The sequence below is a fragment of the Micromonospora sp. NPDC047730 genome (assembly GCF_043204765.1).
Classification (GTDB): domain Bacteria; phylum Actinomycetota; class Actinomycetes; order Mycobacteriales; family Micromonosporaceae; genus Micromonospora.
Genome location: NZ_JBIDCU010000022.1, coordinates 1 through 53,653 on the forward strand (window position 1 = coordinate 1; position 53,653 = coordinate 53,653).

59 protein-coding genes and 1 pseudogene (1 of these 60 cut by a window edge) are annotated in these 53,653 nt (G+C 75.0%); 31 read left to right on the forward strand and 29 right to left on the reverse strand.

Going from position 1 to position 53,653, the window contains the following annotated elements; translation table 11 throughout:
- Positions 1-89: 89 nt before the first annotated feature.
- Positions 90-452: pseudogene (locus ACGF5G_RS31310) on the reverse strand (pirin family protein); the annotation flags it as partial.
- 10 nt (positions 453-462) lie between these two features.
- Positions 463-945, reverse strand: coding sequence for a MarR family winged helix-turn-helix transcriptional regulator (locus ACGF5G_RS31315; protein WP_393269458.1), 483 nt, complete (start codon positions 943-945; stop codon positions 463-465).
- Between the two features lie 146 nt (positions 946-1,091).
- Here ACGF5G_RS31315 and ACGF5G_RS31320 point away from each other — a divergent pair, with 146 nt between their 5' ends.
- Complete coding sequence (locus ACGF5G_RS31320; protein WP_393269460.1) at positions 1,092-1,625, forward strand: GNAT family N-acetyltransferase; 534 nt, start codon at positions 1,092-1,094, stop codon at positions 1,623-1,625.
- A 104-nt stretch (positions 1,626-1,729) separates the two neighbouring features.
- Here ACGF5G_RS31320 and ACGF5G_RS31325 read toward each other — a convergent pair whose 3' ends face one another.
- Together ACGF5G_RS31325 and ACGF5G_RS31330 are read right to left on the reverse strand one after the other, a co-directional pair.
- Positions 1,730-2,197, reverse strand: coding sequence for a general stress protein (locus tag ACGF5G_RS31325; protein WP_393269658.1), 468 nt, complete (start codon positions 2,195-2,197; stop codon positions 1,730-1,732).
- A gap of 272 nt (positions 2,198-2,469) precedes the next feature.
- Positions 2,470-3,279, reverse strand: a complete 810-nt coding sequence (locus ACGF5G_RS31330; protein ID WP_393269463.1) for a helix-turn-helix domain-containing protein — start codon at positions 3,277-3,279, stop codon at positions 2,470-2,472.
- A gap of 90 nt (positions 3,280-3,369) precedes the next feature.
- On the opposite strand from ACGF5G_RS31330, the gene ACGF5G_RS31335 reads away from it, so the two are divergent.
- Entirely contained in the window at positions 3,370-3,885 is a 516-nt protein-coding gene (locus ACGF5G_RS31335; RefSeq protein ID WP_393269661.1) for a metallophosphoesterase family protein, read from the forward strand.
- Here the strand turns inward: ACGF5G_RS31335 and ACGF5G_RS31340 are convergent.
- Positions 3,879-4,094 (reverse strand): DUF3072 domain-containing protein, encoded by a 216-nt coding sequence (locus tag ACGF5G_RS31340; RefSeq protein WP_393269466.1) that lies wholly within the window; start codon positions 4,092-4,094, stop codon positions 3,879-3,881. The genes ACGF5G_RS31335 and ACGF5G_RS31340 overlap by 7 nt on opposite strands.
- Positions 4,095-4,316: 222 nt before the next feature.
- Here ACGF5G_RS31340 and ACGF5G_RS31345 point away from each other — a divergent pair, with 222 nt between their 5' ends.
- Positions 4,317-5,252: an NAD(P)/FAD-dependent oxidoreductase gene (locus ACGF5G_RS31345; protein ID WP_393269664.1), complete on the forward strand. Its 936-nt coding sequence runs from the start codon at positions 4,317-4,319 to the stop codon at positions 5,250-5,252.
- A 141-nt stretch (positions 5,253-5,393) separates the two neighbouring features.
- Here ACGF5G_RS31345 and ACGF5G_RS31350 read toward each other — a convergent pair whose 3' ends face one another.
- The 3 genes from ACGF5G_RS31350 to ACGF5G_RS31360 form a co-directional block, all read right to left on the reverse strand.
- Complete coding sequence (locus ACGF5G_RS31350) at positions 5,394-6,683, reverse strand: cation:proton antiporter (RefSeq protein WP_393269468.1); 1,290 nt, start codon at positions 6,681-6,683, stop codon at positions 5,394-5,396.
- Between the two features lie 120 nt (positions 6,684-6,803).
- Positions 6,804-7,481: an HAD family hydrolase gene (locus ACGF5G_RS31355; protein WP_393269470.1), complete on the reverse strand. Its 678-nt coding sequence runs from the start codon at positions 7,479-7,481 to the stop codon at positions 6,804-6,806.
- Positions 7,482-7,522: 41 nt separating this feature from the next.
- Positions 7,523-9,649 (reverse strand): SpoIIE family protein phosphatase, encoded by a 2,127-nt coding sequence (locus tag ACGF5G_RS31360; protein ID WP_393269472.1) that lies wholly within the window; start codon positions 9,647-9,649, stop codon positions 7,523-7,525.
- Positions 9,650-9,838: 189 nt separating this feature from the next.
- Between ACGF5G_RS31360 and ACGF5G_RS31365 the strand changes: the two genes are divergently transcribed.
- Complete coding sequence (locus ACGF5G_RS31365) at positions 9,839-10,699, forward strand: hypothetical protein (protein WP_393269474.1); 861 nt, start codon at positions 9,839-9,841, stop codon at positions 10,697-10,699.
- Between the two features lie 85 nt (positions 10,700-10,784).
- Here ACGF5G_RS31365 and ACGF5G_RS31370 read toward each other — a convergent pair whose 3' ends face one another.
- Positions 10,785-11,162 (reverse strand): DUF6401 family natural product biosynthesis protein, encoded by a 378-nt coding sequence (locus ACGF5G_RS31370; protein ID WP_393269477.1) that lies wholly within the window; start codon positions 11,160-11,162, stop codon positions 10,785-10,787.
- Between the two features lie 163 nt (positions 11,163-11,325).
- Here ACGF5G_RS31370 and ACGF5G_RS31375 point away from each other — a divergent pair, with 163 nt between their 5' ends.
- Entirely contained in the window at positions 11,326-11,775 is a 450-nt protein-coding gene (locus ACGF5G_RS31375) for a hypothetical protein (protein WP_393269480.1), read from the forward strand.
- Between the two features lie 92 nt (positions 11,776-11,867).
- On the opposite strand, the gene ACGF5G_RS31380 is transcribed toward ACGF5G_RS31375, so the two are convergent.
- Positions 11,868-13,634, reverse strand: coding sequence for an ABC transporter ATP-binding protein (locus ACGF5G_RS31380; RefSeq protein ID WP_393269483.1), 1,767 nt, complete (start codon positions 13,632-13,634; stop codon positions 11,868-11,870).
- A 74-nt stretch (positions 13,635-13,708) separates the two neighbouring features.
- On the opposite strand from ACGF5G_RS31380, the gene ACGF5G_RS31385 reads away from it, so the two are divergent.
- Positions 13,709-14,281 carry a TetR/AcrR family transcriptional regulator gene (locus ACGF5G_RS31385; protein WP_393269486.1) on the forward strand — a complete coding sequence of 191 codons (573 nt, stop codon included), beginning with the start codon at positions 13,709-13,711 and terminating at the stop codon, positions 14,279-14,281.
- A 45-nt stretch (positions 14,282-14,326) separates the two neighbouring features.
- Here the strand turns inward: ACGF5G_RS31385 and ACGF5G_RS31390 are convergent, their stop codons facing one another.
- Positions 14,327-14,539 carry a hypothetical protein gene (locus tag ACGF5G_RS31390; protein WP_350682944.1) on the reverse strand — a complete coding sequence of 71 codons (213 nt, stop codon included), beginning with the start codon at positions 14,537-14,539 and terminating at the stop codon, positions 14,327-14,329.
- A 154-nt stretch (positions 14,540-14,693) separates the two neighbouring features.
- On the opposite strand from ACGF5G_RS31390, the gene ACGF5G_RS31395 reads away from it, so the two are divergent.
- Positions 14,694-15,938, forward strand: coding sequence for an MFS transporter (locus ACGF5G_RS31395; protein ID WP_393269488.1), 1,245 nt, complete (start codon positions 14,694-14,696; stop codon positions 15,936-15,938).
- Positions 15,939-16,102: 164 nt separating this feature from the next.
- On the opposite strand, the gene ACGF5G_RS31400 is transcribed toward ACGF5G_RS31395, so the two are convergent.
- The 4 genes from ACGF5G_RS31400 to ACGF5G_RS31415 all read right to left on the reverse strand — a co-directional run bounded on the left by ACGF5G_RS31400 (position 16,103) and on the right by ACGF5G_RS31415 (position 18,413).
- Positions 16,103-16,363 carry a hypothetical protein gene (locus ACGF5G_RS31400; RefSeq protein ID WP_393269491.1) on the reverse strand — a complete coding sequence of 87 codons (261 nt, stop codon included), beginning with the start codon at positions 16,361-16,363 and terminating at the stop codon, positions 16,103-16,105.
- A gap of 94 nt (positions 16,364-16,457) precedes the next feature.
- On the reverse strand, positions 16,458-16,919 hold the full coding sequence (locus tag ACGF5G_RS31405) for an SRPBCC family protein (protein ID WP_350706327.1): 462 nt from the start codon (positions 16,917-16,919) through the stop codon (positions 16,458-16,460).
- 52 nt (positions 16,920-16,971) lie between these two features.
- Positions 16,972-17,388: a DUF2795 domain-containing protein gene (locus ACGF5G_RS31410; RefSeq protein WP_393269494.1), complete on the reverse strand. Its 417-nt coding sequence runs from the start codon at positions 17,386-17,388 to the stop codon at positions 16,972-16,974.
- Positions 17,389-17,432: 44 nt separating this feature from the next.
- Positions 17,433-18,413: a YihY/virulence factor BrkB family protein gene (locus tag ACGF5G_RS31415; protein WP_393269497.1), complete on the reverse strand. Its 981-nt coding sequence runs from the start codon at positions 18,411-18,413 to the stop codon at positions 17,433-17,435.
- A 164-nt stretch (positions 18,414-18,577) separates the two neighbouring features.
- On the opposite strand from ACGF5G_RS31415, the gene ACGF5G_RS31420 reads away from it, so the two are divergent.
- A complete protein-coding gene (locus ACGF5G_RS31420; RefSeq protein ID WP_357086555.1) occupies positions 18,578-18,979 on the forward strand; it encodes a ChaB family protein in 402 nt (133 codons plus the stop codon).
- A gap of 61 nt (positions 18,980-19,040) precedes the next feature.
- Here ACGF5G_RS31420 and ACGF5G_RS31425 read toward each other — a convergent pair whose 3' ends face one another.
- On the reverse strand, positions 19,041-20,474 hold the full coding sequence (locus ACGF5G_RS31425; protein WP_393269500.1) for an aldehyde dehydrogenase family protein: 1,434 nt from the start codon (positions 20,472-20,474) through the stop codon (positions 19,041-19,043).
- 72 nt (positions 20,475-20,546) lie between these two features.
- Between ACGF5G_RS31425 and ACGF5G_RS31430 the strand changes: the two genes are divergently transcribed.
- Positions 20,547-22,151 (forward strand): phytoene desaturase family protein, encoded by a 1,605-nt coding sequence (locus tag ACGF5G_RS31430; RefSeq protein ID WP_393269502.1) that lies wholly within the window; start codon positions 20,547-20,549, stop codon positions 22,149-22,151.
- A gap of 518 nt (positions 22,152-22,669) precedes the next feature.
- Here the strand turns inward: ACGF5G_RS31430 and ACGF5G_RS31435 are convergent.
- The 3 genes from ACGF5G_RS31435 to ACGF5G_RS31445 form a co-directional block, all read right to left on the reverse strand.
- Complete coding sequence (locus ACGF5G_RS31435) at positions 22,670-23,437, reverse strand: polyprenol monophosphomannose synthase (RefSeq protein WP_357697678.1); 768 nt, start codon at positions 23,435-23,437, stop codon at positions 22,670-22,672.
- A 138-nt stretch (positions 23,438-23,575) separates the two neighbouring features.
- Positions 23,576-24,574, reverse strand: a complete 999-nt coding sequence (locus ACGF5G_RS31440) for an SDR family oxidoreductase (protein ID WP_393269504.1) — start codon at positions 24,572-24,574, stop codon at positions 23,576-23,578.
- Positions 24,571-24,999, reverse strand: a complete 429-nt coding sequence (locus tag ACGF5G_RS31445) for an SRPBCC family protein (protein WP_393269507.1) — start codon at positions 24,997-24,999, stop codon at positions 24,571-24,573. Before ACGF5G_RS31445 ends, ACGF5G_RS31440 begins: the two co-directional genes overlap by 4 nt.
- Positions 25,000-25,188: 189 nt before the next feature.
- Between ACGF5G_RS31445 and ACGF5G_RS31450 the strand changes: the two genes are divergently transcribed.
- From ACGF5G_RS31450 to ACGF5G_RS31485, 8 genes are read left to right on the forward strand one after another with little or no spacing between them, the layout of a single operon-like run.
- Positions 25,189-26,997 (forward strand): HAD-IIIA family hydrolase, encoded by a 1,809-nt coding sequence (locus tag ACGF5G_RS31450; RefSeq protein ID WP_393269509.1) that lies wholly within the window; start codon positions 25,189-25,191, stop codon positions 26,995-26,997.
- The gene (locus ACGF5G_RS31455) at positions 26,994-27,971 is read left to right on the forward strand and encodes a glycosyltransferase (protein ID WP_393269512.1); all 978 of its coding nucleotides are present in this window, start codon (positions 26,994-26,996) and stop codon (positions 27,969-27,971) included. Before ACGF5G_RS31450 ends, ACGF5G_RS31455 begins: the two co-directional genes overlap by 4 nt.
- On the forward strand, positions 27,956-29,173 hold the full coding sequence (locus ACGF5G_RS31460) for a glycosyltransferase (protein WP_393269515.1): 1,218 nt from the start codon (positions 27,956-27,958) through the stop codon (positions 29,171-29,173). Before ACGF5G_RS31455 ends, ACGF5G_RS31460 begins: the two co-directional genes overlap by 16 nt.
- Positions 29,173-29,829 (forward strand): SIS domain-containing protein, encoded by a 657-nt coding sequence (locus ACGF5G_RS31465; protein WP_350706306.1) that lies wholly within the window; start codon positions 29,173-29,175, stop codon positions 29,827-29,829. Before ACGF5G_RS31460 ends, ACGF5G_RS31465 begins: the two co-directional genes overlap by 1 nt.
- A gap of 13 nt (positions 29,830-29,842) precedes the next feature.
- Positions 29,843-31,375, forward strand: a complete 1,533-nt coding sequence (locus ACGF5G_RS31470; RefSeq protein WP_393269518.1) for a PfkB family carbohydrate kinase — start codon at positions 29,843-29,845, stop codon at positions 31,373-31,375.
- Positions 31,372-32,073 (forward strand): SDR family oxidoreductase, encoded by a 702-nt coding sequence (locus ACGF5G_RS31475; protein ID WP_393269521.1) that lies wholly within the window; start codon positions 31,372-31,374, stop codon positions 32,071-32,073. Before ACGF5G_RS31470 ends, ACGF5G_RS31475 begins: the two co-directional genes overlap by 4 nt.
- The gene (locus tag ACGF5G_RS31480; RefSeq protein ID WP_393269523.1) at positions 32,070-33,023 is read left to right on the forward strand and encodes a glycosyltransferase family 9 protein; all 954 of its coding nucleotides are present in this window, start codon (positions 32,070-32,072) and stop codon (positions 33,021-33,023) included. The genes ACGF5G_RS31475 and ACGF5G_RS31480 overlap by 4 nt, the downstream gene beginning before the upstream one ends.
- Positions 33,007-33,990 carry a DNA topoisomerase IB gene (locus ACGF5G_RS31485; protein WP_393269526.1) on the forward strand — a complete coding sequence of 328 codons (984 nt, stop codon included), beginning with the start codon at positions 33,007-33,009 and terminating at the stop codon, positions 33,988-33,990. Before ACGF5G_RS31480 ends, ACGF5G_RS31485 begins: the two co-directional genes overlap by 17 nt.
- Positions 33,991-34,169: 179 nt before the next feature.
- Here the strand turns inward: ACGF5G_RS31485 and ACGF5G_RS31490 are convergent, their stop codons facing one another.
- A complete protein-coding gene (locus tag ACGF5G_RS31490) occupies positions 34,170-35,204 on the reverse strand; it encodes a helix-turn-helix domain-containing protein (protein ID WP_393269528.1) in 1,035 nt (344 codons plus the stop codon).
- 79 nt (positions 35,205-35,283) lie between these two features.
- On the reverse strand, positions 35,284-36,048 hold the full coding sequence (locus ACGF5G_RS31495; protein WP_393269531.1) for a TetR/AcrR family transcriptional regulator: 765 nt from the start codon (positions 36,046-36,048) through the stop codon (positions 35,284-35,286).
- Positions 36,049-36,140: 92 nt separating this feature from the next.
- On the opposite strand from ACGF5G_RS31495, the gene ACGF5G_RS31500 reads away from it, so the two are divergent.
- Both ACGF5G_RS31500 and ACGF5G_RS31505 read left to right on the forward strand, forming a co-directional pair.
- Positions 36,141-37,109: an ATP-binding cassette domain-containing protein gene (locus ACGF5G_RS31500; protein ID WP_393269534.1), complete on the forward strand. Its 969-nt coding sequence runs from the start codon at positions 36,141-36,143 to the stop codon at positions 37,107-37,109.
- Positions 37,102-37,875 (forward strand): ABC transporter permease, encoded by a 774-nt coding sequence (locus ACGF5G_RS31505; protein ID WP_393269537.1) that lies wholly within the window; start codon positions 37,102-37,104, stop codon positions 37,873-37,875. Before ACGF5G_RS31500 ends, ACGF5G_RS31505 begins: the two co-directional genes overlap by 8 nt.
- Before the next feature lie 124 nt (positions 37,876-37,999).
- On the opposite strand, the gene ACGF5G_RS31510 is transcribed toward ACGF5G_RS31505, so the two are convergent.
- Together ACGF5G_RS31510 and ACGF5G_RS31515 are read right to left on the reverse strand one after the other, a co-directional pair.
- Positions 38,000-38,503 carry a hypothetical protein gene (locus ACGF5G_RS31510; RefSeq protein WP_393269539.1) on the reverse strand — a complete coding sequence of 168 codons (504 nt, stop codon included), beginning with the start codon at positions 38,501-38,503 and terminating at the stop codon, positions 38,000-38,002.
- 66 nt (positions 38,504-38,569) lie between these two features.
- Positions 38,570-40,201 carry a RecQ family ATP-dependent DNA helicase gene (locus tag ACGF5G_RS31515; RefSeq protein ID WP_393269542.1) on the reverse strand — a complete coding sequence of 544 codons (1,632 nt, stop codon included), beginning with the start codon at positions 40,199-40,201 and terminating at the stop codon, positions 38,570-38,572.
- Positions 40,202-40,362: 161 nt separating this feature from the next.
- Here ACGF5G_RS31515 and ACGF5G_RS31520 point away from each other — a divergent pair, with 161 nt between their 5' ends.
- Complete coding sequence (locus tag ACGF5G_RS31520) at positions 40,363-41,196, forward strand: class I SAM-dependent methyltransferase (protein WP_393269544.1); 834 nt, start codon at positions 40,363-40,365, stop codon at positions 41,194-41,196.
- 46 nt (positions 41,197-41,242) lie between these two features.
- Complete coding sequence (locus tag ACGF5G_RS31525) at positions 41,243-41,878, forward strand: TetR/AcrR family transcriptional regulator (RefSeq protein ID WP_393269546.1); 636 nt, start codon at positions 41,243-41,245, stop codon at positions 41,876-41,878.
- A gap of 50 nt (positions 41,879-41,928) precedes the next feature.
- On the opposite strand, the gene ACGF5G_RS31530 is transcribed toward ACGF5G_RS31525, so the two are convergent.
- Positions 41,929-42,879: a TIGR03557 family F420-dependent LLM class oxidoreductase gene (locus ACGF5G_RS31530; protein WP_393269547.1), complete on the reverse strand. Its 951-nt coding sequence runs from the start codon at positions 42,877-42,879 to the stop codon at positions 41,929-41,931.
- A gap of 90 nt (positions 42,880-42,969) precedes the next feature.
- Positions 42,970-43,092, reverse strand: coding sequence for a hypothetical protein (locus tag ACGF5G_RS31535; protein WP_255474757.1), 123 nt, complete (start codon positions 43,090-43,092; stop codon positions 42,970-42,972).
- Between the two features lie 253 nt (positions 43,093-43,345).
- Here ACGF5G_RS31535 and ACGF5G_RS31540 point away from each other — a divergent pair, with 253 nt between their 5' ends.
- Positions 43,346-44,836: a glycoside hydrolase family 3 protein gene (locus ACGF5G_RS31540; protein WP_393269550.1), complete on the forward strand. Its 1,491-nt coding sequence runs from the start codon at positions 43,346-43,348 to the stop codon at positions 44,834-44,836.
- 42 nt (positions 44,837-44,878) lie between these two features.
- On the opposite strand, the gene ACGF5G_RS31545 is transcribed toward ACGF5G_RS31540, so the two are convergent.
- A complete protein-coding gene (locus ACGF5G_RS31545) occupies positions 44,879-45,166 on the reverse strand; it encodes a GNAT family N-acetyltransferase (RefSeq protein WP_393269552.1) in 288 nt (95 codons plus the stop codon).
- Complete coding sequence (locus ACGF5G_RS31550) at positions 45,163-45,333, reverse strand: hypothetical protein (protein WP_393269555.1); 171 nt, start codon at positions 45,331-45,333, stop codon at positions 45,163-45,165. The genes ACGF5G_RS31545 and ACGF5G_RS31550 overlap by 4 nt, the downstream gene beginning before the upstream one ends.
- A gap of 56 nt (positions 45,334-45,389) precedes the next feature.
- Between ACGF5G_RS31550 and ACGF5G_RS31555 the strand changes: the two genes are divergently transcribed.
- From ACGF5G_RS31555 to ACGF5G_RS31585, 7 genes are all read left to right on the forward strand, one after another.
- Complete coding sequence (locus ACGF5G_RS31555; protein WP_393269557.1) at positions 45,390-45,752, forward strand: hypothetical protein; 363 nt, start codon at positions 45,390-45,392, stop codon at positions 45,750-45,752.
- A 60-nt stretch (positions 45,753-45,812) separates the two neighbouring features.
- Entirely contained in the window at positions 45,813-46,634 is an 822-nt protein-coding gene (locus tag ACGF5G_RS31560) for a DUF1206 domain-containing protein (protein ID WP_393269561.1), read from the forward strand.
- Positions 46,635-46,716: 82 nt separating this feature from the next.
- Positions 46,717-47,913 carry a mechanosensitive ion channel family protein gene (locus ACGF5G_RS31565; RefSeq protein ID WP_393269563.1) on the forward strand — a complete coding sequence of 399 codons (1,197 nt, stop codon included), beginning with the start codon at positions 46,717-46,719 and terminating at the stop codon, positions 47,911-47,913.
- Positions 47,914-48,346: 433 nt separating this feature from the next.
- Positions 48,347-48,781 (forward strand): phage holin family protein, encoded by a 435-nt coding sequence (locus tag ACGF5G_RS31570; protein WP_357697725.1) that lies wholly within the window; start codon positions 48,347-48,349, stop codon positions 48,779-48,781.
- Positions 48,778-49,128 (forward strand): DUF3618 domain-containing protein, encoded by a 351-nt coding sequence (locus ACGF5G_RS31575; protein WP_357452201.1) that lies wholly within the window; start codon positions 48,778-48,780, stop codon positions 49,126-49,128. The genes ACGF5G_RS31570 and ACGF5G_RS31575 overlap by 4 nt, the downstream gene beginning before the upstream one ends.
- An 8-nt stretch (positions 49,129-49,136) precedes the next feature.
- On the forward strand, positions 49,137-49,397 hold the full coding sequence (locus ACGF5G_RS31580; protein ID WP_393269667.1) for a DUF4235 domain-containing protein: 261 nt from the start codon (positions 49,137-49,139) through the stop codon (positions 49,395-49,397).
- Between the two features lie 288 nt (positions 49,398-49,685).
- The gene (locus ACGF5G_RS31585; RefSeq protein ID WP_007075740.1) at positions 49,686-49,889 is read left to right on the forward strand and encodes a cold-shock protein; all 204 of its coding nucleotides are present in this window, start codon (positions 49,686-49,688) and stop codon (positions 49,887-49,889) included.
- Positions 49,890-50,036: 147 nt separating this feature from the next.
- Here ACGF5G_RS31585 and ACGF5G_RS31590 read toward each other — a convergent pair whose 3' ends face one another.
- Complete coding sequence (locus ACGF5G_RS31590) at positions 50,037-50,231, reverse strand: hypothetical protein (RefSeq protein WP_393269566.1); 195 nt, start codon at positions 50,229-50,231, stop codon at positions 50,037-50,039.
- Positions 50,232-50,429: 198 nt separating this feature from the next.
- Here ACGF5G_RS31590 and ACGF5G_RS31595 point away from each other — a divergent pair, with 198 nt between their 5' ends.
- Positions 50,430-51,224 (forward strand): trans-aconitate 2-methyltransferase, encoded by a 795-nt coding sequence (locus tag ACGF5G_RS31595; RefSeq protein WP_393269569.1) that lies wholly within the window; start codon positions 50,430-50,432, stop codon positions 51,222-51,224.
- Positions 51,221-52,246, forward strand: a complete 1,026-nt coding sequence (locus ACGF5G_RS31600; RefSeq protein ID WP_393269572.1) for an adenosine deaminase — start codon at positions 51,221-51,223, stop codon at positions 52,244-52,246. Before ACGF5G_RS31595 ends, ACGF5G_RS31600 begins: the two co-directional genes overlap by 4 nt.
- Positions 52,247-52,471: 225 nt before the next feature.
- Here ACGF5G_RS31600 and ACGF5G_RS31605 read toward each other — a convergent pair whose 3' ends face one another.
- Positions 52,472-53,653 carry the 3' portion of an ATP-binding protein gene (locus tag ACGF5G_RS31605; protein WP_393269574.1) on the reverse strand. The gene runs 189 nt beyond the window's last position, so only the last 1,182 of its 1,371 coding nucleotides appear in the window; its start codon lies off the right edge, out of view — the gene reads right to left on this strand; its stop codon occupies positions 52,472-52,474.

Here is a 53,653-nt window from a genome sequence, read left to right on the forward strand (position 1 = left end):
CCCCGCGAACGGTAGGTGCGTCATGCGTTGAGCGTACCGTGCGCCGATCGTTCAGCGCACCCCGTCTAATGTGTGTCTATGGGCATGACCGTGCCGGCCGTCATCCACTGGGTGTCGCCGTTGGTGATGGTGCCCCCGCCGCCCTGCGAGTCCTGGTGGTCCATGATCCCGTCGATCATGTAGGTCACGGTCTCGAAGCCGCGGTGCGGGTGCCAGGCGGTGCCCTTCGGCTCGCCCGGCGCGTAGTCCACCTCGCCCATCTGGTCGAGGTGGATGAACGGGTCCAGCTCGGTCACCGGCACGCCGGCGAAGGCCCGGCGGACCGGGAAACCCTCGCCCTCGTAGCCGCTCGGCGCGGTGGTCAGCCGGCGGACCGGCCGGAACGCGGTGGACTCGTCGAGCCGGGGCAGGCGCGGCAGGACGAGCACGTTGTCGACGGTGATGGCGGGCATCGGAGGCTCCTCAGTTGTCGGGGTGCGGGGTCGACGCGTCGCGGTCCGCGCGCAGGCGCCGGCCGAGCCGCTCGAAGATCCGGGTGAGGCAGGCGACCTCGGCGTCGTCGAGGTCGTCCATCAGGTGGGCGCGCACCGACCTCAGGTGGTGCGGGGCGGCTTCGCGCAGGGCCAGCAGTCCGGCGGCGGTGAGCACCGCCTCGCTGCCGCGGCGGTCCTCGGGACAGGGCTCCCGGGCGACCAGGCCGCGCCGCTGCATCGCCGAGATCTGGTACGTCAGGCGGCTCGGCGAGAAGACCAGGCGCCCGGCCAACTCGCCCATCCGCAGCCGCTGACCCGGCGCCTCGGAGAGCAGGACGAGCACGTGGTAGTCGGCGAAGCTGAGCGCGCTGTCGGCGCGCAGATCCTCCTCCAGCCGCGTGAACAGCCGCTGGCTGGCCTCGATGTAGGCCCGCCACGCGGCGAGTCGGGGAGCGTTCAGGCTCTCGGTCACGCCGCTACAGTAGCACTCTTTCAAAATTTAACTAGTGGCGTGTGAGCGCGGTTACCGCCGCTGTCCAGAACGGATCCTCCAGCTTTGAAGGACGACGCCGGAAAACCCGAGTGGCGGGGTGCGCGGGTGTGTCAGACTCCGGCGTCGTGGAGCATCTCGAACTGACCGCCCCGGGCCTGCTGCTGCGTCCGTGGCGGGAGGAGGACGCGCCGGCGGTCCTCGCCGCGCTGCGCGAGCCGGCGATCGCCCAGTGGAACCCCCCGGCGGGGCCGGTCGACCGGGAGGCGGCGCTGGCGTGGGTGCGTCGCCGGGCCGACTGGTCCGCCGGGGACCACGTCTCCCTGGCGGTCGCCGACCCGGCCGACCCCGCCAGGCTGCTCGGCTCGGTGTCGCTGTTCCGGATCCACGACCGGAACGCCTCCATCGGCTACTGGACGGTGGCCGCGGCGCGCGGTCGCGGAATCGCCTCCAGGGCCGTCGTCCGGCTCACCGGGTGGGCGTTCGCGGCGCTCGGGCTGCACCGGATCGAGCTGTGCCACGCCGTGGCCAACCCGGCCTCCTGCCGGGTGGCCCAGCGGGCCGGTTATCTCGCCGAGGGCACGCTGCGGGAGTCCTACCGCTACGGCGACGGCCGCCGCTACGACGAGCACCTGCACGCCCGCCTCGCCACCGACCGCTGAACAACGCCCCGCGCCACGCCCGCCGCCCACCCGGGCCCGGCAGCTACCCACCCGGCCGCCCGGGGCGGGACGTCCCCGGGCGGCGGTCGCCCGGGTGGCGGACGTCACCGGGTCTGCGGCGACGCGGTGAGGTGCATCCGGCCGACCAGTTGCCGAGCCTGCTCGGCGAACTGCGCGTCGACGATGACCGCGTACTGTGCGGCGCGCAGCGAGCTGGCGGAGGTGAAGTCGCGCTGCCCGCCGGTCATCGCGTGCGTGACCGCGCCGAACACCGCCCCCCAGATCGCGCCGACCACCAGCGCGACCAGGATGATCGCGATCCAGTTGTTGCCCGCCGTGAAGATGCCGAACAGCAGCCCGACGAAGAGCCCGAACCAGGCGCCCGTGCCGGCGCCCAGCAGCGCCGCCCGGCCGGTGGTCAGCCGGCCGAGCACCGACTCGACCAGGGTGAGGTTCGTGCCGACGATGGCGGTGTGCTCCACCGGGAAGCGGTTGTCCGCCAGGTAGTCCACCACTCGCTGGGCGGACGGATAGTCCGGGTACGAGCCGATCGTCACGGTGGGCGGGCCCATCTCCGGGCCGTGCCCGTCGCCGGCATGGGCGGCCGGCCGACCGGCGGGACCGGACGGGAGGGTGTCGCCGCCAGGCATGCCGGGCCGCCAGCCCGAGGTCCCACTCGACGGTGTGCTCATGAGCCTCCTCCTTCGTCAACCGCCCGGGTTCCCGCCGCCGTCCACGGGTAACGCCGCCGGGGGCGCGGACCGGACCCGTCGGGCCGGCCCGGTTCGACAGGACGCCGCGTCCGGCCGGCCCGCCGCGGCGGTCACCGGCGGTCGGGACGGGGTCAGCGGCCGGCGTCGCGCAGGTACGCCGAGGTGGCCTCGTCCGCCGGGAAGAACGACTCGATGGAGAGCTCCTCGACCGTCACGTCGAGGGGGGTGCCGAAGATCGAGACGGTGCTGAGGAAGGAGAGCTCGCCGCCGGGACGGCGCAGCCGCAGGGGCACCACGACGTCACCCGCGCGGGGCAGTTCGGCGTCCGGATCGGCCGACCCGCCCGGGTAGCCGCGCAGCTCCTCGTGGAGCGCGGTCAGCTCCGGGTCGGCCGTCAGCCCCAGGTGTCGGCGCAGCCGGCCGAGCAGGTGGTCGCGCCACTCGGCGAGGTTGACGATCCGGGGGGCCAGGCCCTCGGGGTGCAGGGTCAGCCGCAGCGCGTTGACGGGTGACCGGAGCAGGTGCGCCGCGACGCCCTCGGTGAGCAGCGGCAGGGCGGCGTTGCCGGCGACCAGGTTCCAGAGCCGGTCCACCGCGACCGCCGGGTACGGCTCGTGCGCGCGCAGGACCCGGCGTACCGCGTCGAGGACCCGGCGCAGCTCGGGGGAGTCCAGCGGCGCGTGGGAGTAGACCGGGGCGTACCCGGCGGACAGCAGCAGCCGGTTGCGGTCCCGCAGCGGCACGTCGAGGTGCTCGGCCAACCGCAGCACCATCTCCCGGCTCGGCGTCGCGCGGCCGGTCTCCACGAAGCTGAGGTGCCGGGTGGAGATCTCCGCCTCGACCGAGAGGGCGAGCTGGCTGAGCCCGCGCCGCTCCCGCCACTGCCGCAGCAGCGCCCCCACCGGCGCCGACCGCCCCTCGACCACCGCGGCAGCGCCCACGTCCCGATCCTACGGCCGGATGGACGGGCGGTGGACGCCGCCGCCGTCGCCGCCGTCGCCGTCGCCGTCGCCGTCGCGGAGAATGGGAAGATGCGTCTGGTGATCACCGCCGACACCCACGTGCCGGCGCGGGCCAAGGACCTGCCGGCGCCGCTCTGGGCGGCCGTCGACGCCGCCGACGTGGTGCTGCACGCGGGAGACTGGGTGGACGAGTCGCTGCTCGACGCCCTGGCCGCCCGGGCCCGCCGGCTCGTCGGCGTGTACGGCAACAACGACGGGCCGACGCTGCGCGCCCGGCTGCCGGAGGTCGCCCGGGTGGAACTCGACGGGCTGCGGATCGCGGTCGTGCACGAGACCGGGCCGAAGGCCCGGCGCGAGGAGCGCTGCGCGGCCCGCTTCCCCGACACCGACCTGCTCGTCTTCGGCCACTCGCACATCCCGTGGGACACGGCCGCCCCGGGCGGGCTGCGCCTGCTCAACCCGGGCTCGCCGACCGATCGGCGCGCCCAGCCGTACGCCACCTTCGTGACCGCGCGGGTGGCGGCGGGGCGGCTCGACGAGGTCGAGTGGCACCGCCTCCCGCCGCGCCTCCCGCCGGGTCACTGACCGCGGCCGGTCTCCTCCTGGAGCTCGTCGATCCGCTTGGACGCCTCGGCCTTCGTGAGCCCCTCCGGCAGGTCCTCGCCGGCCTCGCGGGCCAGCGTGGCCAGGTACGACTCCTGGGCCGCCGTCGGCGGCTCCTCGCCGGTGACCCATTCGTCGGGGTCCTTGATCGCGCCCTGCGGGTTGGCCCGGGTGCTGCTGCGGTCCGTCATCATCTCCACCTTCCTTCGAACAGACGTGCCAATACCCCGCCCCGGGCCCATCCATGCGGATCCCCGGACGGGTCCTGCCGTCCGCCGGCGCGCCGGCTCGGACCCCCACCCGTCCCGCCGGCCCGCCGGAGGCCCACGCGCGCCGACATGCCCGGGTCGATCTCGTCCGCCCGCCGGGCGTCGGGCGCATACGATCACCCGGTGAGCGCGGACCGGGCGGGTGTGGTGGTGGTCGGCGCCGGCATCGCCGGGGTGGCCTGCGCGACGGAACTGGTCCGCGCCGGCGTGCCGGTGGAGATCCGGGAGCGCGCCCGGGTGGCCGGTGGCCGGCTGGCCAGCCGCCGCTTCGACGGCCGGCCGGCCGACACCGGCGCCGCGTACCTCACCGTCAGCGATCCCGACTTCGCCGAGGTGGTCGAGGGGTGGCGGGCCGCCGGGCTGGCCCGGGAGTGGACCGACACCTTCGTCGCGTACGGCGCCGACGGCCGGCGCGAGGTGCCCGGCCCGATGCGTTGGGCGGCGCCCCGGGGGCTGCGGTCCCTGGTCGAGCACCTGGCCCGGGACCTGCCGGTGACCGTCGACCGGCTCGTGCTCGGCGTCGAGCCGGGGCCGGTGGTGGACGGACGGGCCTGCGAGGCGGTGGCCCTGGCGATGCCGGGGCCGCAGGCGGCCCTGCTGCTCGACCCGGCCCTGGACGCCGCCACCCGGGTCGTGCAGGCGCAGCGGTGGTCGCCGTCGCTGGCCGGGGTCCTGCGCTTCCCGAGTCGCCGGTGGGCCGCCTTCCGGGGCGTGTTCGTCAACGACCACCCGTTGCTGAGCCTGGTCTGCGACGACGGCGACCGGCGCGGCGACGGCGCGCCGGTGCTGGTCGCGCACACCACGCCCGGGTTCGCCGCCGGCCACCTCGCCCAGCCCACCGGCGCCGGGCCGGCGATCGAGGAGGCCGTCCGGGACCTGCTGGGGCTGCCCGAGCCGGCGGAGCACGTGCACGTGCACCGCTGGAGGTACGCGAAGCCGACGGCCGGCCGGGGCGGCACCCACCACCTGGACGCCGACGGCGTCGGGCTGGCCGGCGACGCCTTCGGCGAGCCCCGGGTGCAGAGCGCCTGGCTCTCGGGCCGCGACCTCGGCCGCGCCCTGGTCGCCCGCCTGACCTGACCGCCGCCCCGGAACGCAGGTCGCCGCCGACCGACCGGTCGCCCCCGCCAGACCGAGCGCTCGCCGCCGACCGACCGGTCACCCCCGCCAGACCGAGCGCTCGCTGCCGACTGACCGGTCGCCCCGGTCCGAGCCGACCGGTCAGCTCGTGGCGGCGACGGGCTCGCCGGCACGGCCCCGCTCGGACGGGTCGGCGGTGCGCTCGCCCCTGCTGTCCAGCAGTTGCATCACCGGGGTCGCCGCGACACCGTGCACCACCACCGACACGATCACCACGAGGCCGACGGTCGCCCAGATCAGGTCCGCCTGCGCGAAATCGGTCTTCGCCGTCGCGTACGCGAGGTAGAAGAACGAACCGACGCCGCGGATGCCGAACAGCGCGATCACCCAGTGCTCGGCGGGCCGGCCCGGCGCGCCGAGCAGGGACAGCCGGCCGACCAGCGGCCGGACCACGAAGACCAGCGCCAGCCCGACCGCGGCGGCCGGCCAGGTCAGCGGGGCCAGCAGCCCGCCCACCACCGCGCCGCCGAAGAGCAGCAGCAGCATGACGGTCAGCAGCCGTTCGATCTGCTCGGCGAAGGCGTGCAGCACCGAGTGGAACTCGTGGGTCCGTTCGGCGGCCCGGATCGCCCGGGCGGCCACGAAGACCGCCAGGAAGCCGTACCCGCCGACCACCTCCACCAGCCCGTACGCCAGGAAGGTCGCGGCGAGCGCGAGAAAGCCCTCGGCGTGCCGGGCCAGCCGCAGGTGGCTCGGGGCCCGGAAGAAGAGCTTGCCGAGCAGCCAGCCGATCAGCCAGCCGCCGGCCACCCCGGCGACGACCTTCCAGAGCACGTCCATGGCGAGCCAGCGGCCCAGCCAGTCCGCCGGGGCGAGGCCGGTGGTGGCGATGGCGATGGCCGCGTACACGAAGGGGAAGGCCAACCCGTCGTTCAGCCCGGCCTCGGAGGTGAGGGCGAAGCGGACCTCGTCCTCGGAGTCCTCGACGTCGCTGGGCTCGCCGACCTGCACGTCGGCGGCGAGCACCGGGTCGGTGGGAGCGAGGGCCGCCCCCAGCAGCAGCGCGGCGGCCGGCACGAGCCCGGCCCACCACCAGCCGAGCAGCGCCACCGCGGCGATGCACACCGGCATGGCGATGGCCAGCAGCCGCCACGTCGACGACCAGCGCGCCCAGCTCAGCGGCCGGTCGATCTTGAGGCCGGCGCCCATCAGCGCGACGATCACGCCGATCTCGGTGAGGTGGGTGGCGATCTCCGGGTACGCGAGCGGATCGGGGTTCGGCAGCCCGGTGGGAAGGACGAAGACCAGCATGCCGAGCCCGAGGAAGGCGATCGGCATCGACAGCGGCCGGCGTTCGAGGACCCGGGGCAGGACCCCCGCCAGCAGCGCACCCAGACCGACCACCGCGAACGCCACGTCTACCGGCTCCACGACACCACCTCTCCGCGTCGCCCACGGCGTGCGGGCAGGCGGAGAGAGTCCTTGCCCCCGGAGGTCCTTTCGTATTCCTGTCCCGATCGACTCCGTGTCCCGGTCGGTGCGACGCGACCCTCAGGCCGCGGCGGCGATCGGCGAGCCCGGGAGGGCGGCGAGCAGGGCCGCGGGATCGTCGTAGACCGCCAGCGCCCCGGCCCCGGCCAGCTCGCCCCGGCTCGTCCCGCCGCAGGTCAGCCCGACGCACGGGATGCCCAGCCTGCCGGCGGCTGCGACGTCCCAGACCGAGTCGCCGACGAAGACCACCCGCTCGGCGGCCAGCCCGGACTGCTCCAGCGCGGCCACCAGGATGTCGGGTGCGGGCTTGCTCTCCTGCGCGTCCGCCGCGCAGGTCACGGTGTCGATCACGTCGTCGGCGGCCAGGGCCCGGCGCAGCGCGGCGACCTCGTGCTCGGCGGCGGAGGTGGCCAGCACCACCCGCAGCCCCCGCTCCGCGCAGGCCCGCAGCAGGTCGGCCGCGCGGGGCAGCGGCACCAGCCGCTCCCAGTACTCCGCGAAGAGCGCGTCGTGGGCGTCCCGCAGCTTCCCGTCCGCGTCGCGGTCCCGCTCCGGGCCGAGCAGGTGGTCGAGCAGTTTGTCCGAGCCCATCCCGATGGCGCGGTGGATCTCCGCCATCGGTACGTGCCGGTCGGTCTGGCGCAGCGCCTCCCACCAGCTCACGGTGTGCAGGTATGTGGTGTCGACCAGGGTGCCGTCCACGTCGAAGAGGACACCGGCGGGCTGTTCGGTGGGCATGTGTTCCTCCTACCCCGTGCCGGGCCGGCTGACGCCACCGCTCAGTCGGAAGGGATCAGCAGCTCGAACCAGACCGTCGAGCCGCGTACGGTCGGATCCGTCCCCCACGCGTCGCTCAGCTCCTCGATCAGCCCGAGCCCCCGGCCCCGGCTGCTGAGCGTGTCGGTCTGCGCCCGGGTGACCGTGCCCCGGGTGCCCGAGTCGGCGACCGACACCAGCAGCCGCTCCGGGCTCAGGTCGACCTCCACGCGGGCGGCGGTGCCCGCGTGCAGCAGCGCGTTGGTGGTCAGCTCGCTGGTGCAGAGCACCGCCGCGCCGATGATCGACTCCGGCACCTGCCACTCCGTGAGCTGCCCGGTCATCCAGTGCCGCACCCGGCTCGGCGCGGTCGGCTCGGCCGGCACCTCCATGCTCGTCGACCGGCTCGGCCGCAGCGCGTGCTCCACCGCCAGCACCGCGACGTCGTCCTCGGTGGCGCCGGGCACCGCCGCGGTCGCCACCGCGCACAGTGCGCGGGGGTCGCCGCTGCCCGCCCCGGCCACCGCCTCGGCCAGGGCGTCCAGGCCCGCCGTCAGCCCCTGCCAGCGCCGCTCCACCACGCCGTCGCTGAACAGCAGCAGCGTGTCGCCGGGGGCGAACCGGACCGTCGCGGTGGGCGGCCGGCAGCCCAGGCCCAGCGGGGCGCCGGCGGGCACGTCGACGTACTCGGCGACCGGCTCGCCGTCCGGGGCGCACCGACGGATCAGCGGGGCGGGGTGGCCGGCGCTGGCCAGGGTGAGCTGCTGCCGCTCGGCGTCGACCACCCCGAAGACCACGGTCACGAAGAGCTCGTGCGTGTCGCCCTCGGCGCCCAGGCTGGTGACCAGCCGGTCGAGCCCGGCCAGCACGGCGTCCGGGCGCGGGTCGGTCAGCGCCAGCGCGCGCAGCGCGGCCCGGACCTGCCCCATCCGGGCCGCGGCCTGCACGTCGTGGCCGGCGACGTCGCCGAGCACGATGCCCAGGCCGCCCGTCGGCAGCAGGAACGCGTCGTAGAAGTCGCCGCCGGCGGCGTTGCCGTCGACGCCCGGGTCGTAGCGGGCGGCGATCCGCATCCGGGGCAGGTCCGGCAGGTGCTCGGGCAGCATGCTGCGCTGCAGGAGCTGGGCGGTGCCGTGCTGCGTCTCGAACCGGCGGGCCCGCTCGGCGGCCTGGCCGACCAGCTCGGCGGACGCGGCCAGCAGGGCCCGCTGGGCGGCCGACCAGACGCGCGGGGCCTGGTAGCCGACGGCCAGCCCGCCGCGGACCACCGACGCCCGCAGCGGCACCGCGGCCAGCGCCCGGATCTTCTGGTCGTGCCGGTCCACCGCGATCTCCCGCAGCGGCTGGCCGTCGTCGACGAAGATCGGCACGCCGGTGCGGGCGGCCGACGCGACCGGGCCCTCCCAGTCCGGCGGGATACGCCGCCACAGCGGGGGGAGCCGTTCGTCGGCCTCGTCCATCAGTTCGCCGCGTACGCGCCGGACCATCCGCCACCCGCCGCCGCCCTCGTCCACCGCGAACGAGACCCGGTCGGCGTCGAACGAGGTGATCGCGTAGCGCAGCGTCACCCGGGCCACGTCGTCCAGGGTGAGGGTGCCGGCGAGCGCGGCGGCGAAGTCGCTGAGGCTCTGCAACTGCTGGGTGACCTGGGCGGTCTCCGCGGCCACGGTCAGCACGCCGACGATCCGCCCGGCGCTGTCCCGCACCGGGGAGTGGCCCCGGGTGAAGACCCGCTGCTCGACCGGGCCGGTACGCCGACGCAGGGGAAGGGTGGACTCCCTCTCCAGGAACGGCTCGCCCGAGTGGTAGGCGCGCTCGACGGCGTCGCCGACCCCGGGCATCGGCCAGACCTCCGGGAACACCTCGCCCGCCGGCCGGCCCACCGCCCCCGGGTGCCGGTCGCCGATCAGCTCCGCGTACCCGTCGTTGTAGAGCAGCAGGTGGTCGGCGCCCAGGGTGAGGGCCATCGGCACGGGCGAGGCGAGGACGACCTCGGCCGTCGCGCGGACCGCCGGGTCCCACGAGTGCCACGGGCCGAGCGGGGTGCCGGCCCAGTCGTGGCCGAGGACGGCGGCCGCCGCGCCCGAGGCGGAGGGCACCCCCGACACCGGGGCTGGTGGGTTGGGGACCCGTCCGACCGTTCCTGGCATGACCGCAGCCTAACCGGACCACCCGGCACCCGTTCCCGATCATGTCCCGCGCGTCGTGTACGGCCAACGTTCGGCCAGGCCGGGACGGGTCTGCGACGACATGTCGGGAAAAAGACGGGGACCGGCACGGCGTGCCGCGTCGGTGACCGGGTAAGCGCCCGGCGGAGTCCATGCGACAGGAGGGACATCATGCCGGAAACCCTCGCGGTCAGGCAGGTCGACATCGGCGACGCCGTGGCCGACATGTGGAGGTCGGTGCTGCTGTTCATACCGCGGGCCGTCGCGTTCATCGCGATCCTCGTGGTCGGATGGCTCATCGCCAGAGCCGTGCTGAAAATCGTCGACGCGGCGCTGGAACGGGTCAACTTCGACAAAGCGGTTGAACGGGGCGGCATCAAGCGCGCGCTGGAACGCACGAAGTACGACGCCAGCGACATCCTGGCGAGACTCGCGTACTACGCCGTGCTGCTGTTCACCCTGCAGTTCGCCTTCGGGGTCTGGGGGCCCAACGCCATCAGTGACCTGATCCGCGGCGTGGTCGCCTGGCTGCCACGCGCCTTCGTGGCGATCATCATCGTCGTCGTGGCCGCCGCGATCGCCAACGCCGTCCGGGATCTGATCACCGGGGCGCTGGGCGGGCTCGCGTACGGCAAGATCCTGGCCGACCTGACGGCGATCTTCATCCTCGCGCTGGGTGTGATCGCCGCGCTGAACCAGGTGGGCATCGCCACCACGGTGACCACACCGGTGCTGATCGCGGTGCTCGCCACGGTGGCCGGCATCCTGATCGTCGGCGTCGGCGGCGGTCTGGTGAAGCCGATGCAGAACCGCTGGGACGGTTGGCTGAACCGGATGGCCGAGGAGTCGCGGGCGATGCAGGAGCACCGCCGGGCCCGGGAGGCCGGCCAGACCGACGTCGGCCGGCAGATGGCCGACCGGGCGGCGGCCGAGCGCACCCAGGTCATGCCGCAGGAGTCGACGATGGCCGGCGGGCGCGGCACCTACCAGTCGGGGAACGTGGGCGACGAGACCCAGCAGTTCCGCCGCTGACCGAGCCGGTGACGGCGAGTCGGGAGGGGTGTCCGCGAATGTGGCGGACGCCCCTCCGGCGTGCCGGCGGACGCGGTCGGCCCGCTCAGCCGCGGGGGAGCGGACCCGGCGCCGGGGTGCCCAGCGAGCGGGCCAGCGCGCAGACCGCGAGCAGCCGCGTGAGCAGCCAGTCCGGCTCGGACCAGTCCACCGGCGTCGCCGCCGGCTGCCAGCCGTGCTCCAGCGCGGCCGCGCGTACGCCCTCCGCATAGCCCGCCAGCGCGGCGGCGCTCAGCGGCCGCCGGTCGCCGTCGAGGCTCTCCCGCACCGCCGCGGCGTGCTGGTCGACCAGGGCGAGCAGCCCAGGCTGCGCCGCGGCGGCGGCCAGCCCCTCGACGCCGACCGAGGTGGACAGGACGGCCAGGGTGGCTCTCGCCGAACCGGCGGCGGAACGGGCCTCGACCCGGTTGAACGGCACACGCATGGGAAACGAGGCTATCCGGCCGATTCCCCGGTCGACCTCGGCCACTCGGCGGGTTTTTGGTCCTCCACCGATCGGTCAACCCAGCCCGCCGGGATTGACCCGGCGCGGGCGGGGCAGGAGGAGAACCGCCCGGACGGGCGCAGCCGACACCGTGGAGGAACGGATGGGACAGCACGTGGACGGACCGGACGAACGGCACCGCCGGCCGGCCGGGGTCAGCGACGAGACGGTGGCCGCGCTCGGCAAGCTCAGCGAGGCGCTGGAGTGCGTCGAGCGGGTCCGCGGCCACCTCTACTCGCTGCACCAGCTCGTCGGGCACGCCGACCTGATGCTCGACGACGCCGTGGAGATGTTCCGCGCCGCCGGGCACCCGCACATCGCCGAACGCATCGACACCGAGCTGCTGGGCCGCAACGTGATCGCGGGCCGCTGGACGTTCCAGATCGTCGAGGACTTCGACGACGGGTACCACGCCCTCTTCCGCGACCTGGATCGGGCGGCCCGCGAGGAACTGGTCGGCGGTCGCCGGCACCTCTACGAGGCGGAGATGAAGGAGCGGCGGCGGAGCCGGGGCCGCCCCGGCCACGAGGCGCGCCCCGGCGGAGCGGGCTAGCGGCCTTCCTCCGGTCACGAGGCGCGCCGAAAGCGGCCCTGCGCGGGCGCCCAGGGGGCCGCCCCGGCCGTGAGGCGCGCTCCGGCAGAGCGCTAGCGTGCCGCCACCGCGTGCTCCTCGGCCGCGATGCGCAGCGCCGCGACCAGCCGGCGGTAGAGGTCGTCGCCGGCCAGCAGCTCGGAGTGGGTGCCCTGGGCCCGGATCCGGCCGTGCTCCATCACCACGATCCGGTCGGCGTCGAGCACGGTGGAGAGCCGGTGCGCGATGGTCACCACGGCCCCGGCCGCCGCGCGCTGCCGGACGCACTCCTGCAACGCCGCCTCGGTCAGCCCGTCGACCTGCGCGGTCGCCTCGTCGAGCAGCAGCACGTCGGGGGTGCGCAGCATGGCCCGCGCCAGAGCGATGCGCTGGCGCTGCCCGCCGGACACCTCCGTCGACGACAGCGACGTGTCCAGTCCGTCCGGCAGCGAATCGACCTTGTCGTCGAGCCGGACGGCGCGCAGAACCGCCCGGATTTCCTCGTCCGTGGCGTCCGGGTGGGTGAAGCGCAGGTTGTCGCGGATGGTGCCGGGCACCACGGGGGTCTCCTGCTCGACGTACGCGAGCCGGGCCCGCACCTCGTCGTGTCCGTGGGCCGCGTACGGGCGGCCGTCGAGGAGCAGTTGCCCCCGCTCGGGTTCCAGGAAGCGCAGGATCAGCGAGAACAGCGTGGTCTTGCCGGCCCCCGACGGCCCCACGATCGCGGTGTGCCCGCGCCGGGGGATGGCCAGGTCGATGTCGTGCACCGCAGCGGGCGCGTCGGGCCCGTACCGGGCGGTGACCCCACGGAACACCAGCACCGGCTGCTCCGCGTCGGGCATGCCCGGGCGCTCCGTCGGGGCGGACACCGGGCCCGCCGGCTCGGCCGGGATGGTCTCGACCTCGCGGATCCGCCCCGCCGCGGCGATCCCGGCCTGCAACGCCGTGGTGTTCTGGGTCAGCTCGGTGATCGGCCCCATGAGCTGGAACGTGTACAGCAGGAACGCGATCAGGCTGGAGATCTCCAGCAGGTCACGCTGGGCCCGCCAGGCGCCGATGCCCAGGATCGCGATCACCGCGAGCTGAATCCCCGTCCAGGCGATGGTCCAGACCGACGCGGTCACCCGCGCCGCCCGTACGCTGTGCGTCGCCGCCTGCCGTGCGTCGGCGACGATCCGCTCGGTCAACCGGGCCTCGGCCCGGCTGGCCTTGACCGTCCGGATCGCGCGCAACGCCCCCTCCAGCGCGCCGCCGAGCGTGCCCATCGACTCCTGCGCTGCGGCCTGCGCCGTCGCGATGCGGGGCATGAGCGCGCCCATGACCGCCGCGACGACCAGCACGGCCACGATGGTGCAGCCCAGCAGGAACAGGTCGAGCACGCCCATCAGCACCAGCGTGCCGAGTAGGGCGATGCCGGCGTTGACCAGGCCGACGATGCTGCCGGACGCCTCGCGCAGCAGTTGCGTGTCGGAGGTGGCTCGGGTGACCAGTTCGCCGGTGGGTCGGCGTTGCAGGTCGCCGACGCGGGCCCGGAAGTAGTGCCGGACGATCGCGGCCCGGGCGTCGAGCACGATGTGCTCGGCCAGCGTCCCGAGTAGCCGCCACTGCCACAGCGAGACGGCCGCGCCGACGACGACGAGCGCCAGCAGCACGTAGATCGGGCGGGTCATCGACCCGCCGGCGCCCAGGGTGTCCAGGACCCACTTGGTGACCATCGGCGTCGCGAGCCCGGCCGCGTTCGCGGCGAGCCCCAACACGAGCCCGAGGGCCATCGTCCGCCTGTGTGGGGCGAGGAACGACGCGAGCGTACGTAACCGGGGCGCCGGCGCGGAGGAAGTCATGCCCTGAATGGAACAGTGATGTTCCAATTCAGTCAAGCGCTATACCGAAAACGACGTACTGCTATCCTCGCCGCGTGACCGACACGCAGGTGTCCGGCAGCCGGGCCCGGACCCGCCAGGCCATCGTCGGCGCGGCGATCGAGGTGCTGGGGCGCAACCCCGCCGCCTCCCTCGGCGACATCGCCGCCGCCGCCGACGTGGGGCGTACGACGCTGCACCGCTACTTCGCCGAGCGTGCCGACCTGCTCGCCGCCGTCGGCACCGAGGCCGGTGCCCGGCTGGCCCGCGCGACCGCCCAGGCGCGGATGGCCGAGGGCAGCGGGGCGTCGGCCGTGCGCCGGCTCTGCCAGGAGTACTTCGACCTCGGCAGCCTGCTCTCGCTGATCTTCACCGAGCCGGGCCTCGCCGCCGCCCCGACCACCGAGGGGCCGGCCGGCTGCGATCCGGAGTTCGCCGCGATGGTCGAGCGCGGCCACCGCGACGGGACCATCGACCCGGAGTTGCCGGCGGACTGGGTGCAGAGCCTGATCTGGTCCCAGCTGTACGCCGGTTGGGCCTACGTCGCCGAGACCGACGCCTCCCGGCACGAGACGCTGCGCCTGATCCTGCGTACCGTCGACGGCGCGATCGCGGTCAAGCCGGGCTGATCCCGCGCGGCGAGGGCCGCGATGTCCGCGGCGCTGCCGTCGCGCCTAGTCCGTCGAGCGCGCGTCGGCCGGGCGGCGCCGGGCCGCGTCGTCGGCGATGATCACGGTCGCCACCATCAGCGCCACGCAGAGGCTGAACAACCAGGAGTCGTCTGAGACCAGCTTGGCGGAGACGGGAGCCTGGAGCGCGGCGAGAAGAAAGCCGAGCCAAGCCAGGCGGCGCTGACGCGTGGAGAGGAAGCCGGAGCCCTGTTGCATCCCGAAAGTCTTGCGCGCGACCCAGGGGTTGCCGTCAGCCGAACGGCCGATTCTGGATGAGCTGTCCGTTTCTCCACCCGTCCGGACCGCACTTTTTGTCCCTGCGGGGGAGGCCCGGTCGCGGCGCCGGCGACACGAGGCAGGATGGTCGTCCGTGCCCACTGTCCCGCCCCGCGCCTCGCTGCTCCTGCTGGCCTACCTCGCCTTCGTCAGCCTCGGCCTGCCCGACGGGCTGATCGGGGTGGGCTGGCCCTCGATCCGGGCCGACTTCGGCGTGCCCACCGAGGCCGTCGGCCTGGTGCTCACCGCCGGGACCGTCGGCTACCTCACCTCCAGCGTGCTGGCGGGCTTCACGCTGGCCCGGCTCGGGGTTGGCTGGCTGCTCGCCGGCAGCACCCTGCTGGCCAGCCTCGCGCTCACCGGCTACGCGCTGACGCCCGGCCTCGCCCTGATGGTGGGCTGCGCCCTGGTGCTCGGTCTGGGCTCCGGCGCGATCGACTCCGGGCTCAACGCGTACGCCGCCGGCGCCTTCGGTCCGCGCCACATGAACTGGATGCACGCCTTCTTCGGCCTCGGGGTGGCGCTCGGACCGCTGATCATGACCGGGGCGCTCAGCGCGGGGCTGGCCTGGCGCTGGGGGTACGGCCTCGTGGCGACGGCCCAGCTCGTCCTGGCCGCCGCGTTCGCGCTGACCGTCCGGGCCTGGCGGGACCGGGCCCCGGCCCGCGAGTCCGCCGGGCCCCCGGCCGGCGCGGCGCCCGTCGCCCCGCCGACCGTCACGCCGGTACGCGAGACGCTGCGGCTGCCGGCGGTCTGGATCGGCGCGTTGGCCTTCGCCGTCTACGTGGCGATCGAAGTGGCCGCGGGGCTCTGGGCGTTCCTGCTGCTCACCGAGGGCCGCGACCTCGGCGCGGCGGTGGCCGGCGTCTGCGTCTCCGGCTACTGGGGGAGCCTGTTCGTCGGGCGGGTGGTGCAGGGCGTGGTGGCCGAGCGGCTGGGCGCGGGGGTGGTGCTGCGGGGCAGCCTGGTCGGGATGGCCGTCGGCGCGGCCCTGATCGCGGTGCCGGCCCCGGCCTGGCTGGCCGTGGCCGGGCTGTTCGTCGTCGGGTTCGCCGCCGCCCCGGTCTTCCCGCTGCTCACCCTCACCACCGTCGACCGGGTGGGCGCCGCGCACGCGGACCGGACCATCGGGCTCCAGATCGGCGCCGCCGGGCTGGGCGGGGCGCTCGTCCCGGCGGGGGTCGGGGTGCTGCTCGGCAACACCTCGGTCGAGCTGCTCGGGCCGGCGCTGGTCGTGCTCGCGCTGGCGCTGATCGCGCTGCACGCGGCGGGCACCCGCCGGCAGCACGACCGCCACCGGGCCGGAGGTGCCGACCGGCCGGTGCCGGCGGCTCGCTGAGCGGGACGGCGTCAGCCCCGGCCGAGGGTGCCGACCGGCCGGTGCCGGCGGCTCGCTGAGCGGGACGGCGTCAGCCCCGGCCGAGGGCGCCGATCGGCCGGTGCCGGCGGCCCGCTGAGGGGGACCGACGCGGGCGGCCGGGTGACCGCCGCGCCGGCCGCGGCTCACATCGTGTCGGGGCCGGTCCGTCCGGTCGTGGAGGGCCGGTAGGCGCGCTGCGGGTCGGTCGGCTCGCGGCCCGCCCCGGCGGCCTGCCCGCCGCGGTCCGCCGCCTCCGGCCCGTGCCCGAACGCGGCCTCCTCGCCGGCGTCGTTGCCCGTCGCGTCGTCGGTCTGGCCGTCCAGGGTCGACCGGGCGACGGCCTTGTCCAGTTCCGGCAGGGGAATCCGTTCCTCGTCCCGCCACACCGTGTTCTCGTCCGTCATACCCATCGCGGTACCCGGGCCCGCTCCCCGCAAACGGCGATGGCCGCCGGGGGAGCCGGCGGCCATCGGAGTTCGTTGCCCGGGGGGCGGGGGATCAGGGCTGCGGCCGGTCGACCCTGCCGCGCCAGGCGCCGGTCTCCTGACCGCGCCGCTCGATGAACTGCTTGAACCGATCGAGGTCGCCCTTGGCGCGCCGGTCGACGATGCCCAGCTTGTCGCCGGCCTGCTCGACCACGCCGTGCGGCTCGAACTCGAGCTGCAGGGTGACCCGGGTGGTGTCCGGGTCCAGCCGGTGGAAGGTCACCACTCCGGCCTGCTTCGTGCCGCCGGTCGAGCGCCAGGCGACCCGTTCGTCGGGGAGCTGCTCGGTGATCTCGGCGTCGAACTCACGCTTCACCCCGGCGATCTCGACGGTCCAGTGGGTCATCGTGTCCGACAGCTGCCGGACCTCCTGCACCCCCTCCATGAAGTGGGGGAACTCCTCGAACTGGGTCCACTGGTCGTACGCGGTGCGCACCGGGACGGAGACGTCCACGTGTTCGGTAACGCCACTCATCAGGCATCCTCCTTCGTCCGCCGGTGTCGGGCCGGATCGTGCGGGGATCCGGTCACCAGCGGGTCGTCTCGTTCTTGTGGCCGAGCGCCGCCCACACCTCGGAGACCGTCTGGTAACGGGTGCCTTCGGGCAGCCGCCCCAGCTCCGCGAGGATGTCCGCCGGCGCGTCGTTGTCCCGCGCGTTGGCGATCAGCGCCTCCCGGTCGCCCGGCAGGGCGGCCATCGTGATGAACCGTCCGAGCCGGCTGCGCCGTTCGACGTCCTGGGAACTCATCCCCTTGGGCGCGCCCGTACGCAACTCGCCGGCCGGGGCCGTCGTCGGCTCCGGCTGGTCCTCACCGGCCGGCTCCGGCACACGGGACTCGTCGACCCGCGAGCCGCCGGTCCCCGGCCCCTGCACGAGGCCGCTGACCTCCCGGCTCATCTGCTCGTCGACCCTCGGTCCGTGCTTGCTGCTGCCACGTTCCATGCCTTCTGCGCTACCCGGTGGCACCGGCGGTAAACCGCCAGCGGTCACGCGTCGGCGGGCGTCTTCGGGGGCAGGAGCGGCTCGTCCGGGTCCGGCTCGCCGGCCTGGAGCACGCGGCCCCGCTGCAACTCGGCGTTGATCTGCACGCCGAGCATCAGCGCCGAGTTGGACAGGTAGAGCCAGACCAGGAACGCGATCACGGCGCCGAGGCTGCCGTAGGTGGCGTCGTACGAGCCGAAGTTGGCCACGTAGAGGCCGAAGCCGAAGGAGGCGACGACCCAGGACACCAGGGCGACCGCCCCGCCCGGGGTGAGCCAGCGGAACCGTGGCTGCCGGACGTTCGGCGCGATCCAGAACAGCAGGCTCAGCAGCACCATCATGACCATGGCCAGCACCGGCCACTTGGCGACGCTCCAGGCGGTGCGGGCCAGCCCGCCGGCGTTCAGCAGGTCGCCCACGGCGTCGGTGACCGGGCCGCTGACGATCAGGCCGGTGGCGACGACGGCGAGCAGCACCAGTGAGACCGCCGCGAGCCCGATCTGCATGGGCCGCAGCTTCCAGACCGGCCGCCCCTCCGCCACGCCGTAGACGGCGTTGGAGGCCCGGGTGAACGCCCCGATGAAGCCGGACGCCGACCAGAGCGCGCCGAGCAGACCGAAGCTCAGCAGCACGCTGGCCGAGTCGTTCTGGTCGACCACGCCCCGGACCACCGAGACGAAGCCCTCGTTGGCCACCACCGAGCCGGCGCCCATGTCCCGGGCCAGGTCGAGCACGGTGTCCACGGTCTGCTCGCCGTTGGAGACCAGCCCGACCAGGGCGACCACCACGATGGTGGACGGGAACAGCGCGAGCACGCCGTAGTAGGTCAGCGCGGCGGCCCAGTCCGCGCAGTTGTCCTTGACGAAGTTCCGCGCGCTGCGCACCAGCACCCCGCGCCAGGTCCGCCAGCTCAACTGCCGCACCCTGCGGGGGATCCGCAGCCGCTGCTCCCCGGTGCGCGCCGTGCCGGGCTCCGTCGTCGTCATGGCCCGCCCCCTGTGCCCCCGGCCGCCGGACGCCCGGGTGCCTCCGGCTCAGCCTGGCCCCGCCGGTACCCCCGGCCGGAAAACGACAAACCCGGCCGCCCGGTTTGCCGACCGGCGGTGGGGGAACGGTCAAACCAGAACCCATCGACGCGGAGGAGGACGAGATGCCCGGGCGCGAGGTACTGCCCAGCACGCTGCGACGCTCCCCGGAGAAGGCGCAGCGCACCTGGGAGAAGACGCACGACTCGGCCGTGGAGACGTACGGCGAGGGGGAGCGGGCGCACCGCACCGCCTTCGCTGCGGTGAAGCACGAGTTCGAGAAGGTGGGCGACCACTGGGAGCCCAAGGGCCGCAAGGGCCCGAGCGACCGCCAGGCGGCCGGCGGCGGACCGGAGCGCCGGGCGCCCACCGCCGGCGGGGTGGACGCCAACGCCACCAAGGACCACCTGATGAAGGTGGCCCGCAAGCTGGACGTCCCTGGCCGGTCGAGCATGACCAAGCCCGAACTGGTCAAGGCCATCGAGAAGGCGAACAACCGGCAGACCGCGAAGGCCCGCGGCCGCTGAGGCCACCATCGCGTACGACGCAGGGGCTGCCCGACCGCGGGCAGCCCCTGCGTGCGAGTGCTCACCAGTGGCCGCCGCCGGGCGCCTCGATGTGCACCGCCTTGGTGGCGGTGAACTCGTCCAGCAGTTCCGGGCCGTACCCGAAGCCGTGGCCGCTGCCCCGGCGCGGATGCGCGGCACCGCCCGGCGCCCCGCCGAACACCGCGTTGATCTTCACGGTGCCCACCGGCAACTCCCGCCAGGCGCGCTGGGCGTGGCTCATCGACCCGGTCAGCACGGTGGCGGACAGCCCGTACGGGGAGTCGGCGGCGCACCGCAGCGCCTCGGAGAACGAGTCGACCACGACGATCGCGGCGACCGGCCCGAACGTCTCCTCGCGCACCAGCGTCATGTCGTGCCGGCAGTCGGTGACCACCGTCGCCGGGTAGAACGCCCCCGGGCCCTCGGGCAGCGTCCCGCCGGTGCGGATCCGGGCCCCCTCCGCCACCGCCGCGGTCACCTGCCCGTGCACGTGGTCGCGGTGCCGCCGGTCCACCAGCGGCCCCAGCTCGGTCGCCGGGTCCGCGCCCGGGCCGACCCGCAGCCGCTGCGCCCGCTCCACGAGGGACCCCGTGAGGTCCTCGGCGACGTCCCGGTGCGCGTAGATCCGTTCCACCGCCACGCAGAGCTGCCCCGCGTTGGCGAACGCGCCCGTCGCCGCCTGCCCGGCCGCCCACACCGGGTCGACGTCGCCGTCCACGACCAGCGGGTCGCTGCCGCCGTTCTCCAACACCACCTTGGCGCCGGTCCGCGCCGCCGCCGCCGCGATGGCGCGCCCGGTGGCGGTGGAGCCGACGTGCGCGACCACGTCGACCTCCTGCGCGGCCAGCGCCGCCCCGACCTCCGGGCCGCCGGTCAGCAGCGACAGCACCCCGGGCGGCAGCGCGGAGTCCAGCGCCTTCGCCAGCAGCCAGCCGGTCGCCGGGGCGCGCTCGCTCGGCTTGTAGAGCACCACGTTGCCGGTGACCAGGGCGGCGCCGAGCAGCCCGCACGAGACCGCCACCGGGTCGTTCCACGGGGTGATCGCGGCGACCACCCCGCGCGGCTGCGGCACCATGAAGTCGAGGGCGTGCGTGTCGCCGTGCAGGGTCCGCCCGCCGCGCACCGGGGCGAGCTCCGCGTACTGTCGCAGCGTGCCGATGCCCGCCTCCACGCCGCCCCGCGCGTCCGCGAGGGGCTTGCCCATCTCGGCCGTCGTCGCGCGGGCCAGCTCGTCGGCGACCGCCGCCACCGCGTCCGCCGCCCGGTGCAGGGCCGCCACGCGCTCGGCGGGGGCGGTCGCCGCCCACTCCGCCGCGACGCCGCGCGCCGCCTCCACCGCCTTGCCGACCTCGTCCGCCGTCGCCACCGGCACGGAGCTGACCGGGGAGCCGTCGGCCGGATCGCGTACGACCAGTTCGCCCCCCTCGCCGCCCGCGCCCCACACTCCACCTATGAGCTGCGCAACCGTGTACATGCGGCGGTGGATCCCCGTGCCCCGACGAGGCAAACGCGTTTCGCCCGGTTGCCGCCAGGGTAGGCGGACCGGATGAGTTCGCCCGGCACGGAGAGCGCGGACGCCGTCGTCGTCGGAGCCGGTCACAACGGTCTGGTCGCCGCCAACCTGCTGGCGGACGCCGGCTGGGACGTCCTGGTGCTGGAGGCCACCGCCGCGCCCGGCGGGGCGGTGCGCTCCGCGGAGGTGACCGCCCCCGGCTACCTCAGCGACCTCTACAGCTCCTTCTACCCCCTCGGCTACGCCTCGCCCGTGCTGCGCGGGCTGGAGCTCGACCGGTACGGCCTGCGCTGGCGGCACTCGCCGGACGTGCTGGCGCACCTGCTGCCCGACGGCCGGGCGGCCGTGCTCAACCGCGACCCGGAGGCCACCGCGGCCTCGCTCGAGGCGTTCGCGCCCGGCGACGGCAAGCGCTGGCTGCAGGCGTACGACGACTGGCGGCAGGTCGCCGAGCCGATGCTGGACACCATCACCAGGCCGTTCCCGCCGGTGCGCGGCGGCCTGGCCCTGCTGCGCCGGCTGCGGGTCTCCGGCGCGCTGCGGCTGGCCCGGCGGCTGGTGGTGCCGGTCCGCAAGCTCGGTGACGAGCTCTTCGACGGGGAAGGGGGCCCCGCGCTGCTGGCCGGTTGTGCCCTGCACACCGACCTGTCGCCGGAGGAGGCCGGCTCGGGCGTGTACGGCTGGCTGCTCGCCATGCTCGGCCAGCAGGTCGGCTGGCCGGTGCCCGAAGGCGGCGCGCAGAAGATCACCGATGCGCTGGTGGCCCGGCTGACCGAGCGCGGCGGCCGGATCCTCTACGGCGCCCGGGTCGACCGGGTGCTGACCGCCCGGGGCCGGGCGATGGGCGTGCGCACCGTCGGTGGCGCCCTGTGGCGGGCCCGCCGGGCCGTGCTCGCCGACGTCCCCGCCCCCGCGCTCTACCTGGACCTGGTCGGTGCGGCGGCGCTGCCGCCCCGGCTGGTGGAGGACCTGGCGCACTTCCGGTGGGACGGCTCGACGCTGAAGGTGGACTGGGCACTGTCCGCGCCCGTGCCGTGGACCAACCGCGCGGTGGCCACCGCCGGCACCGTGCACCTCGGGGCGGACCTGAACGGGCTGACCGGCTACGCGGCCACACTGGCCCGCTCGGAGGTCCCGCGCGACCCGTTCCTGCTGGTCGGACAGATGTCGGTGGCCGACCCCAGCCACTCGCCGCCGGGCACCGAGTCGCTCTGGTCGTACACGCACCTGCCGTTCCGCCGGCACTGGCGGGCCGAGGAGATAACCGACCACGTCGACCGGATGGAGCGGGTGCTGGAGGAGGCCGCGCCCGGTTTCCGCAGCCTGATCGTGGGACGGCACGTGGCCGGGCCGGCCGACCTGGAGGCAGGCGACCCGAACCTGGTCGGCGGGGCGGTCGGCGGCGGCACCTCCGCCGCGTACCAGCAGCTCTTCCTGCGCCCGATCCCCGGCCTCGGCCGCGCGGACACCCCGGTGGACCGGTTGTTCCTGGCGAGTGCGTCGGCGCATCCGGGCGGCGGGGTGCACGGCGCCCCCGGCGCGAACGCCGCCCGCGCCGCCCTGGCCCGCGACCGCGCCCTCACCGGTGCGGTGTACGCCGCCACGATCGACGCGGCGCACCGCGCGATCTACCGCTGACGGGACCGGCGGCTGACCCACGCTGCCGTCACCAGTTCGTCGAAGATGCCGCTGCTGGCTGCTGGCTGCTGGCTCTGCTGCCCCGTCGGCGGCAACGGGGCCCGGCGGTGGCACGGCGGTTCGTGCGCTCGGGCCTACCAAGAGTGACGGCCCGTGCGTCTCCCGGACCACCTACAATTCGCCTTTGCTCTGCACCCGGATACGCACCGGCAACCGTCGGTAACACCACTCGACCGGGGCTTCCCGGACCGCTGCCGGATCAGGGCAGGTCAAGGTGGTGGTGCGTGGATGGGTGCAGAGCAAAGCGCCAAACCGGTAGTCCAGCGACTCGGGAGCAATTGTCACGGAGCGTGACGTGACAATCCGTGACGGCGATGGGCGAGTGGACGGCGCTCGGCGGCACGGTTCGGCGCGCCGCGCCGAACCGCGCGCCGCGCCGAGGCGGCGCCGGTCGCCCCGCGTCCCGCGCCGTCGGCGCGGGACGGTTCCGCGCCCGGCGCCCGGCCGTTCCCGGTGTCTCAGCGTTCGACGTTGCGGTGCTTGGTGCGCAGCTTGAACGGCATCAGCGCGCTCTCGATCTTGGTGGCGGTGGTCATCTTGGATGCGCCGTCGCGCCGCTCCTCGAAGCGGATCGGCACCTCCAGGATGGTGTGCCCCAGCTTGGTGGCCAGGTAGTGCATCTCCACCTGGAAGCTGTAGCCGTTGGACTGCACGCGCTCCAGGCCGATGTCGCGCAGCGCGTCCGCCCGCCAGATCTTGAAGCCGGCGGTGAGGTCGCGGATCCGGACCCGTAGCAGGGTGTGCACGTAGAGGTTGGCCCAGCCGCTGAGCGCCCGCCGGTAGAGCGGCCAGTTCTCGTCGAGTTCGCCGCCGGGCACGTACCGGGAGCCGATGACCACGCCCGCCTGGGTGGAGAGCAGCGCGCCGAGCATGCCCGGCAGCGCCTCCGGCGGGTGCGACAGGTCGGCGTCCATCTGCGCCACGTACTCCGCGCCGCCGTCCAGCGCGCGCCCGATCCCGTCCACGTACGCCCGGCCCAGGCCCTCCTTGCCGGCGCGGTGCACGACCTCGATCCGGTCGGGGTGCTCGATGGCCAGCTTGTCCGCCACCTCGCCCGTGCCGTCAGGGGAGTTGTCGTCGGCGACGAGGATCTTCAGGCCCGGCAGCGGCAGGGCCAGGAGCCGCTCGACCAGCACCGGGAGGTTGCCCGCCTCGTTGTAGGTGGGAACCACGACGGTCAGGCGTGCGTCCCGCCAGGGCGCGGGCAACTGCACGGGTTCGATCATGTCGGACATCCTCGGTCGGCGGACAGGACTCCCTGAGAGCGTAGCCAGTTGCCACATCCGGGTCGAAAAGGCACCCCGTTCCGCCGGTCATCCGCCCCCTGGTGGGAGCGAGGACGGGCCTGAGCGGTGCTCCGTGGATCAGCGGAGGCGGCGGGTGAGGGCGGTGACGGCCAGGGCCAGGCCGGCGAGGGCGACGGAGACGGCCGGCTTGTGCGTACCGACCCAGAGGGCGGCCGAGCGGGTGCGGGCCCGGTCCGTGAAGACGCCCTCCACGCCGCGGTCCCGCTCGTCGTCGCCGGGGCGGTCCAGGTTGTCCCGCCAGGTGGCCGGGTCGACGGGCGTCCCGGTCTGCTGGCTGTCGTAGCCGTCACGGGCGAGCTTCCGGTCCAGCAGGCCGGGCGCCAGGATGTCGCCGAGCCGGGCCCGCCAGGTCGGCCCGCCCACGTTCAGCTCGCGCGGCCCGTGGTCGGCCGCCCAGACGATCGCCTTCGCGGCCACCTCGGGCGCGAAGATCGGGGGCACCGGCTGCGGATGCCGGGGCAGCCGCGTGCGCACCCAGGAGAACTGCGGGGTGTTGACCGCCGGGAGCTGCACCATCGACAGCCTCACGCCCGGGCAGTCGTGCAGCAGTTCCGCCCGCAGCGAGTCGTTGAAGCCCTGGATGGCGTGCTTGCTCGCGCAGTACGCCGACTGCAGCGGGATCCCCCGGTAGGCCAGCGCCGAGCCGACCTGCACGATCGCGCCCCGTCCGCGCGCCCGCATGTGGCGCAGCGCCGCGAGGGTGCCGTGCACGGTGCCGAGGTAGTTGACCTCGGTGACCCGGCGGAACTCCGGAGCGGGGATCTCCCAGGCCGGGGCGAGGACCGAGACCATCGCGTTGTTCACCCACACGTCGATCCCGCCGAACCGGCGCGCCACGTCGTCGGCGGCCCGCTGCACCGCGCCGGCGTCGGCCACGTCGACCCGGTAGGCGTGCACCTCGGAGGCGCCCAGTTCCCGGCAGTCCCGCTCGGCGGCGGCCAGGCCGGCCTCGCCCCTGGCGAGCAGCGCGAGCCGGGCGCCGCGCTCGGCGTACCGGCGGGCGACGGCGCGTCCCACGCCGGCACTCGCCCCGGTCACCACCACGGTCTGCGTCATCCGTCCGCCTTCTGCCGCTTGGCGATGTCCGTCAGCCGGGTCAGCGTCTCCCTGTTGCGCTGGTGCAGCACGAGGTCGTTGATCTTGTTGCGTAGCCAGCGCAGCGGGCCGGCGGCGAAGTCCTCGCCGATGCGTACCCGGGTCGCGCCGTCGCCGACCGGTTCGAGGGTGAAGACCACGGTCGCCTCACCCGCCGGCCAGAGCCCGGCGCGGATCACGAGCCGGCCCGGCGGCTCGCAGGCGAGCACCGTGGAGGAGTCCTGGAGGGAGAGCGGCCACGGCCCGGCCTTGTGGTGCAGCTGGGTGCCCACCCGGGGCCAGGCGTCGTCCACGTCCCGGACGTGCACCGTGCCGACGACCCAGTCGCTGTAGGTCCACCCGTCGGCCAGCACCGCCCAGACCTGCTCCGGGCGAGCTTCGATCACTTTCTCCACAATCGCCACTGCGTCCCCATACCCTGACGCGGCCCGGCCTAACAGCGCCCGCGGGTTAGCTTCTCCGGGGCGACGGGTAACGCCACCCCGGGGCCGGCGTGTCGACGCCGCCGGCCCGGATGACGCGGCGGCGCGTTGAAGATGACGTTTACTCCCCTGGGCGCCGGGAACCCGCCGGCTGTGCGACAGGACCAGGTGGAGCCGGATCAGCGCAGGTCAGCCCGGGTTTGTGCCGGCGCTGACCGGGCCGCGTCCGGCCCCGTCCTGTTCGACGCGGTGCTGCTGGACCGGGACGGCACGTTGGTGGAGGACGTGCCGTACAACGGTGACCCGCAGAAGGTGCGGCCGATGCCGGGGGCGCGGGCGGCGTTGGACCGGTTGCGGGCCGCCGGCCTGAAGCTGGCGGTGGTGACGAACCAGTCGGGTCTGGCGCGGGGCTGTTTCGGCGAGGCGCAGATGCGGGCGGTGCACGCCCGGGTCGAGGAACTGCTGGGGCGGTTCGACGCGTGGTTGGTGTGCCCGCATGACGACGGTGACGGGTGTGGGTGCCGCAAGCCGGCGCCGGGGCTGGTGCACGCCGCGGCCCGGGAGTTGGGCACGGTGCCGTCGCGGTGTGTGCTGGTGGGTGACATCGGCCGGGACATGACGGCGGCGTTGGCGGCGGGGGCGGCGGGGATCCTCGTGCCCACGCCGGTGACCCGACCCCACGAGGTGGCTGCCGCCCCGCAGGTCGCGGCGGACCTGCCGGCGGCGGTGGCGGAGATCCTGCGCCGCCAGACGGCTCTCGACCCGGCCACCTACGGCCAGCCGGCCCTCGACCCGGCCAACCCCGGCCGGGCCGGCACTCGACCTTCCCGGTGGACCGGGACCGGCACCGGTCCGCCGGTCGGCCGGCGGGAGCGGGGCGGGACGGTGCTGGTGGTGCGGTCGGACTCCGCGGGGGACGTGCTGGTCACCGGCCCCGGCATCCGCGCCGTCGCCGCCACCGCCGGCCGGGTGGTGATGCTGTGCGGGCCCCGGGGGCGGGCCGCCGCGGAACTGCTGCCCGGCATCGACGAGATCGTCGAACACCCGCTGCCCTGGATCGACCCCACCCCGGAGCCGGTCGACCCGGCCGACATGGCGACATTGACGGATCGGCTGGCCGCCGTCGGCGCCGACGAGGCGGTCATCTTCACCAGCTTCCACCAGTCCGCCCTGCCCCTGGCCCTGCTGCTCCGGCTGGCCGGGGTCGGCCGGATCAGCGCGATCAGCGACGACTACCCCGGCGCCCTGCTCGACGTGCGCCACCGCGTCCCGGCCGGCGTACCCGAACCCGAGCGTGCCCTCTCCCTCGCCGCCGCCGCCGGCTACACCCTCGCCCACCACGACGAACCGGCCCTGCGCCTGCGCCCGGCGCCGCAGCCCCCGCCCGAGGCCGGCGAACCGGGCTACGTGGTGCTGCACCCCGGCTCGGCGGCGCAGGCCCGGGGCTGCCCGCCGGAGCTGGCCGCCCGGATCGCCCGCACCCTGACCGGCGCCGGTTACCGGGTGGTGGTCACCGGCGGTCCCGGCGAGCGGGAGCTGACCGCCCAGGTGGCCGGCGACGACGCCGTCGACCTCGGCGGGCGGACCGGGCTCGCCGAGCTGGCCGCCACCGTCGCCCGGGCCGGCGCGGTGGTGGTGGGCAACACCGGCCCCGCCCACCTCGCCGCCGCCCACGGCGTCCCGGTGGTCAGCCTCTTCGCCCCGACCGTCCCGTTCGGACAGTGGGGGCCGTGGCGGGTGCCGGCCGTACGGCTCGGCGACGCCGAGGCCCCCTGCCGGGACACCCGGGCCGCCCGGTGTCCCGTGCCCGGGCATCCCTGCCTCAGCGGCGTCGGGGCCGGGCAGGTGCTCGACGCGCTGCGGCTGCTCGGGGTGGCCCCGGCGGCCCTGCCGGCGCGCGACGGGGGCGGCGCGGGAGGCCGCGTGCCGGCGGCGGCCAGCACCGGCGGGAGCGGCCGATGAACGTCCTGCTGTGGCACGTGCACGGCTCCTGGACCACCTCGTTCGTGCACGGCAAGCACCGCTACCTCGTGCCGGTCACCCCCGACCGGGGCCCCTACGGCCTCGGCCGCGCCCGCACCTACCCCTGGCCGGACACGGCCGTCGAGGTCACCCCCGACCACCTGCGCACGGCCGACGTGGACCTCGTCATCCTCCAACGCCCCGAGGAACTCGACCTCGCCACCGAGTGGCTGGGCCGTCGCCCCGGCCAGGACATCCCCGCCGTCTACGTCGAGCACAACACCCCCAAGGACGGCGACGTCCCCCACAGCCGCCACCCCATGGCCGACCGGGACGACCTGCTCATCGCCCACGTCACCGCATTCAACGAGCTGTTCTGGGACACCGGCGCCACCCGCACCACCGTGGTCGACCACGGCATCGTCCCGCCCACCGTCGAGTACACCGGCGAGCTGGAGCGGCTGGCGGTGGTGATCAACGAGCCGGTACGCCGCTGGCGGGTCACCGGCACCGACCTGCTGCCCCGGTTCGCCGAGATCGCCCCGCTCGACGTCTTCGGGATGCGGGTCGCCGGGCTGGCCGACCACCTGGGTCTGCCGGCCGACCGGCTGGCCAGCCACGACGACGTGCCCCAGCACCGGATGCACGCCGAGCTGGGGCGGCGGCGGGCGTACCTGCACCTGTGCCGGTGGACGTCCCTCGGGCTGAGCCTGATCGAGGCGATGTCGATCGGGATGCCGGTCGTCGCGCTGGCCGCCACCGAGGCGGTGACGGCGGTGCCGCCCGGCGCCGGAGCCCTGTCCACCCGGGTCGACACGCTGCTGGACGCCGCCCGCCGGTTCGTCGAGGAGCCGGCGGAGGCGCGCCGGGCGGGGGCCGTGGCCCGCGCCGCCGCCCGGGAGCGCTACGGCCTCGACCGTTTCCTCGCCGACTGGGACCGGCTGCTGGAGGAGGAAGTATGCGCATCGCGATGATCTCGGAGCACGCCAGCCCGCTCGCCATCCTGGGCGGCGAGGACGCCGGCGGTCAGAACACGCATGTCGCCGAGCTCTCCGCCGCGCTCGCGGCCGCCGGACACGACGTGCGGGTCTACACGCGCCGCGACGCGGTGGACCTGCCCGTGACGGTACGCAGCGCCGACGGCTACGACGTCGTGCACGTCCCGGCGGGGCCGGCCGAGCCGGTCGCCAAGGACGCGCTGCTGCCGCACATGAAGGAGTTCAGCCGGTGGCTGGTCGACCGGTGGCGCGGCGGGGACTGGATGCCCGAGGTGATCCACGCGCACTTCTGGATGAGCGGCCTCGCCGCGCTGGCCGCCAGCCGGCAGACCGGGGTGCCGGTGGTGCAGACGTACCACGCCCTGGGCGTGGTGAAGCGGCGGCACCAGGGCGTGCAGGACACCAGCCCCGCCCGCCGCATCGGCTACGAGCGGGAGCTGGGCCGCTCGGTCGACCGGGTGATCGCGCAGTGCCAGGACGAGGTGGGCGAGCTGGTCCGGATGGGCGTGCCCCGGTCCCGGATGACCGTCGTCCCGTCCGGGGTCAACCTGGGCACGTTCGCCCCGCTCGGCCCGACCGCCGACAAGGAGGACGGCCGGGCGCGGATCCTCACCGTCGGCCGGCTGGTCGAGCGGAAGGGCTTCCAGACCGTGGTCCGGGCGATGGCGTACGTCCCCGGGGCCGAGTGCGTGGTGGTCGGCGGTCCGCCCGCCGGCCTGTTGGAGACCGACCCGTACGCCCGCCGGCTGCGCGCCCTCGCCGGCACCTGCGGGGTGGCCGACCGGGTGAAGCTGGTCGGCGCGGTGCCGAGGGAGGAGATGGGGCGCTGGTACCGCTCGGCGGACGTCCTGGTGGCCGCCCCCTGGTACGAGCCGTTCGGGCTCACCCCGCTGGAGGCGATGGCGTGCGGGGTGCCGGTGGTGGGCACCGCCGTGGGCGGCATCAAGGACACCGTGGTCGAGGGCGTCACCGGCGACCTGGTCCCGGCCCGGGACCCGCACGCGCTGGGCACCGCGATCCAGCGGCTGCTCGACGACCGGATCCGCCGTTTCGCGTACGCGGCCGCGGCGCGGGAACGGGCCCGGCGGCGGTACTCGTGGGCGGCCACCGCCGAGCGGCTGGTCGAGGTCTACGGCGACGTGGCGGCGGTGCGCCGGCCCACCCGGGTGGTGGCCTGATGGCGGCGGCCCCGACGCCGCTCGACGCGCACCTCGCGAACCTGGCCGCGGCGCTGCTGCCCTTCCGGCAGTACGAGGAGCTGCTGGCCGGGTGGGGGGAGACCCTGGCGCGTCGGCTGGTCGACGGCGGCCGGCTGCTGGTGGCCGGCAACGGCGGCAGTGCCGCCGAGGCCCAACACCTCACCGCCGAACTCGTCGGCAAACTCCGCGACGACCGCCGACCGCTGTCCGCCATCGCCCTGCACGCCGAGACCTCCGCCCTCACCGCCATCGGCAACGACTACGGCTACGACGAGGTCTTCGCCCGCCAGGTGCGCGCCCACGGGCGCGCGGACGACATCCTCCTGCTGCTGTCCACCAGCGGCACCAGCACCAACCTCCTCGCCGCAGCCCAGGCCGGCCGCGACACCGGCCTGCGCTGCTGGGCTCTCACCGGACCCGCCCCCAACCCCCTCGCCGACCTCTGCCACGACACCCTCGCCGTCCCCTCACCCGACAGCCAGGTCGTCCAGGAACTCCACCTCGTCACCAGCCACCTGCTCTGCGAGTACGTGGAGCAGGCGCTGCCGACGGCGCTCGCCGGGCCGGGGGCGCCCGTGCGGACCGGGGTCGAGGTGGTGCTCGACGGTGGGGCAGGTCAGCAGGTCGACGCGTGATGAGGAGGGAAGCGTGACGGGACCCGTGGTGGTGGTCGGCGACACCCTGCTGGACCGCGACGTCGAGGGGGTGGTGAACCGGCTCTGTCCGGACTCGCCGGTGCCGGTGCTGGACGAGACCGCCCACGTCGACCGGCCCGGCGGCGCCGGACTGGCGGCGGTCTTCGCCGCCGCTCAGGGCGCGGAGGTGGTGCTGGTGACCGCGTTGGCGGACGACGCCGGCGGGGCCCGGCTGAGTTCGCTGCTCGACGCCGCCGGGGTGCAGGTGTACGCCCTCGGCCTGGGCGGCGGCACACCGGAGAAGATCCGGCTGCGCGCCCGGGGCCGGGTACTGCTGCGCCACGACCGGGGCGGCGCCGCCGGCACGCCGGGCGAGCCCTCCGACGCGGTGCTGCGGGTGATCGCCCGGGCCTCCGCCGTGCTGGTCAGCGACTACGGTCGGGGGGTGGCCCGGCAGCCCGCGCTGCGGGCGGCCCTCGCCGAGACCCGGGCGCCGGTGGTCTGGGACCCCCACCCGCGGGGACCGGCGGCGGTGCCGGGGGTGCACCTGGCCACCCCGAACGAGTCCGAGGTGCGGGAACTGGTCAAGTCCCCGCCCGGCGCGACCCGGCTGGCGACCGCGTCCCGGGGCGCGCAGGCGCTGCGGCAGCGTTGGCGGGCCGGCGCGGTCGCGGTGACCCTCGGCGGGGACGGCGCGCTGCTCTGCCACGCCGGCTCGACCCCGCTGGTGGTCTCCGCACCGACCACCGCCGAGGGGGACACCTGCGGGGCCGGCGACCGGTTCGCCGCCACTGCCAGCCTCGCCCTCGCGCGGGGCGCGCTGGTCTCCGAGGCGGTGCAGGAGGCGGTCGCGGAGGCGTCGGCGTACGTGGCGGGCGGGGGAGTGGCGACGGCCCTGCCGCCGGCGCGTCCGCTGCCGCCGGCGGTGTCCAGCCCCGGTGGGGAGCGGGTCGGCGTGGCCGCGGCCGCCGCCGTGGTGTCGGCGGTACGCGCGGCCGGCGGCACGGTGGTCGCCACCGGCGGCTGCTTCGACCTGCTGCACGCCGGCCACGTGGCGACGTTGCAGGCCGCCCGGCAGCTCGGCGACTGCCTGGTCGTCTGCCTCAACTCCGACGCGAGCGTGACCGGGCTGAAGGGCCCCGACCGGCCGGTGAATCCGCAGGGCGACCGGGCCCGGTTGCTCGCGGCGCTGAGCTGCGTCGACGCGGTGATGATCTTCGACGAGTCCACCCCGCGCGCGGCCCTGTCCTGGCTGCGGCCGGACGTCTGGGTCAAGGGCGGCGACTACGCCGGCGACGGCGGCGAGCCCGCCCTGCCGGAGGCGGACGTGCTGCGCCGCTGGGGCGGGCACACCGTGGTGGTGCCGTACCTGGACGGCCGCTCCACCACCGGGCTGATCGCCGCGGCCCGGTCGGCCGGCCCCGCCGCCGGTCCGGCCGACGCGCCGCCGCTCACCGACACCGTGCCGCCGGCCTGTCCGCCGCCCGGCCCCGGGTCCGGGGGCGCGTCGGCGCAGCGACCGAGCACGGCGGAGGGCACCCGGTGAGCGGCGCGCCGCCCGGGGCCGGGCAGACCGTGCTGGTCACCGGCGGGTCGAGTGGCCTGGGCGCCGCCGTGGTCGCGGCGGTGGCCCGGGCCGGCGGCCGGCCCGTGGTGCTGGACCGGCACGCGCCGGCGGACGGGGTGCCGTGGGTGGAGTGCGACCTGGCCGACACCCGGGCCGCCGAGGCCGCCACCCGGCAGCTCGCCGAGCGCTCCGGCGGGCTGGACGCGGTGGTCACCGCGGCGGGGGTGGACGTGCCGGGCCGGCTGGCGGACCTCCCCGGCGAGACCTGGGACCGCGTCGTGACCGTGGACCTGCTCGCCACGGCGGCCGTCGTCCGGGCCGCCCTGCCGTTCCTGGAGAGCTCCCGGGGCAGCATCGTCACGGTCGCCTCGACGTTGGGGGTGAAGGCGGTCAGCGACGCCACCGCCTACTGCGCCGCCAAGTTCGGCGTCGTCGGCTTCACCCGTGCCCTCGCCGCCGAACTCGCCGGCACCGTCAACGTCACCCTGCTCATCCCCGGCGGCATGCGCACCGCCTTCTTCGACGACCGCGACCCCCAGTACCGGCCCGGCCCCGACGCCAACCTCAACGACCCCGCCGACACCGCCGCCGCCGTCATGTTCGCCCTCACCCAGCCGCCCGGCTGCGCCGTCCGCGAGATGGTCGTCTGCGCCGAACAGGAAACCTCCTACCCGTGATCCTCGCCCTGCGCGCCCTCGGCGTCGGCGATCTCGCCACCGCCGTCCCCGCCCTGCGCGCCCTGCGCACCGCCCACCCCGACCAGGAACTCGCCCTCGCCGCGCCCGCCTGGCTGGCCCCGCTGGTCGGCCTCGTCGGCGGCGTCGACCGGCTGGTGCCCACCGACGGCCTCGGCCGCCTCGACCCCACCGTGCGAAGGCCCCACATCGCCGTCAACCTGCACGGCCGCGGCCCCGAGTCCCACCGGGTGCTCGCCGACACCCGGCCCGGCCGGCTGCTCGCCTTCGCCAACCCCGCCGCGGGCCACCACGACGGTCCCGACTGGGCCGACGACGAGCACGAGGTGCACCGCTGGTGCCGGCTGTTGCGCTGGTACGGGACGGCGGCGGACCCGGCCGACCTCGGGCTGCGCCGGCCGCCGACGGGGGACGCCCCGACCGGGGCCACCGTGCTGCACCCCGGCACCAAGGTCATGGCCAAGCGCTGGCCGGCGGAGCGGTTCGCCGCGCTCGCCCGGGAGCTGACCCGCCGGGGGCACCGGGTGGTGCTGACCGGCAGCGCCGACGAGCGGGCGCTCGCCGAGCGGGTCGCGTACGACGCGGGGCTGCCCGGCACGGCGGTGCTGGCCGGCCGGACGGGCCTGGCCGGGCTGGCGGCCGTGGTCGCCTACGCCCGGCTGGTGGTCTGCGGGGACACCGGCGTGGCGCACCTGGCCACCGGCTACGGCACCGCCTCCGTGGTGCTCTTCGGCCCGGTCCCGCCGGCACGGTGGGGGCCGCCGCCGGACCGCCCCCGGCACCGGGTGCTGTGGGCCGGCGCACGGGACTGGCCGAGGTGGGACGGGGTAGGAACGCATCCGACGTTGGCGGCCGTGGGTGTCGACGAGGTGGTGGCCGCCGTGGACGAGGCGGAACAGGCGGTGCGGGTTTCCGGTGCGGTTGCGGCGTAGTGATCCGGGCAGGCCCGGGTTCGGGCGTCGCCGGCGCGGCACGGGGTGGCTCTTCCTCGACCCGGCCGGCGAGCCGGTCCGCGACCCGGACGCGCTGGGCCGGCTGCGGGAGCTGGTGATCCCGCCGGCCTGGCGGGACGTGTGGATCTGCCCGCACCCGAACGGACACATCCAGGCCACCGGCGTGGACGCGGCGGGACGCAAGCAGTACCTCTACCACCCGACGTGGCGGCAGAAGCGGGACGAGGCGAAGTTCGACCACGTGCTGGAGGTGGCCCGCCGGCTGCCGGCGCTGCGCGAGCGGGTCGGGCAGGACCTCTCCGGCCGGGGGCTGAACCGCGACCGGGTGCTGGCGACGGTCACCCGGCTGCTGGACATGGGCATGTTCCGGGTCGGCAGCGACCAGTACGCGGCCGGCGACGACCCGACCTTCGGGGTGTCGACCCTGCGACCGGAGCACGCCCGGTCCCGGGGCGGCTGCGTGGTGTTCGAGTTTCCCGCCAAGGGCGGCGTCGAGCAGGTGCGCCGGATCGAGGACCCGGAGCTGTGCCGGGTGCTGACCAACCTGCGGCGCCGGCGGCGGGCGGCCGACCGGCTCTTCGGCTACTGGGACGGCCGGGACTGGCGCGACGTGCGCAGCGACGAGGTCAACGAGTACCTGCGCGACGCCAGCGGCGGGGAGATGACCGCGAAGGACTTCCGGACCTGGCACGCCACCGTGCTGGCCGCCACCGCGCTGGCGACGGCGGGGGCACAGCGTTCGGTCACCGCCCGGAGGAGGGCGGTCGCGGGGGTGATGCGGAACGTCGCGGAGCTGCTCGGCAACACCCCGACCGTGGCACGTACGTCGTACGTCGACCCGCGGGTGGTCGACCTCTACCACGACGGCGTGGTGGCCCCGGTCGACGGGCGGACGCCCCGGGAGAAGGCCGAGCAGATAGTCCTGGAGCTGCTGGAGGAGGCCTGACCGGCCCCGCCGTCGGTCCTGGGGGAGAGTGGCGACGGGGCCGGGGTCCAGGACGAGTCCGGGTGGTCACCGGGCGGCCGCCCGCCGCCTCCATGGGCGGCGGGCGCCTCGCCGCGGCCCCCGTTGACGCCCGACCCCGCTGTCGCCGTCGGCGGGGAGGGGATCGGCCGCCTCGGATGTCAGTCTGCCCCGACCGGGTTGACCGTGGATGCCGTCGAGTTGACTTTGCGTGCCGGCTCTGCCTGGCTGGCGCGCCAGGACTGCGGCGTCATGCCGTGGGCCGCCCGGAAGATCCGGCTGAAGTGTGCCTTGTCGGGAAATCCCCAGCGTGCCGCGATCGCCTGGATCGGATGGTTGCTCAGGCCCGGGTCGGCCAGGTCGTGCCGGCACCGCGCCAGTCGCAGGTCCCGGATGTACGACGCGACCGTCGACTCCTCGGCCTCGAAGAGCCGGTGCAGGCTGCGCAGCGAGATGTGGTGGGCGTCCGCCACCACCTGGGGGCTCAGCGTCGCGTCGCCCAGGTGCCGTTGGATGTAGCCCTGGACCTGGGTGACCAGCGCGCGCCGGCGTACCTCGGTGGGCACGGCGTCCTCGGCCACCAGGTGCCGACCGAGCATGGTGGACGCGAGGTCCAGCGCGACGGTGCCGAGCCGGGCGGCGTCGGCGGCATGGTACTGCTCGGGATGGTTGGCGACCTGGACGAGGAACTGCGCCAGCAGCGCGCCGATCCCCTCGGTGCCCGACATCCGGCCGCCGAGCAGGGGCGCCAGCCGGTCCGGCGGCAGCGGCAGCGCGCCGTGCGGGATGAGCGCCACCACTGACCGGGCCGCCTCCTGACCTCGGTCGTCGCCGAGGTGCCGGACGCCGTGCGGGCGCGAGGCGTGGTAGAAGGTGAACTCGTCGGGCCCCAGCATGCTGCTCCGGCCGGCCTGGCTGACCACGCCGTCGCCGTTGACGGTCAGCGCCAGCATGTAGACCTCCGGGTCCGACTGGCGCACCAGCTTCGGCGTCCGGACGCAGTCCAGCGACGGGTACCGGTAGTTGACCACCTGGATCGGGCCGAGCTCGATGATCTCGGCTCGGGCGGCGAAGTCGTGCGCGTGCTCCGTCCGGATCCGCAGCGGCGTCGCCGTACGGGCCACCATGTCCAGCCACATCCCGAAGCGGTCTGCTGCCGGAACCTGCTCCGTGTCGATGGTGGTCCGCCGCAGCATCCCCGCCCCCCGTCCCTCGCTCTCCGCCCGGTGGCCATTGTGGGCGACGCGGCCGGCGGCGGCCAGGGAGGGTTTGCGTTCAGTCCGCCGTCGAGCGGCTGCTGACCAGCACCTCGACGCCGTCGAGCACCCGGTCGAGGCCGAACTGCCACTCCGCGTCGAACTCCTCGTCGTCGTCGGCGGCGACGCCGTCGGCCAGTAGCGCGCGGATTGCCGGGTACGGGCCGTGCCGGGTCAGCCGGGCGAGCTGCTGCCAGTAGCGTACGCCGGCCTCGTCCGGGCTGATCTTGGTCCGTGCCGCCGCCTCGCTGATGTCCGCCGTCAGGGTGGCCCAGTGCCGGGCGTACCCGCTGACCAGCAGGATCGTCGAGAGGCGCTCGGCGGCGCGCAGGCCGGTACCGCGCAGGGTGTCCAGCCCCTGTTCCATCCAGCGCACCTGGTTGGGGCCCATCGGCGGGCCGCCGACCGGGACGTGCCGGGTCCACGGGTGGCGTTGGATCGCTGTCGCGTTGCCCAGCGCCCAGCGGGCCAGCGCCGGCCGCCACCCCTCGTCCGCGCCGCGCGGCGGCGGCGGATCGCCGTACGCGGCGTCGGCCATCAGCTCCAGCAGGTCGCTCTTGGCGGAGACGTAACGATAGAGCGACATGGTGCCCACGCCCAGCTCGCCGGCGACGCGGCTCATCGACACCGCCGGCAGTCCCTCGGCTTCGGCCACCCGGATGCCGGCGGCCACCACCTGCTCCAGGCTGAGGCTGCGCTTGGGGCCCTTCCCAGGGCGTTCGCGCAGGCCCCAGGCGATCTCCACGCTCTCGGGCAGCTCGACGTCGGCGTCGTTCACACTCACCTCCCGATCCGGCTTGACCGCCATCCTAGCCTCTGCGTATGGTCTACGCAGAATAGCGTACGTCATACGCGGAATGCGGAGGGTGAGGGGCGATGGGAGCAGCAGCACCTGAGGCGGTGGAGACGATCGACCTACGCAAGTCGTACGGCGGGGTTGCCGTGCTCGACGGCCTGACCATGCGGGTCGCCCGGGGCAGCGTGTACGCCCTGCTCGGCCCGAACGGGGCCGGGAAGACCACGACCGTCCGGATCCTGGCCACGCTCGCCACCCCCGACGGGGGCGTGGCCCGGGTGGACGGTCACGACGTGGTGCGCGACCGGCGCCGGGTGCGGCGGACGATTAGCCTCGCCGGCCAGCACGCGGCGCTCGACGACCAGCAGACCGGCACGGAGAACCTGCACATGATGGCCCGGCTGGCGGGGCTCTCCCCGGCCGCCGCCCGGCGACGGGCCGCCGACCTGACGGAGCGCTTCGACCTGGTCGCCGCCGCCGGACGGCGGGTGGCGACCTACTCCGGCGGCATGCGCCGCCGCCTCGACCTCGCGGCCAGCCTGGTCGGCGAGCCGTCCGTGATCTTCCTCGACGAGCCCACCACCGGCCTCGATCCGCGCAGCCGGCAGGGGCTGTGGGAGGTGGTGGCCGAGCTGGCCGGGGCGGGGGTGACGGTGCTGCTCACCACCCAGTACCTGGAGGAGGCCGACCGGCTGGCGGACCGGATCGCGGTGCTGCACGGCGGCCGGCTCGCCGCCGAGGGCAGCGCGGGCGACCTCAAGCGCCGCTTCGGCGCCCACCGCCTGGAGCTGACGCTGCGCGACGCGCCGAGCTTCGCCGCGGCGGAGCGCCGCCTCGGCGACCGGGTCACGCACCGCGACCCGGCCCGGCTGGAGTTGGCGGTGGCGACCGACGGGGGCGCGCCACACGTCCGGCATTTGCTCGACGAGGTGGACCCGGACCGGCAGGATCTCGCCCGGTTCACCGTCCGCGAGGCCACCCTGGACGACGTCTTCCTCACCCTCACCGGCGACCCGGTGGCGGCCGCGCGGGAGGTGGCCCGTGTCTGAGCTGACCCTGCGGCCCTCCCGCGCCGGCGAGGCGCTGGTGATGGCGGCGCGCTGCCTGCGGCTGTCCCGGCGCAACGTCGACGCGCTGCTGACCTCGCTGCTGCTGCCCGTGATCCTGATGCTGCTCTTCGTCTACCTGTTCGGCGGCGCGATCGACACCGGCACCCGGTACGTCACCTACGTCGTCCCCGGCGTGCTGCTGCTCTGCGCCGGCTTCGGGGCGGCGGGCACGGCCGTCAGCGTGACCACCGACCTGACCGAAGGGGTGATCGAGCGGTTCCGCACGATGGACGTCAGCGCCGCCGCGATCCTCGGCGGGCACGTCGTGGCCAGCGTCGTCCGCAACACCGTCTCCACCGTGCTGGTGCTCGCCGTCGCCGTCGCCATCGGCTTCCGCCCGACCGTCGCGCCGCTGCGCTGGCTGGCCGCCGTCGGGGTGCTGCTGCTCTTCCTGCTCGCCGTGTCGTGGCTCTCGGCCGCGTTCGGCCTGCTGGCCCGCACCCCGGAGGCGGCCGGCGGCTTCACCTTCCTGGTGATGTTCCTGCCCTACCCGAGCAGCGCGTTCGTGCCGGTGGAGACCATGCCGAGCTGGCTGCGCGGCTTCGCCGACCACCAGCCGGTCACCCCCGTCATCGAGACGCTGCGGGCCCTGCTGCTGGACACCCCGACGGGTACGGCTCCGGCCCGGGCCGTGGCCTGGTGCCTCGGCATCCTGCTCGTCGCCGTGCTGGCGAGCGTGGTGCTGTTCCGCCGCCGGGTCGCCTGAGCGCGCGCGGACCCGGCGGTGCGCCGACCCGGCCCGGCCGCCCCGCGCCGGACGCGCGGCGGCGGCCACCCGGAACGGGCGGCGGCGGCACCGGACCTCGTCCGATGCCGCCGTCGTCGACGGGTCAGTCGTTGAGCACCTGGGAGAGCCGGTCGCGGAAGCGCCGCTCCGAGTCGCTGATTACGTCCCCGCCGAGGCCGAGGATGCCGCCGCTGGACGCCGCGCCCACCACCTGCTCGGCGATGTCCACCAGCCAGTGCTTGTACGCCCCGGCCTCGCCCTCGTCCACCTTGGCCGCCAGCAGCGCCGCCGCCTCCTTGGCCCGGCCCAGCACGTCCTCCAGGTAGGCCCGCGGGTCGGACGGCGCGATGACCGGCAGCTCCTCGCCGGCCTCGGGGTCGCCCACCCGGGAGACGACCTCCCCGGCGACGGCGGCGACCAGCGGGCTGGCCGACTCCCGGCCGGCGGAGATGGTCTCCAGCCCGGCCGCGTTCTCCGCCATGGTGCGCTTGGTGCCGTCGGACTCGGCGGCGCTCGCCGCGGTCAGCACCGACTGCGGCAGGCCGACCAGCAGCCCCCATTCCTCGTCGGAGAAACCGAACCCGGTGTACGCCGGCTGCTCGATCACGGCAACGCCCCTTCCCGCACTGAATCGCTCGTCGTCCACGGCCCCGCCAGCGGTGCCCGGCTCAGGCTAGTCGAGGGTCAGCAGGCCCTGTTCGGACACCACGCTGACGGACAGCGTCTTGTACCCCACCTCGTCGAAGAGAACCGTCATCCGGCCCTCCTCGTAGCTCAGCACCAGGCCGGGGCCCCACTCCGGGTGCCGGACCTGGCTGTGCACCGGGAACGGCCCGACCGCGCCGTCGTCGGCGGTGCTGGTGCCGGCGTGGCAGTTGTCGCAGTGCCCGCAGACCCTGGTCATCTGCTCGCCGAAGTAGGCCAGCAGCGTCTGCCCCCGGCAGGCGGTGGTCTCGGCGAAGGCCCGCATCATGTCGGTACGCGACCGGGTCACGCTCTGCTGCCGCTCCGCCTCGGCCAGGGCCGCCGCGGCGGCGTCCACGGGCGTGGGGGAGTAGCGGGGCGCGCCGACGCGCTGCCTGGCCCGCGGCTCGGCCGCGCCGACCTGCTCCAGCAGGGCGAGGTACTGGCCGAGCTTGCGCGGGCCCAGGCCGGTGACCTCGCGCAGTTCCTTCTTGGTGCGCGCCTGCTTGTGCAGCAGCGCGGACAGGTCGCGCAGTTCCGTCTCGTCCGGCAGCCCGCCGCTGAAGAACCGTTGCAACCCGACGTCCTCGGCCTGCCAGAGCAGCAGCACCCGCGCCGGCGCGCCGTCCCGGCCGGCCCGCCCGATCTCCTGGAAGTAGCTGTCCGGCGAGTCGGGCAGCGCCATGTGGACCACCCACGCGATGTTGGGCTTGTCGATGCCCATCCCGAACGCCGAGGTGGCCACCATGATCGGCACCTGGTCGGCGAGGAACGCCTCGTGCAGTTCGGCGCGGGCGCCGGCCGCCATGCCGCCGTGGTAGTGCTGCGCCGGGAACCCGGCGTCGGTGAGCCGGGCCGCCAGCTCCTCGGCGGAGCGCCGGGTGGGCACGTAGATGATGCCGGGCCGGGTGTCGTCGCGCAGCAGGGCGAGCAGCCGCCGCCACCGGTAGTCCTCCGTCGGGCAGTGGGCGACCTCGAGGAACAGGTTCGGCCGGTCCAGCCCGGAGACCACCACCTCGGGCTCGCGCAGCCGGAGCCGGGCGACGATGTCGTCGCGTACGGGCGGGGAGGCGGTTGCCGTCAGCGCCACCACCGGTGGCCGGCCGATGCCCTCGACGAGGTGACCGAGCGCCAGGTAGTCCGGGCGGAAGTCGTGCCCCCACGCGGAGATGCAGTGCGCCTCGTCGATCGCCACCAGCGCCGGCCTCAGCGACTTCACCTCGGCCGTCCGGTCGGGGTTGGCGAGCTGCTCCGGGGTGATGAAGAGGAACTCCGCCCGTCCGTCGCGGATCTCGGCGATCGCCTCGGCCTGCTGGGCGGGCGACTCGGCGGAACTGATCCGCACCGCGCGCAGTTCCGGCCGCTGCCGCTCGTTGAGGGCCGCGATCTGGTCCTGCTGGAGGGCGAGCAGCGGGGAGATCACCACGGTCGGGCCGGGGATCAGGCTGGCCGGGATCTGGTAGATCGCCGACTTGCCGGCGCCGGTGGGCAGCACCACCAGGGCGTCGCGGCGCTTCATCACCGCCCGCATGGCGGCCAGTTGGTGGGGCCGCAGCGCCGTCCAGCCGAAGAGGCTCTTGGCCGCGCGGCGCAGGGTCGTCGAGTGCGTGGACAGTTTCATCGAGGGCCGGAGGTACCCGCCGTGATCAGCGGCGAAACCGCCGCCCGGGGTGTGGCGCGGACGATCACCCGACGGCCGGCCCCGTTGACAGCCGGGACACCCGCCGGCCACTATGAACACTCGTTCATGAACGGTGGTTCATCACGTTCCGGAGGTGGTCGATGATCGTCAACGAGCAGCAGGCGCAGGCGTGGAACGGTTACGAGGGGCGGCACTGGGCCGCGCACCACGACCGCTACGACGCGGTGAACAGCGGGTTCAACGAGGCCCTGCTGGCGGCCGTACGCCCCGGTGACCGGGTCCTCGACGTCGGCTGCGGCAACGGCCAGCTCACCCGGCTGGCGGCCGGGCGGGCGGGCGCCGGCGAGGCGCTCGGCGTCGACCTCTCCGCCCCCATGCTGGAGCGGGCCCGGGACCGGGCCGTCGCCGAGCGGGTGGACAACGTCCGGTTCCACCGGGCCGACGCGCAGGTCCACCCGTTCCCACCAGGGGCGTTCGACGTGGCGTTGAGCCGCTTCGGGGTGATGTTCTTCGCCGACCCGGTGGCCGCCTTCGCCAACATCGGCCGCGCGCTGCGGCCCGGCGGTCGCCTCGCCTTCCTCTGCATGGACGACATCCGCCGACGTGACCTCGGCCAGGTGCTCGCCGCCCTCGCCGCCCACCTGCCCCCGCCGGACGGGGACGGGACGGGGGTGGCCGAGCCGCTGTCGCTGGCCGACCCGACGGTGGTCGACCGGGTACTCACCGCGGCCGGCTTCCTCGACGCCGACTGCGCCGCCGTTGAGGCGCCCCAGGTCTGGGGACGGGACGCCGCCGACGCCGCAGCCTTCCTGGCCGGCTGGGGGCCGATCCGCCACCAGTTCGACCGCGTGGACCAGGCGACCGTCGACCGCGCCACCGCCGCGCTGACCGAGGCGCTGCGCCGGTACGAGCAGCCCGACGCGGTACGCCTGCGCGGCACCGCCTGGCTGGTCACCGCCCGCCGCCCCGGCTGACCGGGGCGGTCGGCCGGCCTTCGACGAAGTCTCTACGATTCGGGTGATGTCACCCAGGACAGCGGCGGCCCTGCGGGGCGGCGACCGGAGTCTGCGCGATCACCTGATCGCCACGGCGGAGCGGCTGATCGCCGACCGTGGCGTGGCCGGGTTGACCGTGCGCGACATCGCCCGGGCCGCCGGCGTGGCCGACGGCGTGCTCTACAACCACTTCGCCGACAAGGAGGAGTTGCTCGCGCACGCGCTGCACGCCCACGTCCGCGCCGCCGAGGAGCGGGCGGGCGGGCCGGCGCCGGAGCCGGGTATCGGGACGGTCGGGGCGAACCTGCGCGCGCACCTCACCCGGGCCCTCGCGCTGCACGCGGCGGTCCTGCCGGCCTTCACCGGGCTGCTGCACCAGCCCCGGGTGCTCGCCCGCTTCGCGGAGCTGCCCAGTCCCGCCGCGGGCGGCTCGGTGCGCGCGGAGCTGGCCGACTACCTGCGGGCGGAGCAGCGGCTCGGCCGGGTGGCCCCGGACGCCCGGCCCGACGCCGTCGCGGCCCTGGTCGTCGGGGTCTGTCACGACCTGGTGCTCGGCCATCTGCTCGACCCGGCCGCCCCGGCCCCGGCCGAGTTGCCCGCGCGGACCGTCGACGACCTGGTCGTCACCCTGCTACGCGGCATCGCCCCGGCGCCCGACTGAGCCGGGGGACCGGGGCCGGGGCGCCTGTCCCGTCGGCGGGGAAACACCGCTCAGCGCAGGCGCGGGAACACCTCGCGTTGGTAGAGGTCGAGCAGGCCCGGCCAGTTCGGCCCCGTGTTGGCGACGTAGACCTCGTCGAAGCCGGCCTTGGCGTACTCGTCGATCTTGGCCAGGTGTGCGTCGGCGTCCCGCCCGCAGACGAACGCGTCCTTCATCATCTCCGGCCGGACCAGCTTGGCGGCCTGCTCGAAGTGCCGCGGCGAGGGCAGCACCTGGGACAGTTCGCCCGGCACCCCGGCGTTCGGCCAGCGCTCGTACGCGATCCGCATCCCCTCCTCCTCGGTCTGCGCGTACGCCGCCTTGAAGCCGGCCTGGCACGGCTTGTCGCCGCCGCCGCCCTCGCGGAACCGCCGGACCAGATCGGCGTCGGGGGACGTGTTGACGAAACCGTCGCCGATCCGGGCCGCCAGGTCGACTGCCTTCGGGCCGAAGCCCGACACGTAGATCGGCGGGGGAGTGTCCGGCAGCGTGTAGATCCGGGCGTGCTCGACGGTGTAGTGCCGACCGTGGTGGTTGACGAAGCCGCCCCGCCAGAGTTCGCGGATCACCGCGACGGCCTCCTCCAGCATCTCCAGTCGGACGTCGGCCTGCGGCCAGACGTCGCCGAAAATGTGCTCGTTGAGCGCCTCGCCGCTGCCCACCCCGAGCACGAACCGGCCGGAGTGCATGACCGCGCTGGTGGCCGCCGCCTGGGCGACGATCGCCGGGTGGACGCGCACCGTCGGGCAGGTGACGGCGGTGGTGACCGGGAGTCGGCAGACCTGGCTGAGCGCGCCGATCACCGACCAGACGAAGGGGCTCTGCCCCTGCGCGTCCGTCCACGGGTGGTAGTGGTCGGAGATCCAGAGCGCCTCGAAGCCGGCCCGCTCCGCGGCGCGCGCCTGTTCGAGCAGCTCCGCCGGCGCGTACTCCTCCGTGGACAGGAAATAGCCGATCTTCATGCTTCCCCCTCGCCGTGTCGTACCGGGTCCAACCAGGCAGCCGGTACCCCGGTGGCCGCCGTCGGAACCGGCCGGGCCGCGCGGGCGGGATCAGCGCCGGAACATCGCACGGATCGCGGCGAGCAGTAGCAGGCCGCCGACCACCAGGCCGAGCAGGCGTACGCCGGGGATGTCGGCCGGGCTCGTCGCGTCGGCCAGCAGCAGGGGATCCATCCCCGAACTGTCCCCAGCTCCGCGCCCGACGGCAACTGTAAGGTTTATTGACTATTTCGTCGGGCGATGTGACCATGGCAGCACCGCCGCCGGTGGCGGGCCGCCGGGGCGCGGAGAAGACGGGGGTACGACGACCACATGAGCGAGCGAACCAGCAGACACCACGCGGGCGGGCCGGCGTGAGCGGGCACGGCGGCCGGACGCCGGGGCATCGGCAGGTGGCGCCCCGCGCCGGGCGGGCCGAGGTGGTGGCGTGAGCGCCGGAAGCCTGGCGGCCCTGGCCGCCGCCGTCCTGCAACCCGGCTTCGTCGGCACCACCCCGCCGCCCTGGATCTGCCGCTGGCTCGGCGAGGGGCTCGGTTCGGTGGTGCTCTTCGCCCGCAACGTGGTTGACCCGGAGCAGGTGGCCGCGCTGACCGCCACCCTGCGCGCCGAGCGCCCCGACGTCGTCGTCGCCATCGACGAGGAGGCCGGCGACGTGACCCGGATCGAGTCCGCCCGGGGCAGCTCCCGGCCCGGCAACTTCGCCCTCGGCGCGGTGGACGACCCGGCGCTGACCGAGCAGGTCGCCCGCGACCTCGGCGCCGACCTCGCCGCGCTCGGGATCACCCTGGACTACGCGCCGGACGCCGACGTCAACTCCAACCCGGCCAACCCGGTGATCGGCGTCCGCTCCTTCGGCGCGGAGCCGGCGCTGGTCGCCCGGCACACCGCCGCCTGGGTGCGCGGCCTCCAGGCCGGCGGGGTCGCCGCCTGCGCCAAGCACTTCCCCGGGCACGGGGACACGCGGGTCGACTCGCACCACGCCCTGCCCCGGATCGCGGTCGACCGGGCCCGCCTCGACGCCGTCGAGCTGGCCCCGTTCCGGGCCGCCGTGGCCGCCGGCGTGCAGGCGGTGATGACCGGCCACCTGCTGGTGCCGGCGCTGGACCCGGAGCTGCCGGCCACCCTCAGCGGCCGGATCCTGGGCGGGCTGCTCCGCGACGAGCTGGGCTTCTCCGGCGTCGTGGTCACGGACGCGGTGGAGATGCGGGCCGTCGCCGGCCGGTACGGCTTCGCCGGCGCGACGGTGCGTGCCCTCGCGGCCGGGGCCGACGCGATCTGCATCGGCGGCGAGCGGGCCGACGAGGAGTCGGCGCGGCTGCTGCGGGACGCCATCGTCGCCGCCGTCGTCGCCGGCGACCTGCCCGAGGAACGCCTCGCTGAGGCGGCCAAGCGGGTCGGTCAGCTCGCCGCCTGGACGGTGACCGCGCGCGCCGACCTGCCGCCCCGGCCCCGCCCCTCCGTCGAGGGCTCCGCCGTCGGGCTGGCCGCCGCCCGCCGGGCGCTGCGGGTCACCACCGCGCCCGCCGGCGTCGGCGCGCTGCCGCTGGCCGGCCCCGCGCACGTGGTGGAGTTCGAGCCGCCGCGCAACATCGCGATCGGCCCGGAGACGCCGTGGGGCCTGGCCGCCCCGCTGGCCGACCTGCTCGCCGGCACCACCACCGCCCGATACGCCGAGGCCGACGTGCCCGCCGACCCGACCGCCGGTGCGGCCGGCCGGTGCGTGGTGCTGGTGGTGCGCGACCTGCACCGGCACGACTGGGTGCGGGCGGCGGTGGGCCGCGCGCTGGCCGCCCGCCCGGACGCGGTCGTGGTCGAGCTGGGCGTGCCCGAGGCGGTCACCGGTGCCGTCCACGTCGCCACCCACGGTGCCACCCGGGCCGCCGCCCGCGCCGCCGCCGAGCTGCTGACCGGTCGCTGACCCGCCGCCCTGCCGACGTCGCCGACCGCCCGGGTCGCCCCGTTACGCCTTGGGGACGACCAGGTCGGCGTACTCGGGGTGGCGGTCGATGAAGGCGGCCATGAACGGGCAGCGCGGCACCACCGGAGTGCCGCGCTCGCGGAGCTGGTCGAGGGTGTCCCGGACCAGCGTCGCGCCGACGCCCATGTTCTGGAACTTCGGGTCCACCTCGGTGTGGGTGAAGACCAGCACCTCGCCGCGCGGCAGGTACGCGGTGAACCCGGCCAGCGCGTCGTCGACCAGGATCTCGAACCGGCGCTTGGCGGGGTTGTCCTCGACCAGGGTGCTCACCCGCCCATTCTCCCCCCGCCACCGGCGAGCCGGTCCAGTTCGGCGAGCAACCGGTCCACCTCGTCCGGGGTGTTGTAGTGGTGGATGCTGGCGCGCACCGCCCCGCCGCTGTCCCGCAGCCCCGTCGCCTGGAACCGTGGCGCGCCCGGTCGCCACGGCGCCGCCACCTGGGCGGATGATCATCACAATGCCGGGGTCGCGGTCGTCTCGTACCCTTGGCCGCGTGACGAACCGACGCGTTTACTCCCCGCTGACCCCCACCCGCCGGGCCACCGGCCTGCTGGCCGGCCTGGCGCTCGGCGTCGCCCTGCTGGCCGGTTGCAGCTCCGAGGGCGCCTCCACCGACTGCGGCCTGAACGCCTGCACGGTCACCTTCGACCGCGGCGTCGAGGCCAGCACCACCATCCTCGGCGTGGAGGCCAAGCTGGTCGGCGCGCAGGGCGACCAGGTGACCGTCGAGGTCGCCGGCGAGCAGCTGACGCTGACCACCGGCCAGCAGGCCACCGACGTCGGCGGCTTCTCCGTGACGCTGGACAGCGTCACCGACCAGGAGGTCAAGATCCGGGTGGCGACCGCCGGCAACTGACCCGCCCGGGGCGGCGGTGGCCGACGTTTGGGGATCTTCGCATTCGGAGATTGTGGCGCCATGTCACTCACCCGGAACGCCGAAGCCACCGCCTCCCGTACGGCGCACAGCCGGTGGCTCGAACTGTTGGCCCGGGCCGGTTTCATCGGCTACGGCATCGTGCACCTTCTGTTCGCCTGGCTGGCGTTGCAGATCGCGTTCGGGAAGCCCGCCGACGACGGCGACCAGTCCGGCGCGCTGCGCACCATCGCCGCCCAGCCGCTGGGCAGGTTCCTCGTCGTCACCATCGCGGTCGGCCTCTTCGCCATGGCGATCTGGCAGGCGCTGGAGGCAGCGGTCGGGCACCGCGCCGAGCGCGGCAAGGAGCGGGTCTGGGAGCGGCTGGCCTCGCTCGGCCGGACCCTCGTCTACCTCTACTTCGCCTGGACGGCCGTCAAGGTCTTCTCCGACGCCGGCTCGAACAGCGCCGACCAGCAGGAGGCGCTGACCGGCCGGGCGATGGAGTCCTCTGGCGGTCGCTGGCTGGTCGGCCTGGCCGGGCTCGTGCTCGCCGCGATCGGCGTCGGCCTGGTGATCTACGGGCTGGTCAAGCGCTTCGAGAAGCATCTCAGGAGCGGTGAGATGAGCCCGCGGACCCGCCAGCTCGCCCGCCGGCTCGGCGTCGCCGGCTACGTCGCCAAGGGCGTCGCGTACGGCATCGCCGGCCTGCTGATCATCCTGGCCGCCGTCAACTACGACCCGGAGAAGGCCCGGGGCCTGGACGCGGCGCTGCACACGCTGCGCGAACAGTCGTACGGTCAACTGCTGCTCACCCTCGTGGCCCTCGGCATCGCCGCCTTCGGCCTGTTCTGCTTCCTCCAGTCCCGGTACCGCAAGGTCTGAGCCTGGTCGATTCCGGGGCCGTCGGGCACTATTGGGCCTTTGCCCCGAAACAGGCCGCCCAGTCCGGAGGAGGAGAGAACCTGTGCAGAGCTACCTCGGGACGATCGTCGCCGCGCTCGCCGCGGCGGCGATCGCCCTGTTCGTCGTCGAGGTCGTGCATCGCGTGGTCCGGCGGCTCGGCCGGCGCTCGCTGCTGTTGACCGAGCTCACCGAGCACGCGCACCGGTCGATCCAGGTCGCCGCCACGGTCCTCGCCGTCCAGTTCGCCGTCCGCTTCAGCACCGGCTACGCGGTCGGCGAGCAGTGGCGGCAGGTGCTGCTGCACGCGCTGGTGCTCGGCGTGATCGCGAGCGTCGCCTGGCTGGTCGCCTCGCTGCTCGTGGTGGCGGAGGACACGGCGCTCGCCCGGTTCCGGGTGGACGTGCCGGACAACCGGCACGCGCGGCGGGTGCGGACCCAGGTGGTGCTGCTGCGCCGGTTGACCATCGCGGTGATCGTCGTCCTGGCGGTCGGCGTCATGCTGATGACCTTCCCGGCCGTACGCGGCATCGGCGCCGGCGTGCTGACCAGCGCCGGTGTCGTCGGTGTGGTCGCCGCGCTCGCCGCGCAGAGCCTGCTGGGCAACGTCTTCGCCGGCCTCCAGCTCGCCTTCAGCGACGCGGTGCGCCTCGACGACGTGGTGGTGGTCGAGGGGGAGTGGGGCCGGATCGAGGAGCTGACCCTCAGCTACGTGGTGGTGCAGATCTGGGACGACCGCCGGCTGATCCTGCCCACCTCGTACTTCACCACCAAGCCGTTCCAGAACTGGACCCGCACGGAGGCGGCCGTGCTGGGCACCGCCGAGTTCGACGTCGACTGGGCGATCCCGGTGCAGGCCATGCGGGAGGAGCTGCGCCGCCTGGTGGAGAGCACCGACCTGTGGGACGGCCGGGTCTGCGTGCTCCAGGTGACCGACGCGACCGGCGGCATGATCAAGGTGCGCGCCCTGGTCAGCGCGGCCGACGCCGGCAGCCTGTGGGACCTGCGCTGCCTGGTCCGCGAGCACCTGGTCGCCTGGATCCGGGACCAGCGGCCGACCGCGATGCCCCGGATGCGTACCGAGATCGGCGACGCGGAGAGCAACCTGCCGTGGCAGTGGGTACGACCCCGCCGGCCGGTGCGCCGCCTCGCCGACGGCGAGGTGCCCGACGACGCCCGGGTCTTCGGCGGCAGCGACGACGGCGACGCCCGCAGCGAGGCGTTCGTCGGCCCCGACGAGCCCGCCGAAACCCGCCGCTGACCCCCGCCCCCGCCCCGCCCCCGCCCCCGCGATCTTGCGCTTTGTGCCCTCCGAATGCGGAGAACGTCCGCTTTGCCGGGGCGGAAAGTGCAAGATCGCGAGGCCGGGTGGGAGTGGGGGCGGGGCAGGGCGGGGGCGGGGGCAGGGCGGGGAGGGGGCGGGGAGGGGGAGGGTCGTGACCTGTGGGGGGTGGGGGCGGTTGGAGGTGTGGGTGGGGTTGTGCCTCGTGGGGTGACCGGGCGGAGTGCGCTGGCTCGGGAAGTTTGACCGGGCGTTTCGTGGGGACCTGCTGCGCGACGCTTCTGCACCTCCTCCCACGCGCCGTCCGCCGGCACGGGGGACGCGGCGAGCCCGGGCTGACCGGCCGCCGCGCGAAGGATTGACGGGCGGCGACTCCGGGCATACAGCGCGGTGATGATGAAAGGAGGACAGCATGGCTGACGTGGCGAACGCCCGCACATCCCGCGACGGGAGCGAGCCGTCCACCGCCGAGCTGGTGCAGCGGGCCACGGAGCAGGTCTCCCGCCTGGTCCGCGACGAGCTGGCCCTGGCCCGCGCGGAGCTGACCCAGAAGGGCAAGCATGCCGGCATCGGCATCGGCCTCTTCGGCGGCGGCGGGGCGCTGGCGCTCTACGGCCTGGGCGCCCTGGTCGCCACCGCGATCCTGCTGCTCGATCTGGTGCTGCCGGCCTGGGCCGCGGCCCTGATCGTCGCGGTGGTGCTCTTCGTGATGGCCGGCGTCCTCGCCCTGGTGGGCAAGAAGCAGGTCAGCCAGGCGGTCCCGCCGGTGCCGGCGGCCACGGTGCGCAGCGTCCGGGCCGACGTCGACACCGTCGCCGCCGCGGTGAAGGACAGGGGTCGGGCATGACGACGGGCAACGGCCGGGGCACCGGCGACACCGAGGCTCTCCGGGAGGAGATCCGGCGGACCCGGGTCGAGTTGGGCGAGACCATGGAGGCGCTCGCCGCCAAGGCCGACGTCAAGGCGCGGCTGAGGTCCTCCGCCGACCAGGCGAAGGAGCGGATGCGGGAGCAGGCCGCGCAGACCGTGGCCCGGGTGCGCGGGCAGGCGGCGCAGAAGGCGCAACTCGCGCGAGGGCAGGCGCAGGAGACGGGCGCGGTCGTCCGGCGCAACCCGGCGCCGTTCGTGGCCCTCGCGGCCGGCGCGGTGGCCGCCGCTATCGTGCTGTTGATCGTCCGGGGGAGGCGCAGGTGAGCAGGAACATCGGGAGGGCCGCGTACAAGCCGGTCGGCGTGCTGATGGGCATCGCCGCCGGTGCGGTCGCGGGCATGATCTTCCGGCAGGTGTGGAAGGTGACGGCGGGCGACGGCGAGGCGCCCAGCGCCACCGACGAGGAGCGCGGCTGGGGCGAGATCCTGGCGGCGGCGGCCTTGCAGGGCGCCATCTTCGCGGTCGTCCGGGCCGCCGTCGACCGGGGCGGCGCGGTGGGCGTACGCCGGCTGACCGGGCACTGGCCGGACTGACCCGGCTTTCGCCGAAGGCCCCCTCGCCGTGGCGGTGAGGGGGCCTTTCGCACGGCGGTAAGCGCCCACCCAGCGGATCTTCGGCATCCGTCAGGTCACATGTCGGAGAATTTCGTCGGGTAGGCTGTGCAGAGTTTTTGCGTACGTGGTTTGCTGTTCCACGCTGTTGAGAGATGGCGTGGGTTGAGAGAAGTCTCCTTCAATGGGGGCCGCCTCAGGCACCGCTGCTCGAAAACGGCCAATCGGCCGCACGGCGTGCTCGGCCGCCAGTTTTAGAAGGAGATACACATGGCGCAGGGAACCGTGAAGTGGTTCAACGCTGACAAGGGCTTCGGCTTCATCACCGTCGACGGCGGGGGTGCTGACGTGTTCGTCCACTTCTCGGCCATCCAGACCAGCGGCTACCGCACGCTGGAGGAGAACCAGCGGGTGGAGTTCGAGATCGCCCAGGGTCAGAAGGGTCCGCAGGCCGAGCAGGTCCGCCCCATCTGAGCACTGCCGGTCGGCAGTCGCCGACCAGTGGATGATCCGACGCCCGGATCACCAGTGAAGCCCCGTATCCCGCCCGGGATGCGGGGCTTTCCGCGTATCCCGGGCACGGTCGGCGCGCCGGGGCCGGGGGCGGGAGCGTGGGGCCGCTCAGCGGCGTCGGCGGGCGCGCAGCCCGGACCAGAGCAGGGCGAGTCCGATCAGGACGACGAGTGGCCCGAGGATCGCCCAGATCCGCTGGTCGGTCATCAGGCTGCCCTCGACGTAGCCGAGGCCCTGCACCGTCCAGACCGCCCCTACGACCACGGCGAGCAGGCCGAGGGTGAGCGGCAGCCAGCCCTTCATCGTGATTCCCCTTCGTCGATCCCCGCCGCGGGGAACCGTCCGACGAGCTGCTCGCTGCCCGGTCCGACCACCCCGACGTGCCACCCCGGCCGGGGGAAGGTCCGCTGCTCCATGCCACCGAGCCTAGTGATCCCGCTTGTGGGGCCGCGCCACGGGCCGTACGGTTAACAAGACGGACGTACGGTTTGGGAGGCTGCGATGTGGGATCCGACGACATACCTGCGCTACGGCGACGAGCGCTCCCGGCCCTTCCACGACCTCCTCGCGCGGGTCCCGGCCGAGCGGCCGCGCGTCGTGGTCGACCTCGGCTGCGGGCCCGGCAACCTGACGGAGGTCCTCGCCGGACGCTGGCCGGACAGCCGCGTCGTCGGCCTCGACTCCTCGGTGGAGATGATCGCGCGGGCACACGCCACCGCGTCCCCGGTCTCCTTCGTGGTGGGCGACGTCCGGGACTGGCGGCCGGAATCCGACGTGGACGTGGTGGTCAGCAACGCGGTGCTGCAGTGGGTCCCCGGCCATCGTGAGCTGCTCGCCCGCTGGGCACGTGAGCTGCCCGGCGGGGCCTGGCTGGCGGTGCAGGTGCCGGGCAACTTCGACGCGCCCTCACACCGGGCGCTGCGCGAGGTCGCCGGCCGCCCGGCCTGGCGCGCCGACCTCGTTCCGCTGCTGCGCGAGGCCCCGGTCGACGACGCCACCGGCTACGCCGGGTTGCTGACCGGTGCCGGCTGCGCCGTGGACGCCTGGGAGACTACCTACGTGCACCTGCTGCCGGCCCGCGCCGACGCGGACCACCCCGTGCTGACCTGGATGGAGGGCACCGCGCTCCGGCCGGTCCGCGCGGCCCTGGACGCCGCCGGCTGGGCCGACTTCCGGGCCGAACTCGGCGTACGCCTCGCGCAGGCGTACCCGGTGCGGCACGGTCAGGTGTACTTCCCGTTCCGACGCGTCTTCATCGTCGCCCGTACCGGCGCCCGTGCAGAGGAGAACATGTGACCGACCTGCAAACCTTCATCGCCGGACTGCCCAAGGTGGAGCTGCACGTGCACCACGTCGGCTCCGCCTCGCCCCGGATCGTCGCCGAGCTGGCCGCCCGCCACGAGGGCCGCAGCCCCGTGCCCGCGGACCCGGCCGCGCTCGCCGACTACTTCGCCTTCCGCGACTTCGCGCACTTCATCGAGGTCTACCTGAGCGTCGTGGACCTCATCCGCGACCAGGAGGACGTCTGGATCCTCACCCACGAGGTGGCCCGCGAGCTGGCCCGCCAGCAGGTCCGCTACGCCGAGCTGACCGTGACGCCCTACTCGCACGTGCACCGGGGCATCCCCGCCCCGGCGTTCTGCGAGGCGATCGAGGACGCCCGCAAGCGGGCCGAGGCCGACTTCGGCATCGAGCTGCGCTGGTGCTTCGACATCCCCGGCGAGGCGGGCCTGCCGGCGGCCGAGGAGACCCTGCGGATCTCGCTGGAGGAGCGCCCGGACGGGCTGATCAGCTTCGGCCTGGGCGGCCCGGAGATCGGCGTGCCCCGGCCGCAGTTCAAGCCGTACTTCGACCGGGCCCGGGCGGCCGGCCTGCGCTCGGTGCCGCACGCCGGCGAGACCACCGGCCCGCAGACGGTCTGGGACGCGCTGCGCGACCTGGGCGCGGAGCGGATCGGGCACGGCATCTCCGCCGCGCAGGACCCGGAGCTGCTGGCCCATCTCGCCGAGCACCGGATCGGCATGGAGGTCTGCCCGACGTCCAACGTGCGGACCCGGGCGGTCGCCAGCATCGACGAGCACCCGTTGCGGCAGTTGGTCGACGCCGGCCTGCTGGTCACCATCAACTCCGACGACCCGCCGATGTTCGGCACCACCCTCAACGACGAGTACGCCGTCGCGGCCCGGCTGCTCGACGCGGGGCCGGAGGGGCTGGCCGCGCTGGCCCGCAACGCGGTGACCGCCTCCTTCCTGGACCCGGCGGGCAAGCAGCGGATCGGCGCCGAGATCGACGCCTACGTGGCGGCCGCCACCCGCTGAGCGGGGCGGGGTAGCCGGCGCGCGGCGTGGCAGGAGAGCGTCGCGCGCCGTGCGGGAAGGTGTGGCGGGAGGAAGTGTGGCGCGCGGCGGGAGCAGGTTGTGGGGGGACCGTTGCTCCCGCCGCGCGCACGGCTCCACCGGCCGGTGGGTGCTCGGGGCAGTGACCGGTGGAACTGATGGGTTCGTGGAAGATCATGCCAGTTCGCGACGGGTCGGCCGCCGCGGTTAATCGGGATCTAAGGAAGACTTGCGCCGGCCCACAGCTCGGCCGACCAGCCCGAACCGGCTGACCTGCCGGGGCGTCGCCTCGGGGTCGGCGAGGAGCATGACCACGCTCGCCCCGCCGAGCCGGGCCCGGTCGATGCTCACCGAGCCGTTGGCCTGCAACGCCACCCGCTTGGCGATGTCCAGCCCCAGCCCGGTGGAGCCCTGGTCGCTGGCACCCCGGCGCAGCGCCCGGTCGGGGTTGGCGATCCCCGGCCCGGCGTCGTCGATCCGGATGGCCACGTAGCCGTCGCGGCGGGAGACCGCCACCTCGAACGCGGTGCCCTGCGGGGTGTAGCGGAAGACGTTGCCGATCACCGCGTCCAGCGCGGCGGCCAGCTCGGCCCGCGGCACCGGCGCCGGGATGCGTAGCTGGGCGCCGGTCACCCGGTGCGGGCGGTTCTGGTCGCCGGCCAGCGCGGCCCAGAACACCATCCGGTCCCGGACCACCTCGCTGACGTCGCACATCGCCGGCCCCGCCTCGTGCGCCACTGCCTTGCGGGTGGTCTTGATCAGCACGTCGATCTCGCCCTCGAGGGTGACGATCGCCTGCCGGATCCGTCGGATGCCGCGCCGCCGATCAAGCTCCGCCGCGCTGAACGAGCCCACGCTGGTGTCGTCGGACTCCAGCGCCTCGGCGTCCAGCCGGAGCACGGTCAGCGGGGTGCGCAGCCGGTGCGACAGGTCGGCGACCAGCTCCCGCTCGTCGGTGCGCGCCGCGGCCATCCGGTCGGCCATCCGGTTGAAGGCGTACCCGGCCTCGGCCAGCTCGCGCGGGCCGCTGGGCTCGACGCGTACGGCCAGGTCGCCGTCGCCGATCGCGAGCGCGGCCCTGACCAGCCCCCGGGCCGAGTCGACCGCGCGGGCGGCGACCCGGTCGACCACCAGCACCGCCGCGCCCACCAGCCCGGCGGCCACCCCGAGCAGCAGCAGCCACCGGCCGCCGGCGCCCTCGTCCAGCGCCGACTCGGGCACGAAGACCTCCACCACGGCGGTGCGGTCGCCGAGCACCACCGGGTCGAGCCGGAGCACCCCGCCGTCGACGTCGACGACCACGGAGCGCCGCTCGGCCCGGGCCCGCTCCAGGTCCGCGCCGCCGGCCCGGCCCGCGGGCCCGTCCGTCCCGAGGCCGTGTACGACGGG

Excerpts from the sequence above, each read along its gene's own strand:
- ACGF5G_RS31325 (WP_393269658.1), bottom strand. The coding sequence starts at position 2,197 with ATGGGCCCGCCCACCGTGACGATCGGCTCGTACCCGGACTATCCGTCC.
- ACGF5G_RS31335 (WP_393269661.1), top strand. The coding sequence starts at position 3,370 with ATGCGTCTGGTGATCACCGCCGACACCCACGTGCCGGCGCGGGCCAAG.
- ACGF5G_RS31340 (WP_393269466.1), bottom strand. The coding sequence starts at position 4,094 with ATGACGGACCGCAGCAGCACCCGGGCCAACCCGCAGGGCGCGATCAAG.
- ACGF5G_RS31355 (WP_393269470.1), bottom strand. The coding sequence starts at position 7,481 with ATGCCCACCGAACAGCCCGCCGGTGTCCTCTTCGACGTGGACGGCACC.
- ACGF5G_RS31360 (WP_393269472.1), bottom strand. The coding sequence starts at position 9,649 with ATGCCAGGAACGGTCGGACGGGTCCCCAACCCACCAGCCCCGGTGTCG.
- ACGF5G_RS31365 (WP_393269474.1), top strand. The coding sequence starts at position 9,839 with ATGCCGGAAACCCTCGCGGTCAGGCAGGTCGACATCGGCGACGCCGTG.
- ACGF5G_RS31370 (WP_393269477.1), bottom strand. The coding sequence starts at position 11,162 with ATGCGTGTGCCGTTCAACCGGGTCGAGGCCCGTTCCGCCGCCGGTTCG.
- ACGF5G_RS31375 (WP_393269480.1), top strand. The coding sequence starts at position 11,326 with ATGGGACAGCACGTGGACGGACCGGACGAACGGCACCGCCGGCCGGCC.
- ACGF5G_RS31380 (WP_393269483.1), bottom strand. The coding sequence starts at position 13,634 with ATGACTTCCTCCGCGCCGGCGCCCCGGTTACGTACGCTCGCGTCGTTC.
- ACGF5G_RS31390 (WP_350682944.1), bottom strand. The coding sequence starts at position 14,539 with ATGCAACAGGGCTCCGGCTTCCTCTCCACGCGTCAGCGCCGCCTGGCT.
- ACGF5G_RS31400 (WP_393269491.1), bottom strand. The coding sequence starts at position 16,363 with ATGACGGACGAGAACACGGTGTGGCGGGACGAGGAACGGATTCCCCTG.
- ACGF5G_RS31405 (WP_350706327.1), bottom strand. The coding sequence starts at position 16,919 with ATGAGTGGCGTTACCGAACACGTGGACGTCTCCGTCCCGGTGCGCACC.
- ACGF5G_RS31410 (WP_393269494.1), bottom strand. The coding sequence starts at position 17,388 with ATGGAACGTGGCAGCAGCAAGCACGGACCGAGGGTCGACGAGCAGATG.
- ACGF5G_RS31415 (WP_393269497.1), bottom strand. The coding sequence starts at position 18,413 with ATGACGACGACGGAGCCCGGCACGGCGCGCACCGGGGAGCAGCGGCTG.
- ACGF5G_RS31420 (WP_357086555.1), top strand. The coding sequence starts at position 18,578 with ATGCCCGGGCGCGAGGTACTGCCCAGCACGCTGCGACGCTCCCCGGAG.
- ACGF5G_RS31425 (WP_393269500.1), bottom strand. The coding sequence starts at position 20,474 with ATGTACACGGTTGCGCAGCTCATAGGTGGAGTGTGGGGCGCGGGCGGC.
- ACGF5G_RS31430 (WP_393269502.1), top strand. The coding sequence starts at position 20,547 with ATGAGTTCGCCCGGCACGGAGAGCGCGGACGCCGTCGTCGTCGGAGCC.
- ACGF5G_RS31435 (WP_357697678.1), bottom strand. The coding sequence starts at position 23,437 with ATGATCGAACCCGTGCAGTTGCCCGCGCCCTGGCGGGACGCACGCCTG.
- ACGF5G_RS31440 (WP_393269504.1), bottom strand. The coding sequence starts at position 24,574 with ATGACGCAGACCGTGGTGGTGACCGGGGCGAGTGCCGGCGTGGGACGC.
- ACGF5G_RS31455 (WP_393269512.1), top strand. The coding sequence starts at position 26,994 with ATGAACGTCCTGCTGTGGCACGTGCACGGCTCCTGGACCACCTCGTTC.
- ACGF5G_RS31460 (WP_393269515.1), top strand. The coding sequence starts at position 27,956 with ATGCGCATCGCGATGATCTCGGAGCACGCCAGCCCGCTCGCCATCCTG.
- ACGF5G_RS31465 (WP_350706306.1), top strand. The coding sequence starts at position 29,173 with ATGGCGGCGGCCCCGACGCCGCTCGACGCGCACCTCGCGAACCTGGCC.
- ACGF5G_RS31490 (WP_393269528.1), bottom strand. The coding sequence starts at position 35,204 with ATGCTGCGGCGGACCACCATCGACACGGAGCAGGTTCCGGCAGCAGAC.
- ACGF5G_RS31500 (WP_393269534.1), top strand. The coding sequence starts at position 36,141 with ATGGGAGCAGCAGCACCTGAGGCGGTGGAGACGATCGACCTACGCAAG.
- ACGF5G_RS31515 (WP_393269542.1), bottom strand. The coding sequence starts at position 40,201 with ATGAAACTGTCCACGCACTCGACGACCCTGCGCCGCGCGGCCAAGAGC.
- ACGF5G_RS31520 (WP_393269544.1), top strand. The coding sequence starts at position 40,363 with ATGATCGTCAACGAGCAGCAGGCGCAGGCGTGGAACGGTTACGAGGGG.
- ACGF5G_RS31525 (WP_393269546.1), top strand. The coding sequence starts at position 41,243 with ATGTCACCCAGGACAGCGGCGGCCCTGCGGGGCGGCGACCGGAGTCTG.
- ACGF5G_RS31530 (WP_393269547.1), bottom strand. The coding sequence starts at position 42,879 with ATGAAGATCGGCTATTTCCTGTCCACGGAGGAGTACGCGCCGGCGGAG.
- ACGF5G_RS31535 (WP_255474757.1), bottom strand. The coding sequence starts at position 43,092 with ATGGATCCCCTGCTGCTGGCCGACGCGACGAGCCCGGCCGACATCCCC.
- ACGF5G_RS31560 (WP_393269561.1), top strand. The coding sequence starts at position 45,813 with ATGTCACTCACCCGGAACGCCGAAGCCACCGCCTCCCGTACGGCGCAC.
- ACGF5G_RS31570 (WP_357697725.1), top strand. The coding sequence starts at position 48,347 with ATGGCTGACGTGGCGAACGCCCGCACATCCCGCGACGGGAGCGAGCCG.
- ACGF5G_RS31575 (WP_357452201.1), top strand. The coding sequence starts at position 48,778 with ATGACGACGGGCAACGGCCGGGGCACCGGCGACACCGAGGCTCTCCGG.
- ACGF5G_RS31585 (WP_007075740.1), top strand. The coding sequence starts at position 49,686 with ATGGCGCAGGGAACCGTGAAGTGGTTCAACGCTGACAAGGGCTTCGGC.
- ACGF5G_RS31590 (WP_393269566.1), bottom strand. The coding sequence starts at position 50,231 with ATGAAGGGCTGGCTGCCGCTCACCCTCGGCCTGCTCGCCGTGGTCGTA.
- ACGF5G_RS31595 (WP_393269569.1), top strand. The coding sequence starts at position 50,430 with ATGTGGGATCCGACGACATACCTGCGCTACGGCGACGAGCGCTCCCGG.